This is a genomic window from Mesorhizobium sp. Cs1321R2N1 (genome assembly GCF_037179725.1).
GTDB lineage: Bacteria > Pseudomonadota > Alphaproteobacteria > Rhizobiales > Rhizobiaceae > Mesorhizobium > Mesorhizobium salmacidum.
On the sequence record NZ_JAPYKP010000024.1, the window covers coordinates 1 to 54,779 of the forward strand.

A 54,779-nucleotide genomic window follows, 5' to 3' on the forward strand; every position below is an offset into this window, starting at 1 on the left:
ATGCGGGCATGCTCGGCGGCAAGCCGGGGGTCGGCGGCGATGCGACGCTCCACAGCAAGGGCCGCCGCCGCATCAAGCTCGCCATCGACAAGGGCGTGGATCATCAGTCTGATACCTTCGGGATCATTGGGCAGTCCGTCGTCATGGCCGGTCATGGCGCTCTCCCCAGTTCAGACGCCAGCAGGCCGCGGGCGCGGGCCAGCCTGGACATCACCGTGCCGATCGGCACGTCGAGCATGGCCGCAATCTCACGATAGCTAAGGCCGTTAATGTCGCGCAGCACCAGCGTTTCGCGAAACGGCTGCGGCAGGGCAGCGATTGCCGCTTCGAGTGCCGCCGTATCGGCCCTGGCGATGAGGCTCGCTTCCGGACCGTCCTCGTCGGGCAGGCGGGTGCCATGGGCCGCCGCCATGTCGTCGAGATCGCCGAGATCACCGACGGCCATCATGGCGCGCGGCCGGTTGCGCGCCATCCAGGTGTAGGAGGTGTTGCGCACGATGGTCAGCAGCCAGGCACGGGCATTGCCGCCGGCATAGCCCGACATGCCGGCATGCGCCTTGATGCAGGCGTCCTGCACGACATCCTCGGCGTCGGCGGCATTGCCGGTCAGCCAGCGGGCAAGCGCCAGCGCGTCGCCGAGATGCGGCAGCACCACCTGGTTGAAGCGCTCTGCCATGGCCCTCTCGCTCAAAGCAGCACCATGTTCCCCTCCGGAGCGGACAGGCCGTGCCGCCTCAAGATGCGACAGCGATTTTGCCTGGCTTGCAGGGGCAAAGCCCCCGGAAACGGGCAAAGTCGCTTGCCTTGCTGAAAGTGAATTCATCTGCCTCACCAGTGTCAAGCGCCATGAAAGGAAAGCGCGCCACGGAGGAGGGACTGACGACGGTCATGCTCGCCAGCGCATGACGGCGGCTGCCGCCGCAGCCAGGTTCGCTGTGCTCGCGATGATGGGGCATGCCGATCTCCTCAACGCCAGCCGTGGCGTATGTCGAGGAGACTTGTTGAGGAGGCGATTTATTCCCGCGCGGGCAAATCCGGCTGTTCACGGTCGCGTGATCAGCCGGTGCTTTCGGCGTGGTCGGTTGGCGATCAATCCGGCCAGCGCAAAACACCCGACGAATCCTTGCGCGCAATTTTCATCGCGTCGCCCGGGCGCTCCTTCGCGGTCAGCACGGCGCGCAGGCGCTCAGCGACGATCTCCGCCTCGCCGGGATGAAGATTACAGGGGTCGAGGAAGAAATGGCCGCGCTCGACCTCATGGTTGCGCACGATGATCGGCGGCGAGCCGGCGGCAAGCGCCGAGGCAAGACCGGCGGCGGTGAAGCGGCTCTCGGGCGAGACGAATATCTGCAGCCGGTCGAGCGGATTGGCGGTGGGGTCGGGAATGATGATGGCGGCGATGCCGGGCAGTCCCTGCAAAGTGTCCTTCCACAGATTGAGTGCCGCCTCCTCACGCCGGCGGATGCCGGCATGGTCGCGCTTCTCCCAGGCTTCGAGCGCCGCCATGATGCCGGCGATGCTTTCCTTGCCGACCTTCATGGCGCGGGCGACGCCGCGGTTCTGCAGATAGGCTGATCGCACCAGGTCCTTGCGGCCGGTGACGATGCCACTGGTCGGCCCGCTCAGGAATTTGTGGCCACTGTAGATGACGACATCGGCGCCGCGCGCGAGGAAGCCGCGCAGATCGTATTCGGACGCGGCATCAACGATGACAGGCACCCCTTTGGCGTGGCAGATCTCGCAGAATTCCTCCAGCGACAGCATGCCGTATTGCACGGTGTGGTGGGCGACGACGTAGAGGCCCGCCGCCGTGCGCTCGTTGATCGCTTCGCGCACATGATAGTCCTGGGTGACGCTGACCGTGCCGGCGGGCACCACCCTGGCGCCGGCGACGCGGACCGACTGGTCGATCGGCGCGCCGTAATTGACGATGTGGCCAAGCTGGATGACGACCTCCGATTTGAGGTCGCCGGTGTCGTCGGGCAGACGCTCGATAGCGAGCAGGTTGGTTCCGGTCATCGCGCCGGCAATCGCCATGGTGATGCCGCTTGCGCAACAGGCGGTAATGAAGCCGGCCTCGCCGCCGGTGAGGCGCGCGACAACCGTGCTCGCGGCGCGCTGCAGATCGTCCATCTCCACCCATTGCGAGGCCATTTCGGCCATGGCGCTGATGGCTTCCGGGACGATGATCGAGGCGCCGAGCGCGGTCATGGTGCCGGAGACGTTGATGATCGGCCGCAAGCCCAGCCGTTCGCGGATGGTGGTGTTGGAGCCGGTGTCGGAATAGGTTTTCATGTGAGCAAATCCCGTGGGTGGCAGGTCAGGCGGCGATCTCGACGACCGCTTCGATTTCGACGGTGATGTTTCCAGGCAGCGAGCCGACGCCGATCGCCGAGCGCGCGTGGCCGCCGATATTGTCGAAGACATTAGCGAACAGATCCGAACAGCCATTGACCACCTTTGGATGGTCGCTGAAGGTCGGCGTCGCGTTGACGAAGCCGAGCAGCTTGACGACGCGCACAATGCGGCCGAGATCGCCGGCGGCGGCATGCATGACGGCAAGCAGGTTGAGCCCGGTCAGCCTGGCATGCTGATAGGCCTGCTCGACCGTCACATCCTCCCCGACCTTGCCAGTGCAAAGTGTGCCGTCGGTGCGCAGCGGCCCCTGGCCGGAGAGGAAGATCAACCGGCCGCTCTCGGCATGGGTGACGAAGTTGGCGATCGGCGTCGGCGGCTCGGGCAGCGTCAGGCCGAGTTCGGCGAGCCTGATATAAGGCGTCATGGATGAAGGCTCCTTGGGCGGCCTGGCCGCCTGGGTTTAGAAGTGCGAGGCGCGGAAGCGCGCCAGGAAAGTGCGGAGGCGCTCGTTGGTGGTCTCCGTCGCGAGGATCTCCCTCGGCGGCCCGACGGCGCTGACGCCGCCGTCGGCCATGAAGACGATGCGGCTCGAAGCGTCGCGGGCGAAGGCCATTTCGTGGGTCACCATCAGCATGGTCATGCCGTCCTCGGCCAGGCTGCGCACCACGGCCAGCACTTCGCCGACCAGTTCGGGATCGAGGGCGGAGGTAATTTCGTCGAGCAGCAGGATCTTCGGTTCCATGGCCACGGCGCGGGCGATGCCGACGCGCTGCTGCTGGCCGCCGGAGAGTTCAGCCGGCAGGCTGTCGGCCTTGTGGGCGAGGCCGACGCGGCCGAGCCAATGTTCTGCGATCGATCGCGCCTCGGCCTCCTTTTTTCCGCGCACCTTGGTCAGGCCCAGCATGATGTTGCCGGCCGCCGTCAGGTGAGGGAACAGGTTGAAGCTCTGGAACACCATGCCGGTCTCGGCACGCATGGCGGCAAGATCGCGCTCGCTGCGGCGCTGGCGCGTTCCGGCCTCGCGGTAGCCGACCTCGTTGCCATCGATGCGGATCGAGCCGCTGTCGTAGCTTTCGAGGAAGTTGACGCAGCGCAGCAGGGTGGTCTTGCCGCTACCGGAAGGGCCGATGACGGTCACCACCTCGCCGCGCTTCACCTGAAGGCTGACGGAGCGCAACACCTCGACGGTGCCGAAGGCTTTTGAGACGTCGCGCACGTCGAGCAGTACCGGACCGGCGTTTGGGGCTTCGGACATCGTGCTATTCCCGGATGAAGGAGAAACGCCGCTCGAGCCGCCGGCTGGCGAGCGAGAGTGCGTAGTTGACCGCGAAATAGATGAGCGCGCCCAGTATATAGAGCGGCATCGCTTCATAGGTACGGCCGATGACCTGGTTGATGGCCTGCATCAAGTCGGTGATGCCGAGCAGCGACACCAGTGCGCTGCCCTTGACCGCGTCGGTGACCCCATTGATCCAGGGCGGCAGGAAGCGCCTGAAGGCCTGCGGAAAGATGACGTAGGTGAGCCGTTGGCGAAAGGTCAGCCCGATCGCCATCGCGGCCTCGGACTGTCCCTTCGGGATCGAGCCGACCGCGCCCCTGAGATACTCGATGACCTGCGCCGTCTTGAACAGAGTGAGCGCGGAAACCGCGGCCCAGAACGACGGCAGATGCAGCCCGATCGCGGGCAGCCCGTAATAGACGAAGAACATCAGCACCAGGATCGGAATGCCGCGAATGGTGTCCGAGAAGATGCGCACCGCCCAGCGCAGCGGCATTGGTCCATAGACCAGGCCAACGCCCAGCAGGACGCCGGCGATGAGCGACAGAACCACGACCAGCAGCGAGACCCACAAGGTCACGGCGAAGCCTGCGGCAAGGAAGGGCAGTGCGTAGAGGATCTGGCTCAGCATGTCAGCGCGCCGCCCTGAACCGGCGCTCCACGAGCCGCAGTCCAAAAAGCATGATGTAGCCCGTCACCAGATACATGGCGGTGGTGACCAGGTAGACCTCGACGATGCGGAAGGTGTTGAAGTTGATCCACTGGGCGCCGAAGGTGAGTTCCGGCACCGAGATGACCGAGGCGATCGAGGTGTCCTTGAACAGCGAGATGAAGGTGTTGGAGAGCGCCGGCAGCGTGATGCGCAGCATGGTCGGCAGGCGCACATGAAGCAGCCTTTGCCAAGGCGTCAGGCCGATCGCCTTGCCGGCGTCGAGCTGGCCGCGCGGGACGGCCTCGAGGCCCGAGCGAAACACCTCGACCAGATAGGCGCCGCTATAGACCGACAGGGTCAGTACAAATGAGGTTGGTGCGCTGTAGGCCAGGTCGACCACGGTCGGCAGGCCGTAGAAGACGAGATAGACCAGCAGGATCAGCGGCACGTTGCGGATGAATTCGACATAAGCCGCGATCACCGCCCGCACCACGCGTCCGGCCGAGACATACCAGACCGCGAGCACCAGACCGATGACGACGCCGATGGCGATCGAGATCACGGCAAGTTCGAGGCTGAGCAGCAGGCCGCCCCAGAGCTTGTCGAAATGCCGCCAGATCAGGTTGAAATTGAGGGCATAGCCCATGCATCCGCCTCGGTGTGAAGGGCGTCGAGTCGATTGCGAAAGGGCTGGAATACCGCCCTTCCGCAATCCGGGATCAGATGACCGGGAAGCCGGGGTGACGCGCCGGCGGTTCCTGGCCGAAATAGTCCTTGAAGGCTGCGTCGTAGAGCGCTGATTCATGGCCGAACATGGCGATGGTGAAGGTCTGGTTGACGAAGGTCAGCCAGTCGAGATCGCCTTGCCGAAGTGCTGCGCCGTAAAGCATCGAATACCAGCTCTTGCCGGCATCGAAATACTTGTCGGGATTGCGCGAGGCGAGCCAGCGAACGGTGGACAGGTCGACAGCGGCAGCGTCGGCGCGCTTGGATTCAAGCGCCTGCAGCACGTTGGCCTGGGTGTCGATCTGCAGCACCTGCGCCTGTGGCAGAGCATAGTGAACCGAGCTTTCGGCGTCGACATTCTGCAGGATGGAAATGCGGGTCGCCGAACCGCCGGCGAGCAGCTTGTCGAAGGTCTTGTTCTCGGCGGTCGGCAGCGTCAGCAAGGCAACGCCCTCGACATAGTAGGGTCGGGAGAAGTTGATCAGCTGCGAGCGCTGGGCCGTCATGGTCATGAACTGGATGGTGATGTCGACCTTGTTGGTGGTGACGTTGGGAATGCGCTGCGCCGGATCCTGCATGACGAACTCGACCTTGGTCGGATCGTCGAAAAGGCCCTTGGCGAGAATGCGGCCCATGGTGATGTCCATGCCGACCAGTTCGCCGGCATCGTTCTCGAAATGCCAGGGTGCGTTGGTGCTGCCGGTGCCGACAATCAGCTTGCCGCGGTCGAGCACGGTGCGCAGCAGGCTGTCGGATGCGGCTTGCGCTGCGGCCTTCTGGGCATCGACGGTTGCCAGAACGCCTGCCGTCGCAAGTCCCGCCATTCCCAATTTCAGAAAATCACGTCTTCCGGATGTGTCGTTCACGGCGACCTCCTTTCGTGTTGTGTTCCCCTATGCACAGGCCATGCACGCGACAGCGATTATCAAAGATTGTCTCTTACAAGAGACGCATGTATCCTGTACAAGACAGATACTAACACCGGGAATCGACAATGCAAGATGGTAGTGTTTTGGCAATTTCGGCCGACGAGAAGACGACCGCCTCCCGCGAGAAAGGCCTCAACCGGGTCTTGGAGATACTGGAGTTTCTTCACACGACGCAGCGTGCTATCGGCATCGGCGATCTCGCCAAGGGGGTCAGTGCGCCGCGTTCGACGACCTACACGTTGGTGCGGTCGCTGGTCGATGCCGGTCTGCTGGAAATGGCCGGCGACGGCAACCGCGTCTATTTCGGCAAGAAGCTCTACCTCTACGGAATGGACTATGTGCGCGGCAACGACCTGTTGCGGCGCGGGCGCCAGGAGGTCGATCATCTGTCGCGCGAGACCGGCGAGACCTCGGAACTGTGCATGCTGCAGAGCGGCCGTTACACGATCGTCCATTCCAGCCCCGGCACCAGGCCGTTCCGCATCAGTTCGGCCACCGGCCTGCAGATACCGCTGCCCTGGACTGCTTCGGGCCGGCTGCTGCTTGCGGGGCTGGATAGAGCGGCGATCGAAGCCATGGTGTCGGACGACGATCTCGTGCTGCCCGACGGCCGCAAGCTGCGGCTCGAGGATTTCATCGCCGATATCGCAAAGGCAGGGGTGACCGGCTACTGCGTCACCTCGGGTCTGATCGACGCCTATACGAAATGCCTCGCCGTGCCGGTCTTTTCAGCGCCAGGCAAGGTCGAAGCAACGATGTGCCTGGTGGTTCCGATCGACACGTCGGAGGAGCGGACCGCCGATCTCATCGGCCTGCTGCGCCGCCGCGCCGCCGGGCTTTCGATTGGCGGATAGGTGGAAAGTGCCGGCGGGCGCGACGCGTCCGCGTCTCAGGCGATGATGTCTGGAATGATCTTGTCTTCCAGCTTCATCAGCCGGTCCTTGAGGGCCAGCTTCTTCTTTTTCATGCGCTGGATCTGCAGCGGGTCGCAATTCATGGCGATCATCGCGTTGATCGCGGCATCGAAATCGGCGTGTTCCTGCTTCAGCCGGGAAAATTCGAGGCGAGTATCGGCCTGTTCCTGATCGGACATTCTCTACCGTCTGCACGTCTGCGGCGCCCAAAACTGGGCCTGGTTGGGCGGGGGCGGCAATTTCTGCCACCGGCGCGCAGCCCATATCACATTTCACGTTGTCGTGGAATGCTACCACGCAGCATTCGACATCGCCGCCTGATGGTGGCACACTGTCATTGTGCCGTCACAGATGCGACCTGCGGTGGACGTGCCTTTGACGGCTGCAATCGAGGAAACCATGAAAGGGAGAACCAATCATGTCTCTTGCATCCCATCTTGATGAGTTGCAGCGGAAACACGGCGACATCGAACGCGAAATCGATGACGCGATGAACCACCCGTCGGTGGACGATCTCGACATCGTAAATCTCAAGCGACGCAAGCTGGCACTCAAGGATGCGATTGAGAAACTGAGGGCGCAACCAACCTCGCATTGACGCTCACCTGACATAGCCGCTCACCACTGGCGGTCTTCCTTGCCGGCGGCACCTGCCGCCGGTACAGTGGTTTTAATTTCAGCGATTCCATAAGTCGAAGCTAATATCCTTACGCCCGGCCGCCGTCAGGTCGGCGTGCTGTTTCAGGTCCCCAGCGGGGATCAATTGCTGCCAGTGGCGACCTGTCGCCATTGACAAGCCATCTTTGGTCCTCCACCTCATGCCCGGACTTCAGCGCATCGGACCCGGCTTGTGCGTCCAAGCGGACGCACGGGCTTCAGAGAGACGCATAGCGCTCCAGAGAGACGCATGGCGCTCCAGAGACAAAAGGCTGCCGGCATGACCGGATATTTTTCCTTTCCCTTCCCCCGCCGCACCTCGGTCGGCGTCGATGTCGGCGGTGTGGTCGTCGGCGGCGGCGCGCCCGTCGTCGTGCAATCGATGACCAACACCGACACGGCCGATATCGACCACACGGTCGCGCAAGTCGCGGCGCTGCACCGCGCCGGTTCCGAAATCGTGCGCATCACCGTCGACCGCGACGAGAGTGCGGCCGCCGTGCCGCGTATCCACGAGCGCCTGTTGCGGCTCGGCATCAATGTGCCGCTGGTCGGCGACTTCCATTATATCGGCCACAAGCTTTTGGCCGACCATCCGGCGTGCGCCGAGACGCTGGCCAAGTACCGCATCAATCCCGGCAATGTCGGCTTCAAGGACAAGAAGGACCGGCAGTTCACCGATATCGTCGAAATGGCGATCAAGCACGACAAGCCGGTACGCATCGGCGTCAACTGGGGCTCGCTCGACCAGGAACTGTTGACCCGGCTGATGGACGACAACCAGGACAAGGGTTTCCCCCTGACCGCGCAGGAAGTCACGCGAGAAGCGATCGTGCAGTCGGCGATCCTGTCGGCCGAGATGGCCGAAGAGATTGGCCTTGGCCGCGAAAAAATCATCCTGTCGGCCAAGGTCAGTGGCGTGCAGGACCTGATCGCCGTCTACACCGAACTCGCCACCCGTTCCAATCACGCGCTGCATCTCGGCCTCACCGAAGCCGGCATGGGCTCCAAAGGCATCGTTGCTTCTTCCGCCGCGATGGGCATCCTCCTGCAGCAAGGCATCGGCGACACCATCCGCATCTCGCTGACGCCGGAGCCCAATGGCGACCGCACCCGCGAGGTGCAGGTGTCGCAGGAACTGCTGCAGACCATGGGCTTCCGGCAGTTCGTGCCGATCGTCGCGGCCTGCCCCGGCTGCGGCCGCACCACCTCCACCGTGTTCCAGGAACTGGCGCAGAACATCCAGGCGGACCTGCGCAAGAACATGCCGGTGTGGCGTGAGAAATACCCCGGCGTCGAGAACCTCAAGGTCGCGGTGATGGGATGCATCGTCAACGGCCCGGGTGAGTCCAAGCATGCCGATATCGGCATTTCGCTGCCCGGCACCGGCGAGACGCCGACCGCGCCCGTCTTCGTCGACGGCAAGAAGGCGGCGACGCTGCGGGGGCCGTCGATCGCGGCGGATTTCGAGAAAATGGTCGCCGACTATATCGAACAGAGGTTCGGTCAGGGCGGCAAGGCCGCGGCAGAGTAGGCCAGATGCGGCGTTTCCCCTGGGCGACGCTGATTTTCCTGTGCGGCATGGCCTGGTCGACGCTTGCCCAGGCCGACCCGCCGCAATCGGCCAAGCAGCGGCTGATCGATAAGGTCTGCAACCTGATCCAGGCGCATGCCGACCAGAACGATCTGCCCCGGGACTTCTTCGCCCGCCTGATCTGGAAGGAAAGCCGGTTCGATCCCAATGCCGTCAGTCCCGTCGGCGCCGAGGGCATCGCCCAGTTCATGCCGGGCACCGCCAAGATGCGGGGGCTGGAAAATTCCTTCGATATCAACCAGGCGATCCCGGCGTCGGCTAGATATCTCGCCGAAATGAAGACCAGCTATGGTAATCTTGGCCTGGCTGCCGCCGCCTACAATGCCGGCGAGAGCCGAGTGTCGCGCTGGCTGAATTCCGGCGGCTTCCTGCCGATGGAGACGGAAAGCTATGTCTTCGACGTGATGGGCGAGCCGGTCGATAAGTTCACGGACCGGGCCTATGCCGGAAAGGTCGAGCCACTCGACGGCAAGCTGGATTTCGCGGTCGCCTGCCGCAAGCTGCCGGTGATCATGTCGAGAACGGTGGCGATGGCCTCGATCAACATCAAGCCATGGGGCGTCCAGGTGGCGGGTAATTTCCGCCGCAGTGCCGCGATCAGCCAATGGCTCAGGGTGCGGGGCCGTTTTCCGGCCCTGCTTGCCGGGCATGATCCGGTGGTGAGCCGGGTGCGCACGCCGATCGGCCGGCGCGGCATCTACGCCGTCAGGATCGGGATCGACGACCGAACTGCGGCCAATGTCATCTGCCAGAAACTGCAAAGCGTCGGTGGCGCCTGCGTGGTGGTGCGCAACCGGTAAAGGCCTGAAGACGGCGCCCGTCGCATCCAGCAACAATTTAGGGCGGCCACCATCTCTCCTTGGGCAGCAGCCCTGTCATCGCGAGCGCCCATGTTCGACGGATACATCATCTGCGGCACGCCCAGAACCGGCAGCACCCTGCTGTGCAAGCTGCTGGCGGCCACCGGAACGACCGGCGATCCCCACTCCTTCTACCGGCGGCAGGATGTGCCGGAGTGGGCCGAGGATTGGGGACTGCCCGCTCGCGACACGATGGGCGAGCTTGAATTCCAGCTTGCCTATCTCAATGCGGCGATCGGTGCCGGCAAGGGCGATACTGAAATCTTCGGCTTGCGCCTGATGCGGGAGAACCTGGGCGAGCTTTCAGCGATACTCGACGGGATTTTTCCGGAGTTCGCGTCGGACAAAGCGCGTTTCGAGAGGGCTTTTGGCCGTGTCCTCTACATACACCTGTCGCGCGAAAACAAGCTCGCGCAGGCCGTCTCCCTGGTCAAAGCCCGGCAAACCGGTCTTTGGCATATCGCCCCCGACGGAACCGAAATCGAAAGGGTAGGGCCTGCCAGGGGACCTCACTATGATTTCGTGCGCATCAAGGGTGAGGTCGAAGAGTTGGAAGCCTATGATGGCGCCTGGAACATCTGGTTCGCGCAACAGGGCATAGCGCCATTGCGGATCAGCTATGAGCACCTTGCCGCCGAGCCGGCCGTGGCACTGCTGCGCATCTGCGAAGCCCTGGGCGTCCGGGCACCGGATGCCCGGCATGTCAGGCCCGGCGCCGCCAAGCTCGCCGACGAGACAAGCCTGGACTGGATGCGCCGCTTTCATCTGGACGCAGCCGTCTGAGGCGTTGATGGATAGTCAGGCCGTCTTGGCCACCACCGTCTCGCTGAGCCAGGTGCCGATCTTGGCGCCGAGGCGATCGGGCGAAACGGGCTTGGGCAGATAGTCGTCCATGCCGGCCTCGATGCACTTGTCGCGGTCGCCCTTCAGCGCATGCGCGGTGACGCCGATGATCGGGATGTGGCCGCCGGACGAAGCTTCGATGGCCCGGATGGCGCGTGTCGCCTCATAACCGTTCATTTCCGGCATTGAGACGTCCATCAGAACCAGCCTCGGGTGCAGCGACCGGTACATCTCGACCGCGGTGCGGCCATTGCCGGCGATGCGGTAGCTCAAGCCGAGCCCATTGAGGATTTGGCCGAACACCATCTGGTTCACGTCATTGTCCTCGGCGATGAGGATGTCGATCGGGCTGTTCGGCGCCGCATTCGATTCTGGCACTGCCGCGACCGGTACGGCCGGGCCACGGATAACCGTGAAGGCCGGCGGAGCCGCCTGGGGCATCGGTTGGGCCGGCTCGCGAATGAACTGCGCCTTGCCGGCCTGCGAACGCGCCTTCTGGATGACCGAGATGACCGTGCCGAGCAGGACCGCCGACCGCGCCGGCTTGGTCAGATGCGCCGATATGCCGAAGTCGATGATCATCTTGCCGAAATCGACCTGGTCGACCGAGGTCAGGATAACGACCGGGATGGCGGACAGCCGGCTGTCCGCGGCGATGGCCCGGGCGACGTCGGCGCCGTTCATGCCGGGCATCTGATAGTCGAGGATGATACAGTCGACGCTGGCGCCGAGTTGGCAGGCGCGGTCGAGGAAGGCGAGGCCAACCGCGCCGCTTTCGGCGGCGGCGCAGTCGAAGCTCCAGCTTCTGAGCTGTTCGAGCAGGATCTCGCGGTTGACCGGATTGTCGTCGATGACCAGCACGCGCGCGCCGGTGACGTCCACCGGCACGATAGCATCGCGCGCCTCGGCACGGTGGACCGGCAGCGGCACGGCGAACCAGAAGACGGAGCCGCGGCCGATCTCGCTCTCGACGCCGATCTTGCCGGCCATCAGGTCGACGAGACGGGCGGCGATGGCGAGTCCAAGGCCGGTGCCTTCGTGACGGCGGGTCGAGGAGCCATCGACCTGGGCGAACTTCTCGAACACGTTCTGCAATTTCTCGGCCGGGATGCCGATGCCGGTGTCCTCGACGCGCAGCTTGAGCTGGATGACGTCGTTGACGGTTTCGCCGCCGACATCGATCAGCACATGGCCCTTCTCGGTGAATTTAACCGCATTGCCGACCAGGTTGGTGACGATCTGCCGAAAGCGGCCGGCGTCGCCGACGACATGGGCCGGCAGCCTGGGGTCGACGCGCACGATAAGTTCCAGGTTCTTCTCGGCGACGCGCGCCGAGACCAGCGTCGCCACATCCTCCACCGCTTCCGAGAGGCGGAAAGGAGCAGGGTCGAGCGTCAGCTGCCCGGCATTGATCTTCGAGAAATCGAGAATGTCGTTGATGATGGTGAGAAGCGCGTTGCCTGATTTGACGATAACGTCGGTGAAGGTCTTCTGGCGCGGGTTCAACTCGGTCTTGGCCAGCAATTCGGCCATGCCGAGCACGCCGTTCATCGGCGTGCGGATCTCGTGGCTCATATTGGCCAGGAATTCCGACTTGGCGCGGTCGGCCGCCTCGGCCTTGAACAAGGATTCGGCCGACTGGGCAAAAGCGCGGCGGATCGCCTGTTCCATCGGCCGGAAGATCCAGAAGGCGACAATGGCCAGGACGGCGAACAACAGGCCGCTCGCCCACAAAAGCAGCCGGTCGCTGGAGGCGTCCGCCAGATGGCGTTCCTCGTCCATCGCGGTGCGGACCCGCACCAGCATGGGCTGAACGAACAGGTCGTTCTGGTTGCGGATTTCGCGAGGGCTCCATTCATCGGTCTTTTGCGCCACCGACATCAGATTGAAGTTGCGAACCATGTCACGCGGCGACCAGAACAGATCGCCGTTGACGGAAGCGGCTGCCAGTTCGTTGACGGTCTTGGCCGACAGGCGCTGGCGTATCGCCGCGAACTGGGCGGTCAGTGCCTCGATCTCGCCGGTCAGACGCTCGGAATGGTCGCGTGCCGAAGCCGTCAGCGCATCGCGCGTCTCGATCCGCCAGGCGGAACTGGTTGTCTCGGCGAAGCTGGTGGCGTTGCGCAGATCGCGGGTGAAAACGACGAGATTGCTGCTCAGCGCATCGATTTCATGGCGCAAGGAATTGACGCGATTGAGCGCACCCATGATGGCGGCCGAAGCCAGCGCGAAAACCAACAATCCTGAAAGATAACGTATCCGGACGGACCGGATGAAAGAAGAATAGTCCGGCATGCGCAACCCCAACACATACGCATTCTAAGAATTGGAATTACGCTTCATTTACATTAAGATTTCGTTGGCACAACCACAGGTGCAATGCAACCCGATATGGGCCTTCCGTCAGCTGTTGCGGGTTGCCACGAAGGTCGCGGCGGCCTTCAGCAGGGCCGCCTTTTCGCCATAGGGTTCGAGCAGCGCGTGCGCCTGGCCGACAAGACCGTCGAGCTGCTTGCGTGCCCGATCCGCGCCGTGCAAGGCAACCAGCGTCCCCTTGCCCGCGGCGGCATCCTTGCCGGTCGCCTTGCCCATCTGCCTGGCGTCGGCCGTCAGATCCAGCAGGTCGTCGGCGAGCTGGAAGGCAAGGCCGATCGCTGACCCGAACTCGGCCAGCCTTTCCCAGTCATCCGACTGTGCGCCGGCCAGGATTGCACCCGCCTCGCAGGCGAAGCGGATCAAGGCGCCGGTCTTCATCGCCTGCAGCCGGATGATGCCGGCCTCGTCCGGTCGCACCAGCTCGGCTTCGAGATCAAGCTTCTGGCCGCCGACCATGCCACCGGCCCCGGCGGCGCGGGCCAGCGCCAGCACCAGCGCGCACCGCCGCTCGGCCGGCAGCGCGGTCGCTTCGTCGGCGAGAATATCGAAGGCGAGCGTCAGCAGTGCGTCGCCGGCCAGGATGGCGGTGGCCTCGTCAAAGGCTTTGTGCACGGTCGGCTGGCCGCGACGCAGGTCATCATCGTCCATTGCCGGCAGGTCATCATGGATCAGCGAATAGCAATGCACGCATTCGAGTGCCGCCGCGACGCGCAGTGCCGCTTCACCATCGGCGGAAAACAGTGCCGCGCTTTCCATGACCAGGAAGGGGCGAAGGCGCTTGCCGCCGTTCAGCACGCCATGCCGCATCGCCGCCATCAGGCGATCGGGCCGCGCGATCTCGCCCGATAGCGGGCGGTCGTCGAGCAACCGGCGCAGCATCATCTCGGCGGCCGCCGCGCGGCTGATGAGCGCCATTTCGAACGCCATTTCGTCCTCATTCGTCATGGCCGGGACCGGTAGCCGACACTCAGACGTTGCGCAAGAAGGCAAGCGCCATTATGCCGGAGCAAGGAGAAGTACGGGTTGGGCGGCTTGGCGGAACCGATCGTCGATCATGAGACCGAAAAGCTGGACATGGCGACGAGATCGCGAGGCGTGAACCGTCGCAGTCTCAGGCGCTGGGTCCGGCGTGGCATCGTCGTGGCCGCCGTGCTGGCGCTTATCCCGGTGGTGCTGACCTTTCTCTACCTGCCGTTCTTCGTGCACCCGGTATCGACGCTGATGCTGAAGGACCTTGCAACCTTCTCCGGCTACGACCGGCGCTGGGTTTCCATTGATGACGTGGCACCCGTGCTCGCCCATTCGGTCATCATGTCGGAGGATGGGCAGTTCTGTTTCCACCGCGGCGTCGATCTCGGCGAGCTCAGGGGCGTCGTCGACGATGCGCTGGCCGGCGAGGCGACACGCGGCGCCTCGACCATCACCATGCAGACGGTGAAGAACCTCTTCCTCTGGTCAAGGCCGCTGGGCTCGGTGCGCAAGGTCGTCGAACTGCCGCTGGCCGTCTATTTCGACGCGGTGATGTCGAAACGGCGCATCATGGAGATCTATCTCAACATCGCCGAATGGGGGCCGGGCATCTACGGCATCGAGGCGGCGGCGCAGCACCATTTCGGCATTTCCGCAAAGCAGTTGTCGCGCCGGCAGGCGGCCCTTCTCGCTGTCGCTCTGCCAAACCCGATCGCCCGCAATCCGGCAAAACCCGGACCGGGCCTCAGACGGCTTGCCAACCTGATAGAGCGGCGCGCCGGGCGCTCAGGCGCTTATGTCGGCTGTCTGGACTAGCCGTACAAAAAAGATTCACCGCAGTGCTGGCCAAAACGGTGTCAGGCGTGTATAGGCACCCGACTTTCTCAGATTTAGGCCCCGACATGGCCCTTTCACGAGGGCGGGCGGGGCTTTTGACCATGTAGTGGAGCATATCCATGGCCGTTCCGAAACGCAAAACCTCTCCGTCCAAGCGCGGCATGCGCCGCTCGGCCGACGCCCTCAAGGCCCCGACCTATGTCGAGGACAAGAATTCCGGCGAAATGCGCCGCCCGCACCACATCGACCTGAAGACCGGCATGTACCGTGGTCGCCAGGTGCTGACGCCCAAGGAAAGCTGAGCCCAGCTTTTTTTCGAAGGTTAGAGTTGCAAAAGACCGGCCTCTGGCTGGTCTTTTTGCGTTTGGTGCGGCGTGCGCGCCGGCTACTTCAAGCGCCGAGTTTTCGTCTCTCGTTTTTTCATGTCGACCGGGCAAACGGCTGACATGGTTGTTGCATCCGGTCTTCGACCGTGTTTGCGGCCGTGCGCGAAAAATCTTGACGCCGTGCCTGTGGAGCATTCTACAGAAGGTGCCCCCATATGGAGACGCCAGATGTTCGGTGCCGTCCCGCTTTTGATCGTGCCTTTCGTGCTCTACAATCTCGGCCTGCTCGGTATATTCGGCGGCGGCGACGATCCGTGGGCGAGCGAGATATTCTCGTTCCGCATGATGTCGGGCGGGGTGTTCTCGATGACGCTCGGCGACCTGATCGTGCTGATCGGGTTGATCTTCCTGTTCCTCGAAATGGTGAAGTCGGCGCGCACGACCACGGCCTCGATCATGGACCATCTCTTGTCGACGCTTGTCTTCGTCGCTTTCCTGGTCGAGTTCCTGCTGGTGAAGGGTGCCGCCCACTCCATCTTCTTCACTCTGATGATCATCGCGCTGTTCGACGTGCTGGCCGGGTTCGCGGTGTCGATGCGGTCGGCCAGCCGCGACATCAATTTGAATTGAGGCTCAGCCCGGGTCAGCGGTGAAGCCGGCGGCTTCAATGCCGGCAATCGCGGCTGCCTCGTCATTGTCTGACGTGTCGCCGGAAATACCGACGGCGCCGATGATGATGCCGACTTTGTCGCGGATCAGCACGCCGCCGACGACCGGCAGCACGCGTCCCCCCGACACGTCGGAAATGCCGGCAACCAGATGCGGACGTTCCTTCGCGAAGGCCTCGACCTTGCGCGAGCCCATGCCGATGGCCAGCGCGCCATAGGCCTTGCCTGCCGACATTTGCGGGCGCAGGAACGAAGCGCCGTCCTGGCGCTGGAAGGCGACCAGGTGCCCGCCGGCGTCGAGCACCGAGACGCCGAGCGGCTTGAGCTTGAGATCGGCGCCCCTGGCGAAGGCGGCGTTGATGATCTCGACGGCCTTTTCGAGCGATAGCGCGGTCATGGCGATCTCCTGTTGAACAGTCCAATCATCGACGGCCAGCCGGACGAGGCAATCCCGGTTTCGGTTGAAATTGCATCCTGTGAAGCCGCGGGATCAAGGCGCCTCTGTCCGACGGCGTCACGACCGCTCGATTCAAGGCGAGGAATTGGCGGAAAGGCGGGGCGTTACTTTTTCTTGGCGCGGGCCGGCTTTTTGGCGGGGGCGGCAGGCGTGTTGGCTAGATCTTCGGCTTCCTTGGCGAGCCGCAGCGCTCGCAGCTTGTCGGTCTTGGCCTTGCGGGCGTCGCTCTCGGCGACGTATTCGGCCATGGCCTTCTGACGGACCGTCGCCGCCTCTTCCTGCTTCTTGAAGCGCAGATCGGCACGCGCGCGGGCAGTATCCCTAGAGTTCTCAACCAAGAGTCTATCCAATCCCGTCACGTGTGATTTCCGTCCCTTGTAGCAGAGCCGGCCTTTCAACGGGGAAAATAGTTGATCAGCCGGCCGGGCTGGCGTTGAGCGCCTTTTCGGCAACGACCGCTTCATAGGCGGCCCGCAACGTCGCGCGGACAGAGGGGCCGGGCGCTGTATCGAGGGGTGTGCCGAGGTGCTCATGGCGCAACTCGGCCATGAATTTCTCCCACATTGGCGGTCCGCCCTTGTCCAGGAGTTCGGCGCGGATCGAAAGTTCCTCGCTGGTCGGCAGCCAGACGCGGCCCCAGGCGCCGAGATGGGCCAGGATCGGCACCAGCGTGATGGCCATCTCGGTCAGGCTGTAGATCGCCTTCTGCTTGTGCGAAGGATCGTCCGCCTTGGTCAGCATGCCGAGCTCCATCAGCCGCTTCAACCGGTCGGCGAGGATGTTGGAGGCAATGCCTTCCATCGACCCGTTAAGCAGTTCACGAAAATGGCGCCTGCCGCCAAAAATCATATCGCGCAGGATGATCAGGCTCCAGCGGTCGCCGAACACCTCCAGCGAGAGGTTGATCGGGCAGCCGGACCGGCGATCGAGCGTCATTCCATTTTCTCCACAAAACCGGTTGCATTATCGTATCAGTTTTATTATCGTGCAACCGATTGCAAAATGCAAGCAGAAGAGAAGGCCATGAGATGACAACCCAAGACCGTCCCGAGATCATATCCGAGACCTTCGGCGATCCAGCGGATCCGGCACTGCTGCTTATCATGGGCGCTGTGGCCTCGATGCTTTGGTGGCCAGAGGCGTTTTGCCGGAAGCTGGCGGATGCCGGCCTATACGTGATCCGCTACGACAATCGCGACACTGGCCGGTCGACCAAATATCCGGTGGGACAGCCGCCCTATACTTTCGACGACATGGCCGAGGACGCAATTGCCGTTCTCGACAGCCACGGCATCGGCAAGGCGCATGTCGCGGGCATGTCGATGGGTGGCATGATCGCACAACTCGTCGCGCTCAAGCACCCCTCCCGTGTCGCATCGCTGACGGTGATCAGCAGTTCGCCCGTGGGGACCGACACTTCGCATTTGCCGCAGACGACCGACGCCTATTTGGAGCATTCGGCCGAGGGGACCAAAGTCGATTGGGCGGACCGCCGCCAGGTCATCGATTTCATGGTCAGGGATGCGCGGGCAATCGCCGGCACTGCCCATCCGTTCGATGAGGAGGGGATGAGAGCGTTCATCGAACGGGATTATATCAGGTCCGGCGGCTTCCTGAGCGCCACCAATCATTTCATGCTCAAGGGCACGGATCAGTGGAAGGGTCGCCTGCACGAGATGAAAGCGCCATTGCTGGTCATCCACGGCACGTTGGATCCGATCTTTGCGGTCGAGCATGGCGAGGCCCTGGCCCAAGCTGTTGCCGGCGCGAAACTCCTTCGCGTCGAAGGCGGCGGTTACGAACTGCATCCGGACGACTGGCCTGACATGGAAGCCGCCATCGTCGCGCACGTCCGATCCAGCTGAGACTTCGCGGGTCAGCCTTGATGAGCAGGCTCACCGAAATAGTTAAGCAGATGATTCAGTATTGCCGCAGAAACAGACGAGCACAAGAATGTCCCTGACGCTGCATTTCCATCCGCTGGCCTCCTTCTGCTGGAAGCCGCTGATCGCCCTCTACGAGAATGCCACGCCTTTTTCGCCGGTCATTGTCGATCTCGGCGACGAGCAATCGCGCGCGGCCTTCCTGAAGGTTTCGCCGACCGGCAAGATGCCGGCGCTGCGCGACGACGCGCTTGACCGTACGGTGCTGGAGTCAACCATTGTCGTGGAATATCTGGCCGCGCACTATCCGGGACCGGTCGACCTCGTTCCCGCCGACATCGACTTGGCACTGGCGGTCCGCCAGGCCGACCGCTTCTATGATTTCTATGTGCAGGAGCCGATGCAGAAGATCGTCGGCGACAGGTTGCGGCCGCAGGACAAGACCGATCCCTTCGGTGTCGAGCAGGCGCGCGGCCAGTTGCGCAATTCCTACGCCATCATCGAACAGGAGATGCAATCGAGAGAATGGGCTGTGGGCGATGCCTTCACCATGGCCGATTGCGCGGCGTCTCCGGCGCTCTTCTACGCCAACAAGGTCGAGCCGTTCGGCGACAAATATCCCGCCGTGAAGCGTTATCTCGACCGCCTGCTGCAGCGCGCCGCCTTCATCAGGGTGATCGAGGAGGCGCAGCCCTATTTCAAGCTCTTCCCCTACAACAACGGCTGATCGCGATGCTGCATGATCCCGCCCGGCTCGACCTGATGTTTCAGGCCCTCGCCGATCCGGCGCGACGGCGGATGGTCGACCGGCTGTCACGCGGCCCCGTCTAGGTGAGCCAGTTGGCCGAGCCGCTGTCCATGTCGCTGTCGGCGGTCGTCCAGCACCTCAATCGCCTGGAGGGCGAGCCGCCTCGTGCGCACGCTGAAGGTCGGGCGGGTGCGCACCTGCCAGATCGAGCCGAAGGCACTGCGAGCGGCCGAGCACTGGATCAACGAGCGGCGCCTCTCATGGGAACGCCTGCTGGATCGGCTCGGCGACTTCCTGGCCGAGAACTAGACAGGGCGGGTACCGCGGCTAAAGCGCGTCGCGTCGAAAAGGATACTTGCGACGCGCCTCAGGTCTTTGCCCGATGCATGTCGCGCAAAACCGAGATCACTTTGCGCGACATGCATTAGAAATAATCAGGCTTCCCAGAATTGATCGAGCCAGATGTTGAGTCTCAGGAAGCCGGCATTGCTCACCGTATAGACACGCCTCGTGCCTTCAGCCTTGGCGTTGACCAGTCCGGCATCGAGCAACACTTTCAGATGCTGTGACACGGCCGGACGGGAGACCGGCAGCCCGGCCGCCAATTCGTTGACGGTCTTCGGACCGCGTCGAAGTTCTTCCAGAAGATGGCGCCGATTGGGGTCGGCGATCGCCATGAAGGCGTCGGAAAACATCATGCCTCATTTGTGAGGCAAAGTTTTTCAAATCTCAACTGTTTGCTTCTGCTTTTCTTCTCGGATCGAGCCGCAATGCTTCGGGGGTCACCGAACGGTCGGCCGGCTGCGTCTTGAAGGCATCGCGATCCTCGATCGGCACCGGAGCGCGGCGGCTGATGCGCAGCAGCGTATAGCCTGCCAGGGACAGATGCGCCAAGGCGGTCGCCAGGAACAGGCCCTCCGGGCGCATCCAGCTCATCAGGGCCGCCGCCAGCAAAGGCCCGATCATGGTGCCAAAGCCGTAAAGCAGCAGCAGGCCGCCCGATACCTTGACGAAATCCTCGGAGCGCGCGTGGTCGTTGGCATGCGCCACGGCAATCGAATAGAGCGTGTAGGCGAAAGCGCCGTAGGCGGCGGTTAAGACGAGGACGAAGACTGCGGAGCGCGGCTCGAACAGGAAGATGAGAAGCGCAAACAGCGCCGCGCCGCAAGCCGCACCGGCCAGCACGAAACGGCGGTCGGTCTTGTCGGAGAGACGCCCGGCCGGAAGCTGCATGGCGGCACCGGCGACGACCACAAGGCTCATCATCAAGGCGATCTCGGCAGTAGGGATGCCGATGCGGGCTCCGTAAACCGCGCCAAGCGTGCCCCAGGCGCCATTGGCGATGCCGATCAAGAGGCAGGCAATCGCCGACACCGGAGAGTTGGCGTAGAGTCCCCTGACGTCGAGTTTGACGTCCTGCAGCGGCTTCGGATGCGAGGCCGTCGAGACCGCGGTCGGAATGAGCGACAGGCAGAACAGGATGCCCGTGATCATAAACAGCGACGCCGATTTCACGTCACCGCCGGCGACGATCATCTGTCCGCCCATGATCGAGGCATAGGTGACCATCATGTAGAGGCCGAAGACGGTGCCGCGGTTCTCGTTGGTGGCCTTCTCGTTCAGCCAGCTCTCGATGACCATGAAGGCGCCGGCCATGGTAAAACCTGTGAAGGCGCGCAGCAGGATCCAGACATACTCGTCGATGACAAGGCCCGTCAGCAGCGCCACGATGGCGCCGGACGCGGCAAAGGCGCCGAAGGCGCGCACATGTCCGGCGCGGCGCACGATGCGGGGCGCAAAGAAACAGCCGGTGACGAAGCCGCCGGCCCAGGCCGTGCCCATCAGGCCAAGCGACGCGGTCGAGAATCCTTCCACCTGGCCGCGCAGAGGCAACAGCAGCCCGTGCAGTCCCGATGCCGCCAGAAGGAAGGCGGTGCCGCGAAGCAGGGAAAGGATCGGTCTGTAGGCTGCGAGCATTTTTTGATCCGGCTGCACTGGGAGGGACGCAGGTTTGAAGACAGTCGCATTCGGGCTTTTCGGCGGCGGGCGGTTACCTCAGCGAATTATCCGCGACGGAACAGCGCCTCGGCGGCCGACTTGGTGTTGTCCTTGGTCTTGAGTTCGGCCTCCAGCCGGGCGATCTCGTCGCGCAGGATGCCGATGCGCTCGGACAGTTCACCGACGGAAAGCAGCGACAGGTCCTGCCCGATCTCGTGCGGGCGCGCCTTCTTCTTGGGTTCGTCGTCGAAGATCGCCATCGTTGCTCCTCCTCCGCCAGACCAGATTGGCCATTTGCCTGATTTGGCAATGAGCATACATAGGGCAGGGGTGTCGATGCAAACAGCCGGTAAGAGTGCGGCGAGGAAAGACGGGAAACTTCATGGCGAGCGGACAGAAAATTCCGGCACGGATGACGGCGATCGCGATCTCGGAGCCGGGCGGCCCCCGGGTGCTGAAGCCGGAAACGCGCGACGTGCCGCTGCCCGGCCCCGGAGAAATCCTGATCAAGGTCCATGCCGCCGGCGTCAACCGGCCCGATGTCCAGCAGCGCAAGGGCGCCTATCCGCCGCCGCCCGGCGCATCGGACCTGCCGGGCCTCGAGGTGTCGGGAGAAGTGGCCGCTCTTGGCGACGAGATATCGCGCTGGCGCATCGGCGACCGGGTCTGCGCGCTCACGCCCGGCGGCGGCTATGCCGAATATGCTAGGGTTCATGCAGGCAGCGTTCTGCCGCTGCCGGCGGGTTTCACCCACACGGAAGCGGCGGCGGTGCCGGAGAACTACTTCACCGTCTGGCACAATGTGTTCGAGCGCGGCGGGCTCAAGAAGGGCGAGACACTGCTCGTCCATGGCGGCTCGTCCGGCATCGGCACCACGGCGATCCAGCTCGCCTCGGCCTTCGGCGCCTATGTCATCACCACCGCCGGATCCCAGGAGAAATGCGACGCCTGCCTGAAGCTCGGTGCCGACCGCGCGATCAATTACCGCGAGCAGGATTTCGTCGCCGCGGTCAAAGAGGCGACCGAAGGCCGGGGCGCCAACGTCATCCTCGACATGGTCGGTGGCGATTATATCCAGCGAAACTACGAGGCCGCCGCTGTCGAGGGTCGCATCGTGCAGATCGCCGTCCAGGCCGGCGCGGTGGCGAGCGCCGACTTTTCCAAGGTCATGGTCAAGCGGCTGACCCATACGGGTTCGACGCTGAGGCCGCGCAGCGTCGAATTCAAGGCCGCGATCGCGGCGGCGCTGGAGGCGCAGGTGTGGCCTCTCCTGGGCACGCGCAAGGTGGCGCCCGTCATGGACATGATTTACCCGCTCACCGACGCCTGGCGGGCTCACGAGCGGATGGAGGAGGGCGAGCATATAGGCAAGATCGTGCTCGACGTTGGCTAAACTCGCGACACGTCCCCGGCGCGCATTGCTTACAAGATGAACAGAAGCTTAATGGTGCAATGCAGCATTTGCATCATTGCTATGCAAAATCGGCCGTTCAAGTCCTGCTCGATGATCACTATTTGAGCATCATCGAAACGAACCCAATTCAGGAGGACTACCATGAACCCGATCCGCGCTTTCCGTAACTGGCGCATGTACAACGAGACCGTTCGCGAACTGAACCGCCTCAACGCACGTCAGCTGAGCGACCTCGGCATCAACCGCGCCGACATTGAGAGGATCGCCCGCCAGGCGATCTGATTGCAAGCGCGGCCCCGCCGCAAGGCAGGGGTCGCAATGCAGAGCCGATGTAGACGCTTGTCGTCGCCGGTTCCGAACCCGCTGGACCCTGTCCGGCGGGTTTTGTCTTTTGGGAGCAGAATAGCGGCGGAGGCAAATCGCGCCTGCCAGTTCGCGGTTTCCGGCGAGCTTCTCCAAAAACGTTGCGAAACGGGCAGGGAACGGTTATACACACCGCGAATTTCCCATTTTGGTGGCTCTAAACCACCGCCCGCGCGGGAACGCGGGCGAACGAGAAGGATTTTGCACATGGCCAATACGCTGCTGATGCCCAAGGCGACCGCCGTCTGGCTGGTCGACAATACCGCGCTTTCCTTCGAGCAGATCGCGCAGTTCTGCGGGCTGCATCCGCTCGAGGTCAAGGCGATCGCCGACGGCGAATCGGCGCAAGGCATCAAGGGCATGGACCCGATCATGACCGGGCAGCTGACCCGCGACGAGATCGCGCGCGCCGAGAAAGACCCGAACCAGCGCCTGAAGCTTTCCGACCCCAAGGTGCGGGTGCCGGAATCCAAGCGCAAGGGGCCGCGCTACACGCCGCTGTCGAAGCGCCAGGACCGGCCGAACGCCATCCTGTGGCTGGTGCGCAACCATCCCGAACTCAAGGACGCACAGATTTCGCGCCTCGTCGGCACCACCAAGTCGACGATCGAGCAAATCCGCGAACGCAAGCACTGGAATTCGGCCAACCTTCAGCCGATGGACCCGGTGACGCTGGGTCTCGCCTCGCAGATCGACCTCGACATGGAAGTCAACCGCGCCTCGCGTGGCCGCGAGCAGGCGCAACCGGTCGGTGACACGCTGCTGCCGGCGGCCTTGACCGAGCGGCTGGTGCCGGCGCCGGAGAAGCCGAAGGACGAGGATGCGGAGCTCGATGCCAACGCCGTGTTCGCCAAGCTGTCGGCGCTGAAGTCGAAGGATACCGACACGGACGACGAGGAATAGGCGTCGGCTCTTCCTTCTCCCCTTGTGGGGAAGGTGGCCGAGCGAAGCTCGGTCGGATGAGGGGTGTTCCAGGGAACGCCGACGCCTCACTCCGCTGGAACACCCCTCAACCGTCTCGGCGCTGCGCGCCGATCCACCTTCTCCCACAAGGGGAGAAGGAAGAAACCGTCAGCTTCGCGCCGCGCGGTCCGGCGCCATGCCGTAATCCTCGCTGCGCTCCACCGCCCGGTAGAAATCGGCAAGCTGCTTGCCGCGTTCCGGCTTGAAGATGCGCCCTGCGATGACCACCGAGGCGATGCGATCGATGCGGAAGGCGCGGAAATCATCGCGCATCTCGCACCAGGCGACCAGCGTCCACACCTTGCCCCAGAACCACAGGCCGAGCGGCCTGATATCGCGCGCGGTGCCGCGGCCGGCTTCGTCGGAGTAGTCGATGGTCAGCACCTGGCGCTTTTCGACCGCGCGTTCGATCAGGTCGATCGCCTCGCGGGCGGCGTCGCTGACGACCCACATCGGCGTGTGGATCTCGGTGCGGGCGATGCGGTCCTTTTCGGCATCGGGCAGCACGGCACCGATCTTGACCAGCGCTTCGTCGGCGGCCCGCGCCATGGCAGCCCCGCCAAAGGCGCGAACCATGCGGGCGCCGGCAACCAGCGCCACGATCTCGTCACGCGTGAACATCAGCGGCGGAAGGTCGAAACCCTCCCTCATCATGTAGCCCACGCCGGCCTCGCCATCGATCGGCACGCCCGTCGACTGCAGGTCGGCTATGTCGCGATAGATGGTTCGCTCGGAAACCTCGAGCCATGTGCCTAGCTTCTGGGCGGTGACCAGACGGCCACCACGCAGATGCTGCACGATCTGAAAGAGCCTGTCGGCGCGGCGCATCGTTTGCTTCCCCAGTGTTCTTCCCATGCATGCCGTGGCTCCCGGACCGGATCCACTTCCACGTGACATGCATTACGGTTTCAGCCCTTCGCGCTTGCGCTGCGCGGCAACAAATTCCGCGCCGAAGGACAGTTTCCTCGTTGTCGGCGTCTTCGCATCGAGCACGCGCCAGAAGGGAGCGATGTCGCGGAGCGTCATGCCGCGCTCGAAATCCTCCTTGGCCGCCTCGGCGATCGTGCGCAGATGATAGCCTATGGTGACCGGGCATGTCACTTCGGCGCCGTGCTCGATGGCAAGCGCCGTGCGTAGCGCACGAACGTCCATCCCGACGCCTTCAGGGATAGAGCGGATGAAATCATCGACCTGGCGCGCGGTCGGCACCAGCATCGGCTGGCCTTCGACGACGTCTCCCACCGTGCGCGGCGTGGGCTTCACGCCGCTGATGCCAGGCGTATTCAGCCTGTCGTTCCAGTTCTTCATTGATCGTCCTCTCGGCCGGCCATTCGCATCATCCCACCATCGCACGCGCCTCCTGACAGCATACTGTCAGGAGGCTTCAGCATACTCCTTGGCGAAGAGCGTCCGCATCTGTGCGAGATCGCCGCCTTTTTCCGGGTAAAGCGTCTGCAGAAAGGCAAGGGCGAAAGTGCCGGGCGCCGAACCCGGCGCGGACACGATCCTGCCGTCGGCCACGGCATGCGGCACGTCCTGATAATTGCCCTCGCCGGCATAGCCGGGCTCGTGGTGGTTGATCCAGTCATGGCCATTGCTGGTATGCCTGGCATTCTCGAACATACCGGCCCGGGCCAGCGCAAGCGTCCCGGCGCAAATCCCGCCAACGACACCGCCGCGCCTCGCGACGGTCGTCAGCAGTTCGGATAAATCCGGCGGCGCCTTGCCCGCCCACTGGTCCGAACCGATGACGGCCAGGGCATCGAGATCGGTATTCTCATCGACGCCGGCCGACCGGTCTGGTGTGAGCCGAAAACCGCTGATTCCGGTCACCGGCTTGCCTTCGGGCGTAACCGAGATGGCGCGAGCGCCGAACCATTCGACCGCCGAGGCCGCCAGCAGCCCATATTCCCAGTCGGCAAAACCCTCGATGAACAGAAAGCCGATTGTCTTCCGATCGGGCATAAGCTCGCTCCATCCCTCGCGCGCCGGACCTAATATCTGGGTGCTGACGCGCCAGCCTCCAACTGCTGCGTTGAAAATTTCGTCTCAATTGCCGTGATGGCGACGCTCGGCATACATGTCGGGCCAGCCGATATCCTTGCGAATGTCGGCGGGCAGCGCATTCATGAACCGCTGGGTCCGGATCTCGTTGCGCATCGTGCGGATCTTGCCGACATAATGCTGCATGCCGCGCAGAATGGTAAAACCGTTCATGACCAATCTCCTCTCTCTAACTGGAGACAGTATCGCACACCCCTGCTGACAGCAGTCTGTCAGGAGGATGGCAGGTCGTGCGACGACAGTTCCGTTCTTGCCGTGGCAGGTCATGCGGCTGCGGATCGTTCACCAGGATCAGGCTAATCGGGGCCGTATTGTTCATCGCCTGGTGGCGAACCGTCGGGATAGGCGGCCTTCAGCGAGGTGACCGGAGTTCTGATATGAAAGGAGAAAATTCTTCCCCCAAAAACAGGGAGACGACCATGAGCTTGCAACTGACAGGAATTCACCATCTGACCGCCATCACCGCCAATGCGCCCGGCAATCTTCATTTCTACACGAAGGTGCTGGGGCTGCGGCTGGTCAAGAAAACGGTGAACCAGGACGATACCTCGGCCTACCATCTCTTTTATGCCGACGGCGAGGCAACGCCGGGTACCGACCTTACCTTCTTCGACTGGCCGGTCGGCCGCGAACGGCGTGGCACGCACAGCATCGCGCGGACCAGCCTCAGGGTCGGCAGCCGGGAGAGCCTTGCCTGGTGGAAGCAGCACCTTGCCAGCGAAGGCATCGCGACAGGAGAGATTGCCGATATCGGCGGTTACCCCAGCCTGGATTTCGAGGACCCCGAAGGCCAGCGCCTGCGGCTCGTCAGCGATGACGGCGAGGGCGGCAGCCATCCCTGGCTGCAAAGCCCGGTGCCGGCCGAGCATCAGATCCGCGGGCTCGGGCCGATCGTGATCAGTGTCCCCGACATCACCAACACCGAGGCGGTGCTGACCGAGGTGATGAACATGCGCAAGGCGCGTGATTATGCCTCGCCGGACGGCGAGGGCCAGGTCCACGTCTTCGAGATGGGCGCGAGCGGGCCGGCGGCGGAGCTTCATGTGGCCGTGCAGCCTGGGCTGGCGCCCGCAAGGCAAGGCGCCGGTGCGGTTCACCACGTCGCCTTCAGGGCGCCGGACCAGGAGACGTTGCATCAATGGACGGCGCGCCTGGCCGAATTCCGGCTGCCGTCGAGCGGCGAGGTCGAGCGCTACTACTTCCGCTCGCTCTATTTCCGCGAGCCGAACGGCATCTTGTTCGAGATCGCCACCGACGGGCCGGGGTTCACCGCCGATGAGCCGCTGGAGACGCTCGGCGAAAGCCTTGCCCTGCCGCCGTTCCTGGAGGCAAAACGCGCCTCGATCGAGGCCGGCCTCAAGCCGCTGAGATAGATCGCTGCGCGGTCAAGGCGGGCGCCGCGTTCCGGTTCGGGATCGTGGCCCCTTTTCTTTCCCGGAGGCGGAACGAACCGCTTTGACAGGTGCCAGCGTTGCTGGTCAAAGGCTACATGACGAAACTCCTCGCCCTTGTCATTGTCGGGTTCATGGTGATTCAGATCATCAAGCCGCTCGGTTGGCCCGGGCTCAGACGTCGCGGCGATTTCTGGAAATTGGCATTGCTCGCCATGGCGGCAATTTCGCTGGCGGCCGTGCTCGGGCATTTGACATAGGCCCTCGCGACACCTGCCGTCGGCTTCAGTCCGCAAGCACTGGGCCGACGAGATGTTCCGCCCAGGCCCGGTAACCGGCCTCCGAGGCATGAAACCCGTCGGAGGCAAAGCCGGCCTCGGGATTGGTGATCGGCAGGCGCGGCGCCGGCACCGCGCCGCGTTCCAGGCAGAGCCGTTCGCCCATCCGGTTCATCGCGGTGGCGCGGATCTCGAGGATCTTGCCGAGCAGCGACGGCATGGCCGGCGCACGCGTGAACTCCAGCACAGGCGACCATACCACGCGCGCCTCCGGCCATTTGGCGCGCAATGCATAGAGCAGGCCGCCGAACTCTCTCTTGAAACGCGGTACGGAATGAAAATTCTTGGTGTCGTTGGTGCCGATGGCAAGCACGATATGCGTCCACGCATCGGCCGACAGATTGGGCAGGACGTGGTCGCGGATCTGGCCCGACGTCGCCGAATTGAAGCCGGCGGCACGCCAGCGCACAGCGCTGCCGGTGCGCTGCGCAATCATGACGGCAAGCTGCGCGGCAAGGCCGTTTTCGGAATTGCCGATGCCAACCGACGCGGCGGAGGAATCACCCAGCACCAGCAGCGAGATCGCCGGCTCGTTGCCGGCGAGATCGTGCCTGACCGGTCCTTGCGCCGGCAGCATGCGCGAGGTGCGGCGGCGCACGCCCAACCCCTGCCAGACATAAACAGGGAAGGCGAGCCAGGTGAGGATGGTCGGAAAACCCATGGCAATACCGTGCAACAATCCGTGGCAGCCTTAGCGCATGTTTTGGCCGGCGTGAACGGATCCCTGCTTCATCGGCCGATGCCCTGGAGCGGCTCAGCGATTGGTAGAATCGCTGAGCCGCTCTAACTCTTTGTTTTCACGCAATTCCGCAAGGGAAAGGCTACGCGCTTTCGCGCTTGCGCTAGGGGCAGGCGTCGTCCTGCCGCGACCGGTTCCCATAGTCGTCGTGCAACCGCACCCAATCCATCGAAGTCCCATAAGGACCGGTCTCGCCACGGCCTTTCGGCGCCATGTCGAGATATTGATAAGCGCCGATGAACTGCTCGCTGCCACGGGCGCGCGACATGAAGGTCAGAAAGATGTCGCCGGCTTCCTCCCTGTAGAAGACAGTGGTGCCGGGCAGGTCCTTCGACGTCGACACGGGTGTTTCGAAATTGTAGACGGCTTCGCCGGAGGCGATCTGCCTGTCGGTGAAGGAGACCTGCATGTCGAAGTTGAAGTCCGAGGCGTAAGAGGACACCCAGTCGAACTTCCAGCCCATGCGCTGCTTGTAAGGCAGCAGCTCGGCGAGCGGCGCGCGCGCGATCACGACAAGCGACACGTCGTGATGCCTGAGATGTTGGTTGGCGCCGTCGATGTGATCGGCGACGAAGGCACAGCTCTCGCAGTGATGCGTTGAGCCTGGCGCGAACACGAAGTGGTAGACGATCAACTGGCTGCGGCCGGCGAAGAGATCGGCCAGTTTCTTCGGTCCCTGTTCCGTCTCGAAGACATAATCCTTCCGCACCTTCAGCCAAGGTAGCTTCCGCCGCTCGGCCGCGATGCGTTCGCGAAGCCGCGTCAGTTCCTTCTCGCGGGCCAGATGTGCCTTATGGGCCTCGAACCATTCTTCGCGCGAAACGACCTTGTTGCGATGCATGAACTTCTCCCTGTCTGCACCCCAAGGACGTACGGGATGGGCGCAAGCCGACATCGCCGCTGCCAGGAATGCCCAGAGGAAATAAGAATGCGAATGCCTTGCCCCAAGGCCGGTGCGACAAAACGAAAAACCCGGGCATGTCGGCCCGGGTTTGAAGGGAAGGGACAGCAGTGGGTCTTCAGGCAGCCTGTTCCAGGCTCGCCTTCCATTTACCGAGTGCCGCCAGGTGGTTCATGTGGGCGCGGTGGGTGAAGGCGGCCTGGCCGGCGGCGACGTTCGAGGCCTTGCCGCTCCAGGCCTTCTGCGGGGCGGCCTGCAGCGCGCGGCCGTAGGAGAAGGTCAGCTTCCACGGATGCGGGCCGATGGCGTTGATGGCATTGAGGTTGGCGGTCGCCTCCTCGTCCTCCTGGCCGCCGGAAAGGAAGGCGATGCCCGGCACCGCCGCCGGCACCGTCTCGCGAAACAGTTTTATGGTCTTTGCCGCGACTTCCTCGGGGCTGTCCACCGTGCCCGACTTTTTGCCAGAGAGCACCATGTTGGGCTTCAGGATCGTACCTTCGAGCACGACACGGGCGGCATAGAGCTCGTCATAGAGCTTCGTCAGCGTGGCCTTCGAGACCTCGTAGCATGTGCCGATGTCGTGGGCGCCGTCCATCAGCACTTCAGGCTCGACGATCGGCACGATGCCGGCTTCCTGGCAAAGGGCTGCGTAGCGGGCGAGCGCATGGGTGTTCGCGCCGATCGAGGTGGCCGAGGGCACGCCCCTGGTCGTGTCGATGTCGATCACCGCGCGCCATTTGGCGAAGCGGGCGCCGAGCTTGTAATAGTCGGCCAGGCGCTCTCGCAACCCGTCGAGGCCCTCGGTGATGGTGTCGCCGGGAAAGCCTGCCAGCGGCTTGGCGCCGGCATCGACCTTGATGCCGGGAATGGCACCTGATGCCTTGATGATGTCGACCAGCGGCGTCCCGTCGGCGGCTTTCTGGCGGATGGTCTCGTCATAGAGGATGACGCCGGAAATGTACCTGGTCATCGCGTCCTTGGTGCGGAACATCATCTCGCGATAATCGCGACGGCTGTCGGCGGTCGATTCGACGCCGATAACGTCGAAGCGCTTCTTGATGGTGCCGGAGCTTTCATCGGCGGCCAAAAGGCCCTTGCCGTTGGCCACGATCGCGGCGGCAATGTCTTCGAGACGTTCGCTCATCATGCTTCTCCTGAACCGGTTGATCTGCGCCTAGCAGAACACTACCGCCAAAGGAATGACGCCGGAAAGCTCGAATCGATTGAAAGTCGCCGGCGCCGCCGCCGGCTCTCCTCGAGTTGATCGGATTGTTGGCGAGCCGCCGAACGCCTCAGCGCTTGAGCACGTCGACGCCGGGCAACGGCTTGCCTTCCATCCACTCCAGGAAGGCGCCGCCGGCGGTCGAGACATAGGTGAAGTCGTCGGCGACACCGGCATGGTTGAGCGCCGCCACCGTATCGCCGCCGCCGGCGACCGAAACCAGCTTGCCGGCCTTTGTACGCGCGGCCGCATGCTTGGCCGCCGCCACCGTGGCGTGATCGAACGGCTCGATCTCGAAGGCGCCGAGCGGACCGTTCCAGACCAGCGTCGCGGCGCGGTCGATCCATTCGCCGATCGTCGTGACGGTCTTGGCGCCGACATCGAGGATCATGCCGTCGGCTTGCACGTCGGCGATGGCGACGGTTTCGCAGGCGGCACCCGCCTTGAATTCCTTGGCGACGACGCCGTCGACCGGCAGGATGATGGCGCAGCCGGCTTCGGCGGCCTCGATCATGATCTGCTTGGCGGTCGGGGCCAGGTCATGCTCGCACAGCGACTTGCCGACATCGGTGCCGCGCGCGGCGAGGAAGGTGTTTGCCATGCCGCCGCCGATGACCAGCGCATCGACTTTCTTCACCAGGTTCATCAACAGGTCGATCTTGGTCGAGACCTTGGCGCCGCCGACGATGGCGACAACCGGACGCACCGGGTTGCCCAGTCCTTTCTCCAGCGCCTCAAGCTCGGCCTGCATGGTGCGGCCGGCGAAGGAAGGCAACAGGTGTGCCAGCCCTTCAGTCGAGGCATGAGCGCGGTGGGCGGCGGAAAAAGCATCGTTGACGAAGAGGTCGCCATTGGCGGCGAGCCGTTCGGTAAAGGCGGGATCGTTCTTCTCCTCGGCCTTGTAGAAGCGGGTGTTTTCGAGCAGCAGCACGTCGCCCTTGTCCATGGCGGCGACAGCGCTTCCCGCCGTGTCGCCGACGCAATCGCTGGCGAAGCCGACGGGGCGGCCGAGCACCCCAGCGGTCGCCCTGGCGATAGGCTCCAGCGAGAATTCGGGCGAAGGACCATCCTTGGGTCGGCCGAAATGGGCGAGCAGGATGACCTTGGCGCCCTTGCCGGACAATTCGGCGATGGTCGGCGCGATGCGCTCGATGCGGGTGGCGTCGGTGACCTTGCCGTCGGCGACGGGAACGTTGAGGTCGACGCGCACCAGCACGCGCTTGCCGCTGATGTTGCCGATATCGTCCAGTGTCTTGAAGGCAGCCATGCCGGTCCCTTTCGTCTGAAAATCGCCGGGACCATACCCCGCATCGGCGGCGATGCAAGGCTTTGGCCGGGGTCGGATGCGAAATTTTGAGACGGGCGGGGACATAGTCGGTGAAGACCGCCCGCCGTATGTCGGGGCGGTGCGAACGGTCTGCCGTATCAGCTTTCGGCCGATGCCTTCTCGACCGGCGGCTCGGGGGCGTCATCCGCCCGCGCCGCCACCCGCGCCTCAGCCGGCTTGCGCCAGTCGCGGATAAAGGCGATGAGACGGTCGCCGATCTCACCGGCGCTAAGGAAGACAGGCACGCGCGCCACCGGCGCGGTCGGCTCGAAAGACAGGCCGAGACCGGTGATTTTGCCCTTGTCGTCGACGTCGCGCACGATCAGTTCGATCGGGCCGAGCAGCACGCGGTCGGCATATTCGGCATGGCCGCCGAGCCGCGCCGTGACCAATGCGCCGACGGTCTGTTTCTGCTCCGCCTCGGTGAGACCGGGCGCATAGGCGGCTTCCAGTTCGGCCGCGGAACGCGCCGGATCGACGGCGAAGGCACCGAAGAAATCGGCATCCTCCGGATCGACCACGGCGCGGCTGGCGAACAGCTTGTCGAGCAGGCGCGGATAGCGGTCGGGCACGAAGCTGTAGACCTGGTCGCCGGCGGCGAGCCGGCCCATGTCCTGGAAACGCATTGAGCGACCGTCACGCCGCACCAGCGAGGGCCGCGCCCAGCGCGGGATGCGCTCGCCCCGCGCCACCGGACTGCCCGGCGCCACACGATAGGCAAGGAGCTCGTGATGCGCCGAGCCGGGCAGTTCCAGCTCGACCTTGTCCAGCGGTCCGAGCCGCGCCGGCACGATCAGGCCCAGGCGACGCGCCAGTGGGCCGACGGTCCAGCCCTGGATGACCAGCGACACCAGAACGATGATGAAGGCGGCGTTGAAGATGGTGCGGCCGTTCTCCAGCCCACCGAGCAGCGGTGTAATGGCGAGCAGGATGGATACGGCGCCGCGCAGGCCGACCCAGGAGACGAAGGCGACTTCGGGACGCGGCAGGCGGAACGGGATCAGGCAGAGCCAGACCGCGACAGGGCGGGCGACGAACATCAGGAACAGGCCAAGCAGCACCGCAGGCACCATGATGGCCGGAAATTGCGAGGGCGTGGCGAACAGGCCGAGGATCAGGAACATGATGATCTGCGCCAGCCACGACATGCCGTCCTGGAAGCGCTTCAGGATGGTGACGGCGCGGATGTCGGAGTTGCCGGCAATCAGGCCTGCGATATACACCGCCAGGAAGCCCGATCCGCCGATCGCGCCGGCGGCTGCGAAGACCATCAGCGACAGGGTCAGCACGAAGATCGGCAACAGGCCATGGTCGAGGTTGAGCCGGTCGACCAGGCGTACGATGGCGAGGCCGCCAAGCACGCCGACGATGGCGCCGAGGCCCATGTTGACGAGGAAGCCGAGCATCAGATTGATGACCAGGACATTGGCTTCGGGATTGGCGTGGGCGGCTATGATCTCGACCAGTGTGATGGTCAGGAAGATGGCGATCGGATCATTGGTGCCGGATTCCACCTCGAGCGTGGAGCGCACGCGCTCGCGCAGGTTGATCTCGCCGGCGCGCAGCAGGAAGAACACCGCCGCCGCATCGGTCGAGGCGACGGCGGCGCCGAGCAGGAAGGATTCCAGCCAGCTGAGGTCGAGCAGGTAATAGGCGGCGGCGCCGAACAGGCCGGTGGTGAGAAGCACGCCGAAGGTCGCCAGCGACAGGGCTGGTCCCGCCGCCTGCCGCAAGGCGTTGAGCGGCGTGCCGAAACCGGAATCGAACAGGATGACGGCGAGCGCCAGGGAGCCGGCAAAATAGGCGACGCGGGCGTTGTCGAATTGGATACCGAGGCCGTCGGTTCCGGTGGCGAGCCCGATGCACAGAAACAGGAGCAGGAGCGGGGCGCCGAAGCGGAAGGCGATCAGGCTCGAAAACGCGGCGGCGACAACAAGCGCCGTGCCGACCAGCGTGACGAGATAGATCGCATGCTCCATCCGTGATTTGCCCCTCGAATTCCTCTGCTTGCTGGCTTTACGGCAGAGTGGGGCGAAGGCGTGACCAGTGCAAGGCGGGAGGGTGGTTTTTTGCCCAGCGCCGCTGATTTTCGCGTTGCTGCTCGGGCAAACGAAAACGCCCGGACGAAGCCGGGCGTTTCGAGTGTCGAGAAGACGGATCTTCGATCAGGCGATGGTCTTGCCGAAAGCGACGGCGGTATCGCCCATGCGGTTGGAAAAGCCCCATTCATTGTCGTACCACGACAGCACCGAAACGAAGTTGCCGTCCATCACCTTGGTCTGGTCGAGCGCCATGATCGAGGAGCGCGGATCGTGGTTGAAGTCGATCGACACGTTCGGGTGATGGGTGACGCCGAGGATGCCCTTCAGCTTGCCGTTGGAGGCGGCGATCACCGCCTCGTTGATTTCCTGCACCGTGGTCGACCGCTTGGCGATGAACTTGAAGTCGACGACCGACACATTCGGCGTCGGCACGCGGATCGAGATGCCGTCGAGCTTGCCCTTGAGGTCGGGCAGGACGAGGCCGATGGCCTTGGCGGCACCGGTCGAGGTCGGGATCTGCGACAGGGCGGCGGCGCGGGCGCGGTAGAGATCCTTGTGCATGGTGTCCAGCGTCGGCTGGTCGCCAGTGTAGGAATGGATCGTCGTCATCATGCCCTTTTCGATGCCGACCGTCTCGTGCAGGACGGCCGCGAGCGGCGCCAGGCAGTTGGTGGTGCAGGACGCATTCGAGATGACGATGTGGTCCTTGGTCAGCTTGTCGTGGTTGATGCCGTAGACGACGGTCAAGTCAGCGCCGTCGGCAGGTGCCGAGACCAGCACGCGCTTGGCGCCGGCGGTCAGGTGCGCGGCGGCCTTGTCGCGGGCGGTGAAGATGCCGGTGCATTCGAGCGCGATGTCGACGCCCAGTTCCTTCCATGGCAATTGCGTCGGGTCCTTGATCGCCGTGACCTTGAACTTCTCCTTGCCGACGGTGATCTGGTCGCCGTCGACCGACACTTCATGCGGGAAACGGCCGTGCACGCTGTCAAAGCGCAGCAGGTGGGCGTTGGTCTCGACCGGGCCGAGATCGTTGACGGCGACGACATCGATGTCCCTGCGGCCGGACTCATGGATGGCGCGCAGGATGTTGCGGCCGATGCGGCCAAACCCGTTGATGGCAACTCTGACGGTCATTGTTCTCTCCCTGGGAGTTGGAAGGCAGACGATTGGTCCGCAGCTTCATAGCGGCGGACGGGCGAAGAATCCAGCCGCAGCGGGCCGGATTTAAATCGATTAGGTTAGGCCAGTTCGGCAAAACCGCTTTTCACGCGATCTCGCCGGACCCCCAAAGTCATTTACCGTGCAAGCGAGCTTCCGCTGCCTTGGCGGCCGCCTCGGCGGTGATACCGAAATGCGGATAGAGCTGCTCGATGGTGCCCGAGGCGCCGAAGCCGGTCATGCCGATGAAGATGCCATCGGAGCCGATAAGATGATCCCAGCCCTGGCGGATGCCGGCCTCGATCGCCATCTTGATCGGCGCGTCGCCGATCGTCTTCTTGCGGTAGGCGTCGCTCTGCTTATCGAATAGTTCGAAGCAAGGCACCGAGACGACACGGGTCGGGTGGCCATGCTTTTCCAGAAGTTCGCGGGCGCCGAGCGCTATCTCGACCTCGGAACCGGTGGCGAAGATCGTCACCGCGGCGTCACCGCTGGCGCCGGCGAGTTCATAAGCGCCCAGGCTGCTCAGGTTGTTTTCGGTGAACTCGGTGCGCACGGTCGGCAGGTTCTGACGGGTCAGCGCCAGCGTCGACGGCGTCTTTTCGGATTCGAGCGCGATCTGCCAGCATTCGGCAGTCTCCACGGCGTCGGCCGGACGGAACACATTGTGATTGGGAATGGCGCGCAGGGCCGCCATGTGCTCGACCGGCTGGTGGGTCGGGCCGTCTTCGCCCAGACCAATGGAATCATGGGTCATGACGAAGATCGAGCGGATGCCCATCAGCGAGGCAAGCCGCATCGACGGACGGGCATAGTCGGAGAAACACAGAAAGGTGCCGCCATAGGCGATGAGGCCGCCATGCAGCGTCAACCCATTGATAGCAGCGGCCATGCCATGCTCGCGAACGCCGTAGTGAACGTAGCGCTGGCCGTAATCGTCCGGCGTGATGTTCTTGGTCTGGCTGGTCTTGGTGTTGTTGGAGCCGGTCAGGTCGGCCGAGCCGCCGATGGTCTCGGGCACCGCGCCGTTGATGACTTCCAGCGCCATCTCGGATGATTTGCGGGTGGCGACCTTCGGCTTGTCGGCCGTAAGCTTCTTCTTGTAGTCGGCGATGACGGCGTCGAAATTCGCCGGCAGCTTGCCCGCGGTGCGGCGCTCGAACTCGGCCTTCAGCTTCGGATCGGCCTTGGCGAGGCGGCCTTCCCAGTCGGTGCGCGCCTTGACGCCAGCCTTACCGGCGGTGCGCCAGGCGTCGAGGATGTCGGCTGGAATCTCGAAGGGCGGCGAGTCCCAGTTGAAGAACTTGCGCGCGCCGGCGATCTCGTCGGCGCCCAGCGGCGAGCCATGCGCCTTGTTGGTGCCGGCCTTGGTCGGGGCGCCGAAACCGATCGTCGTCTTGCAGGCGATCATCGTCGGCTTGTCGGAGTGACGGGCGGCCTCGATGGCGTAGGCGATCGCTTCCGGATCGGTGCCGTCGATATGGCTGGCATTCCAGCCGGATGCCTGGAAGCGGGCAACCTGGTCGGTGTTGTCGGCGAGCGAGACCGGGCCGTCGATCGAGATGTTGTTGTTGTCCCAGAAGACGATCAGCTTGTTGAGCTTGAGGTGGCCAGCAAGCGCGATGGCTTCCTGGGAAACACCTTCCATCAGGCAGCCGTCGCCGGCCAGCACATAGGTGTAGTGGTTGACGAGGTCGTTGCCGAAGGCGGCGTTCATGATGCGCTCACCAAGCGCGAAGCCGACCGAATTGGCGAGGCCCTGGCCGAGCGGACCGGTCGTGGTCTCGATGCCGGTGGCATGGCCGTATTCGGGATGGCCCGCTGTCTTCGAGCCCAGCTGGCGGAAGTGCTTGATCTGGTCGATGGTCATGTCTTCGTAACCGGTCAGATGCAGCAACGAGTAGAGCAGCATCGAGCCATGGCCCGCCGACAGGATGAAGCGGTCGCGGTCGGCCCAGTGCGGGGCCTTGGGATCGTATTTCAGGAAGCGGGTGAACAGCACCGTGGCGATGTCGGCGCAGCCCATGGGCAGGCCAGGATGGCCGGAATTCGCCTTCTCGACGGCGTCCATGGAGAGAAAACGGATCGCATTGGCCATCCGGTCATGTTGTTCACGCGACGTCATGGTACCTCCAGGGTGGGGGTTTGGGGGCTTGGGAGAGCCCTTGAAAAGGGTGCGCGACACATAACAGGCGCGGGCTTTTAGTCAACAAATCGGGTGCACATTTGCCGGTCTTGTGATGCCGCAGGCGGGACTACTTTAGCGTTAGCGGGGGACAGTCGCGAGAGCTTTGTTGACGTGGCCTTCACCCGGTGCCTAATGTTTCAGACATAACGCGTTCTGAACGCGAACGATTCGGTGATGGGCAGGGCACAGGACGAAGGCCATGACCGGGGAAACCACGCTCAAGGAAGTAATCGCCAGGCTGAGCAAGGCCATCGAGGGGCTGGAAAACGCCGTCGCGGCCAAGCTCGAGCACGAACGCGACTATTCGGAAGCCGAGGCAGAAGTGCAGCGGATGAATGCCGATCGCTCGCGGCTGGCGCAGGAGCTCGACAATTCGGAAGCGCGCGCCGAACGGCTGGAAGACGCCAACAAGGAAGTCTCGCGACGGCTGGTGACCGCGATGGAAACCATCCGCGCCGTGTTGGACAGATAGGAGCTGGCCCGATGGCACAGGTCACGGTTTCAATCGACGGCAAGCAGTACCGCATGGCCTGCGACGAGGGCCAGGAAGAGCATCTGATCGATCTCGCCGAACGCTTCGATCGTTATGTCTCGCATCTGAAGGATTCTTTTGGCGAGATCGGCGACCAGCGGCTGACCGTCATGGCCGGCATCATGGTGATGGACGAGCTTTCCGAACTGCAGAAGCGGGTCAAGGGCATGGAGAGCGAAGTGCTGACCTTGCGCAAGACGCGTGACGAGGCGCTGACCAAGGCCGACAAGAGCGACAGCGTGCTGACCAACGCGCTCGGCGCCCTGGCGCAGCGTATGGAAGACCTAGCGACGTCGCTGGCGATCACCAAGGCCTGAGGCGCCTCGCCGATCCCTGGCGTTTGTCTCATGCCCAATGTCACGCTTTATTTTCGCCCCGATCCGAAGGCGCGGAAAAATTTTTGCCCGTCGGGTGAATAGCCGTCATCTCCACCGTTTAATCAGTCACGTAGCGGTGCTAGGAATAGGTGCCGGCGCCGGCCGGCGATAGAATGCAGGCTAGATTTCACCAGGGGTAGGGATAGGTCATGAGTCTTCGTATCAACGACATCGCGCCGGACTTCACCGCCGAGACCACGCAAGGGACCATCAAGTTCCATGACTGGATCGGCGACGGTTGGGCGATCCTGTTCAGCCATCCGAAGAATTTCACGCCGGTCTGCACGACCGAGCTTGGCACGATGGCGGGGCTCGAGGGCGAGTTCAAGAAGCGCAACGTCAAGATCATCGGCATTTCGGTCGACCCGGTCGAAAGCCACGGCAAATGGCAGGACGACATCAAGACGGCGACGGGCCATTCGGTGCATTATCCGCTGATCGGCGACAAGGACCTCAAGGTCGCCAAGCTCTACGACATGCTGCCAGGCGGCGCCGGCGAAACCTCGGAAGGCCGCACGCCCGCCGACAACGCCACCGTGCGCTCGGTCTAAGTCATCGGACCGGACAAGAAGATCAAGCTGGTGCTGACCTATCCGATGACGACGGGGCGCAACTTCGACGAGATCCTGCGCGCGGTCGATTCCATGCAGCTCACCGCCAAGCACCAGGTGGCGACGCCGGCGAACTGGAAGCAGGGCGAGGACGTCATCATCACGGCCGCCGTTTCCAACGAGGATGCGATCAAGCGCTTCGGCGCTTACGAGACCATCCTGCCCTATCTCAGGAAGACCAAACAACCTTCCGCCTGAAGCCGGCTCGTCGGAACAGTTTTTGGTTTTTCCGCTCCTGCGAGCCAAGTCATGCTTGACTGGCTCGACGGGGCGGACAACCATGCTCGCCGCGGGTTCCGGCGGAGAAAATCGTTCCTGCCGGCTGTGAGCGATGGAGCCGGAAGTGGATGTAGCTTTGGCCAGGCCTTTGGTCAGTGGCTTCTATGACAAGCCGACCGGAGCCATCCAGTATGTCGTCGCGGACCCGACGACGAAGCGCTGCGCCATCATCGATCCAATCCTGGATTTCGACGAGAAATCTGGCGCAACGGGTACGAGGAGCGCGGATGCGCTGCTCGCTTTCATCGGGGAAAATGGGCTGGAGCTCGAGTGGATCCTCGACACCCATCCCCACGCCGACCATTTCTCGGCGGCGCACTATCTGAAACAGAAGACCGAAGCGCCGATGGCGATCGGCGACAGGATCGTCGACGTCCAGGCACTATGGAAGGTCATCTACAACTGGCCCGATTTTCCCGCCGACGGTTCGCAGTGGGACAGGCTGTTTGCCGAAGGCGAGACGTTTCGGATCGGAACCCTTCCAGTCAAGGTGCTGTTCTCACCCGGACATACGCTGGCCTCGATCACCTATGTGGTCGGTGACGCCGCCTTCGTGCATGACACGCTGTTCATGCCCGACAGCGGCACGGCAAGGACGGATTTTCCCGGCGGCAGCGCCGCGCGGCTCTGGCGTTCGATCCGGGGCATCCTGGCCTTGCCGGAGGAAACCCGGCTGTTCGTCGGCCATGATTACCAGGCCGGCGGGCGCGAGCCGATGTGGGAAAGCACGGTCGGGGCGCAAAAGGCGACCAACATCCATCTTGTCGCTGCCCGCAGCGAGGCCGAGTTCGTCGCCCTGCGCGAGGCGCGTGACCGGACATTGCCGATGCCGCGGCTGATCCTGCATGCGCTGCAGGTCAACATGAATGGCGGACGGCTGCCGGAGCCGGAAGCCAATGGCCGGCGGTACCTCAAGTTTCCGCTTGATGGGCTTTGAGGGTACGCTCCGGCTTCTTGTATACAAAAAGGGCGGCGCCAGCTTCCTGAGGCCGCCCTCCATTTCGTAATCGGTCCCGGCTTTAAGCCGCCGGCTGTGCCTCGATGGTGCGCAGCGCCTGCATCTGGCGCTTGGCGGCGGCCTTGACGGCATCCTGCACCTTCTCGAAAGCGCGCACCTCGATCTGGCGCACGCGCTCGCGGCTGATGTCGAACTCGGCCGAAAGCTCTTCCAGGGTGAGCGGCTCCTCGGCGAGGCGACGCGCCTCGAAGATGCGCCGCTCGCGATCGTTGAGCACAGCCAGAGCGCCCGACAGCATGCCGCGCCGGTTTTCCAGTTCGTCCTGCTCGATCAGCATCTCTTCCTGGCTTTCGTGGTCGTCGACCAGCCAGTCCTGCCATTCGCCGGACTCGCCTTCCGTCGCCCGGATCGGCGCGTTGAGTGACGCGTCGCCGGACAGGCGGCGGTTCATCGACACCACTTCGGCCTCGGAAACGTTCAGCCGCGTGGCGATTTCGGCGATCTGGTCGGGCTTGAGATCGCCGTCGTCCAGCGCCTGAATCTTGCCCTTCACCTTGCGGAGATTGAAGAACAGGCGCTTCTGGTTGGCGGTCGTGCCCATCTTGACCAGGCTCCACGAGCGCAGGATGTATTCCTGGATCGAGGCCTTGATCCACCACATGGCGTAGGTGGCGAGGCGGAAACCGCGCTCGGGTTCGAATTTCTTGACGGCCTGCATCAGGCCGACATTGCCTTCCGAGATCACCTCGCCGATCGGCAAGCCGTAGCCGCGATAGCCCATGGCGATCTTGGCGACGAGCCTCAAATGGCTGGTGACGAGCTTATGCGCGGCCGTGGTGTCTTCATGCTCGGCATAACGCTTGGCGAGCATGTACTCTTCCTGCGGCTGAAGCATGGGAAAGCGGCGGATTTCTTCCAGATAGCGGCTGAGGCCGCCTTCGCCGGAAACGATACTGGGTAATGACTGGGCCATGATAGCGCCCCCTCTCTATTGGAGTAATGCCCCCGAAACGCGGCGGGCATGTGACGCGAGCACCAAAAGGCTCGCCCGCGACATCAGATCTTATACAGGAACAAAACCAGAAAAGACAGGCATTTGTTCAACACGAAACAGTGTGTCACGCTGAAGTGAACAATGACAGTCAAGTTTTTTGATGGTTGGTTCAGAGTTTGCGGAAGCCGTCGACGAGCTCCTCCATGTCCTCCGGTATCGGCGCCTCGAACCTCATCGTTAGATGGGTAGTGGGGTGCCGAAATGCAAGGAGCCAGGCATGCAAAGCTTGCCGGGAAAATGCCTTGACCTGAGTTTTCAGGGGCTCCGGCAGCCGATTGGCCTTGGTGCGGAACGCCAAGCCGTAATCGGGATCGCCGATAACGGGATGGCCGATATGGGCCATGTGGACGCGGATCTGGTGGGTGCGGCCGGTTTCCAGCCGGCATTCCACGAGGCTCGCGGTGGCGAATTCCCGCTGGCCTTCGCCGAAGCGCTCTTGCACGGCAAAGCGGGTGACGGCGTGGCGCGCGTCGTCGCGGCCTTCCGGCACGACGGCGCGGCGCACCCGGTCGGCGGCGCGGCCAAGCGGCGCATCGATCGTGCCGGCCGGCCTTTGCGGTGTGCCCCAAACCAAAGCCAGGTAGGCGCGTTCGAGGTCGCCGGTCAGGCCGTGGTCGGCGAAGGCTTCCGACAGCGACTTGTGGGCGCGGTCGGTCTTGGCGACCACCATGACGCCGCTGGTCTCCTTGTCGAGGCGGTGGACGATGCCCGGGCGGCGCACCCCGCCAATGCCCGACAGGCTGTCGCCGCAATGGTGGATGAGCGCATTGACCAGCGTGCCGGTCCAGTTGCCGGCGCCGGGGTGAACGACAAGCCCCGCCGGCTTGTTGATGACGATCAACTCGTCGTCTTCGTAGAGCACGTCGAGCGCGATGTTCTCGCCCTGCGGCAGCGCCGGTTCCGGTTCCGGCATGACGACCGACACATGTTCGCCAGCGCTCATCTTGCGCTTGGTTTCGTTGACCGGCTTGCCGTCGATGACGACACCGCCTTGCCTGATCAGCATCTGCACGCGACTGCGTGACATGTCGGGGCCAAGCGCTGCCGCCAGCCACTGGTCGAGGCGTTGGCCGGCCGCATCCGCGCCGGCGACCAGCAAGGTGGGCGCGGCCTCTATCAATTCACGGGCCTCTTCGCTATGAGCGCTCATCGAAAAACCATTCCGGAATATTTGCCATGGCCCGGCCCGATGCCGATGAAGAGCAGGAAAAGCCGCTTGACCCCGCGGTCGACAAGCTGCGCGGCAGGCTCATCCGCTTCATGGCCATCAATCTCGGCCTGCTCCTTCTGGCTCTTATGGTGGTGATCGCGGCGATTGTCTACAAATCACGCAAGGCAACGCCGGTGAGCCCGCCGCTGGCCGGCGACGTCCAGGTGCCCGCCGGCGAACCGCTCAGCGGGGACATCGTGCTGCCGGTAGGCTCCCGGGTGGTCGGTCAGTCACTGTCGGGCAGCCGCCTTTCTATCGACGCCGAGCTTGCCGACGGCAGCCGTGCGATCTTCGTCTATGATATCTCCGAGCGCCGCCTGATCGGCCGTTTTGCAATCCGCAACAAATAGGCAGGCGGCAATGCAGCAAACAAGTTTGCGGCGGACATGACCGGGTTTGCCGAACATCGCCGTGTCGCGACCGTGACGCTGGTCGTCGCCGATTATGACGAGGCGATCGCCTGGTATGTCGAGCGGCTGGGTTTTACCCTGACCGAGGATGTCGGTCTCGGCGGCGGCAAGCGCTGGGTGACCGTCGCGCCGGCCAACGGACAGGGTGCCAGGCTGCTGCTTGCCGAGGCGTCCGACGAGGCGCAGAGGAAAAGCATCGGCAACCAGACCGGCGGCCGGGTCTTCCTGTTCCTCGAAACCGACGATTTTGCCCGCGATCACGCCGCTATGCTGGACAAAGGCGTCGAATTCCGCGAGGCGCCGCGCTTCGAGCCCTACGGCACCGTGGCCGTTTTCGCCGATCTCCACGGCAATCTCTGGGACCTGATCGAGCCGAAACGCTAGCTTGTGGGCGGTTTTTCGTTCGATGCTGCAAAGCCGCCAAACCCCAGTTGCTTTTTCCCAGCCGCCAGCCTATATCGCCCCTTCTTGAACGCGCCCATCGTCTAGCGGTCAGGACACCGCCCTCTCACGGCGGGAACAGGGGTTCGATTCCCCTTGGGCGTACCAAGCAACGGCCCGGTCGTTGCCCTCCTGACAAGCTACAAGTTCGGACCAGTACCTGCATGGCTCGGCATGCCTCGAAAAGAGCGCGCGATGCCCCGTGAAAAACCGGCACGTCCGTATGCCCGAATCCACCTGCCGGAAGCCGAGTTCAGGGCGGGCGCCTGGACCATCCTACCGCAAGATGATGGCCTTCAGGGCTATCGAATCCTGACTTAGTGCGTGGGACGGCAGGCACGTTAAGGTTTGGTTTACCAATAGCCTGTCTACTGGAGACAATTCGCTTTCGGCCCGCGACCACGGATGTACTGGCGCAACTGCCGAGGCGGAAAGGAAAGGTCGGCTCAGTGCCGGCCTTTTTGTTTTTCGGCATTGGCTCGCATCGGTCTCGGTCAGTCGCCCGGGCGGCTTCGCAGTCGGCTCTCTCCGAACAACTTTTCGGCGAGGGATATTGCCATTGCCTGTATCGGCCCTACCATCGATTCCGGCAGTCCGCGCGGATTGCCGGCTGGTCGTGACGATGAGGCGTGCGATGAAACGCGTTGCAAAGCTGGTGATTGCGGGCGTGATGTCGACGGGTGTCGTATGCGCATCGGTTGCCGCAACGCTCAACACCATGGACGCTGTCGGGGCCGCGATCCAGTCGTGCTGGACGCCGCCCGCCGACGCCGGGAATTCGACTGTAACCCTGAGCTTCAGTTTCAAGCGCGACGGTACTCTGATTGGCGCGCCGCGACCAACCGCCGTCAAGGTGGCCGGCGACGACAAGGCGCGTCAGTCGTTCATCGATGCGGCAATAGCGGCGGTGAAGAATTGTACGCCGCTGAGTTTATCGCCGGAGTTGTCGCAAGGAATTGCCGGCAACGTGTTCACACAGCAATTCGTTTCGCCCAAGCAGTAGCGGCACGCCCAAAAAGTCTGCCATGGAACGGGCATCAACGTGGCTGGTTCGTCTGAATCGGAGAGCTGCGTCGGGCGTCTTTCCCCGATTGGCGCAAATCAACGGCTGAGGCGCCGTACTTCGGCATGCCGTGCCAGATCCGGTGTCTCAAAGACATAGTCGCTCCAGGCCGATTCAGGAATCTGCCCGGCCAGATAGCACTCGAGCAACAGGTTTTGCTCGGGGTTGAGCGGCCGTGGGCCACGCTCGTGATCCCGCCCGAGAGAGTGAAAAAGGCTTCTTGTCAGTTCCGACACCGTGAAGTGGATCGACATCTGCGTTCTCCTTCGCCCCTCAACGCAGCAGCACGAGCAAAGGTTTCAAGGCAGAGACCGGTAACGCCCGATTGATCGCATGGCTCGACGCAGGCCTGCCGACGGCCGCGGATCTGTCTCCGTTGCTTCCCGGTTCGTCTCAATCTTGAAATAAAAATGTAATATGGAATTTACATGCAGGACTATATTAAACTAGATGAAGGTCTGTTCAGGCCAGAAGTCCTAAAATATTAGGTATAGCTCATTTAGGGGAAGTTTGCCCAAGTCGAAAGAGCCTAGTTCCGGACTATTCGGCAACAAGGATCATGACGTTCGGATGACCCGTTTCTGTCTTTCCATGATGATCGTGCTGGCAACGGTCGCTGCGTTTGCGTCCGGCACGACACCTTCCTACGCGGACAGCTGTGGTGCGATCAAAAGTCAATTGCTGTCCGCTGGCCGCGGCGGAGGCGTGAGCCCGGCGCTGGCTCAGCTTCGTCGCCAGATCGCGGCAATCCAGGGCCTGGAGAGGCAGCGCAAGTGCACCGCGCAAAGTGCCGCAGGCGGCTTCTTCAACGCTTGTGCCGACCTCGCTCGAAACCGGACGGAGGTGCAGCGCCAGATCGCGGTTGCGTCCAATTCCGGCCGTGACAATTCGGGCCTGCAGGCGCGGTTCGCGGCGCTCGGCTGTTCATCGGGGGTAAAGCAGGAGCGCCCGGCGCCGAAGGCGAAATCCGCGACGGCAGCGGCCGGGGCCGCGACCGGCGGCAATGCGATGCTGTTTTGCGTCCGCCTTTCGGATGGGTATTTCTTCCCCGCGCCAAAGTCGCAATTCGCCGGCAACCGCGATCTCAAGGAAATGGCCGATCAATGCCGTTACATCTGCGATGATCCGGCGGTCGATCTCTACACGCTGAGCGATATCAGCCAGGAAACCGACAGCATGGTGGCGCTCGACACGCGCAAACCATACACCGAGTTGCCGGCCGCTTTCCGGTATCGTGACGATGCCAATTTCAAGGCCTGCGACGTCAAGCGTTATTATCAGCGGGTTGCCAAACTGAGGGCTAGGACGGTGACGCCCGCGAACATGACCAATGCAATCATCCCTTTGCCTCAGGCAAAGCCGGACCTCGGCAGCGTCGCGGCAATTCCGGAAACCGACATCGAGGCTCCGGGTGCCGTTCAGCTCCAGTCGATAGAGCCCGGCAAGCGCACCGTGCGTGTGGTCGGTCCGGCCTTCTTCCCGGCTGAATGACAGGCTGGAGCCAAGCAACCGAGGAAGGCGCGGCGTCGCTACAGGACACTGTTCGCGGGAGCGGTCTGGCGATACTGTCAAACGCCGAACCGTTCTATTCGCAGACCATGCGAACCCTTTGGCCGGGCGCGCTCACGTTCCTGCATGCCAATTGCTTTTCGGAGTCCGATGGCGGGGAAGGCGGCGGTGACGCCCTGGTCTGATGCCGTCTGTGCGGCGCAGGTTTCAGGGCCTTGCGCTCGGAAACCCGTCCAGGGGGGTGTGGCGGCCCCGGAAAGGCGCCGTTGTCGACCCGCGGCTGGTAATCGACATTGGGCGGTGGTCGGTCCCAGATACGCCTGGCGTCGAGCGGCCGCGGGATGATGACCGTGCCGTCATAGCTGCGCGAGCAGCCGCCGCCGAAAAGCAGCGCCACGCCCAGCAAGAAAGGCCCTATTCGTCCATACATTAGCAACACCCCTACGCATGCTTATAGCGCGGCCTTGCCGCGCGCCACAACCGGACGGAATAACGCAGCAGGAACAGGCCGGTTGCGCCGTTAAGGTTAGCGGATCGTTAATGCTTCTGCGGCACATTCCGCCGACGAACCGCGGAGGGAGGGTTCGGCCTTGATTTTCGGGGTGGGGACAGCATGGCGGAATCGAACGAAGCAATCGGCGCGCGCGGCAAGCGTGAGCCCGGCAAGGCAGCCGCGCATGGCGGCGATCGATCGTCCGGCGTAGACATGGATCGCGCCGGCGCGCTTCGCCAGCTCGTCGAAGCGGCTTCGGACTGGACCTGGGAAACCGACGCGGAGCTTCGCTTTTCCTGGCTTTCTCAAGACTATCAGGCTGCGACGGGCATCGATCCGGCTGATGTGCTTGGCCGGTTCCGGTTCGATTTTCTCAATCAGGTCCGGAAGGGCAACCGGAGCGCGGCAGCCCATCTGGAGGACTTGCAGGCGCACCGGCCGTTCCGCGACTTCGTCTACGAACTGAAGGGTGGCCGCCCCGACTGCCGCTGGGTGCTGACATCAGGCTTCCCGCGTTTCGACGACGAAGGAAAATTCGCCGGCTATCGCGGCATAGGCCGCAACGTCACCGCGCTGGCCAGCGCCTTCGAGGACATGGAGCCGCCGGCTGGCGGCGAGCCCGTCCAGCATCTTGCCGATCTCGAACGGACGATGGACGCCATGCATATGGGCGTCGTGCTTCTGGATGCCGGGCTCGACACGCTGATCGTCAACAAGGCCTATCGCGACCTCTCCAGGATTCCGGATGGGGCCGTGACGGTTGGAGCGCCGTTCAGCCTTTTGATGGAACTCAACCGCCGCAACGGCATCTATGGCGACATCGACGAAGAGCAATGGCAGCGCTACCTCGCCACTCGCATCGAGGAGATCAGGGGCGGTACCGTCGCACCTCGGGAGTTTGTCCACACCGACGGGCGGACCATGATGTTCTCGGTCACGGCTCTGTCGGGAGGCAAGCGGCTGCTGACCTACTATGAGGTCACCGAGGTCAAGCGTCGTGACGCGGAGATCGAGAATGCCAACGCCAAGATCGCCGAGACATTCGCCAATCTCCGCACCATGGTCGATCAGATGCCGATCGGTGTCCTCGTCCTCGATGCCGACATGCGTGCCGAGGTCATCAACCGCGCCTTTTACGATTTCTGGCAGATCGACGCCCGGCGCGCCGAGATCGGCTGCAGCTTCCGCGATCTGATGGACGCGAGCCGCGACATAGACCCCTATGGTTCGGACGACGCGACATGGCAGCGGCATGTCGCCGAACGCGAGGCTGAAATCAGAGCCGGCACAGCCGGATCGCGGCAGTTCCCGCGCAATGACGGCCGGACGCTGATCTCGTCGATGGCGGCGCTGGCCGGCGGCAAGCGGTTCATTTCCTACGTCGATGTCACCGACATGAAGGACCGCGAGGCTGAACTTGCCGAGGCGCTGGAAAAGGCGCGGCTGGCGGAGGCCGTGATCAACGGCGTCAAGGATCCGATCTTCGTCAAAGACGACAATCTGCGATTCGTCTTCGTCAACGAGGCCTTCGCGGCGCTGTTCAAGCAGGCGCCGCAAGCCATGCTTGGCAGGCCGGGGGGCGATTTCCTCGGGCCGGCCGACGTCGCGCTGTTCGAAAGCAGCGAACGTGAGGTGCTGGCCGGCGGGCGGCAATATGAAGTGGAAGAAAGCTTCGAGGCCGACGGCGCCAGCCGTTCGCGCATTGTCAGGAAGAACCGCGTCCGCATGGCAAGCGGCCGCGACTATGTCGCCGGCTTTCTCTTCGACATCTCCGACATGAAGCGGCGCGAGACCGAAGCCGAAGATGAGCGCAAGCATCTCGCCAGCGTGCTGGAATCGCTGCCGGCAGGCGTTATCATCTACGACCGGGACGACAAGTTCGTCTTCGCCAACCACAGGCTGCAGGATTCGCTGCCGGCGCTGAAGCCCTTCTGGCAGCCCGGCCGCACGTTCCGCGAAGCGCTGGAGTTCGGCCATTCGGTCGGTTATTTCCGGTCGAGCGGCGATCCTGGGATCGACAGCCTCTACGAAGTCGATTCCGAACGCTGGCTTGACAGCATCCTGGCGCGTTGCCGTCTGCCGAATTCCTCCTATGAGCGCCTCAACGCGGATGGACGCTGGTACCAGGTCTACGACATGCGCACCGGGGACGGCACCTTCATCGGCGTGCGCGTCGACATCACCGATCTGAAGAGCCGCGAGGCTGCGCTTCATCACTCGATGCGCCAGATCGATCTCTTCCGCCATGTCATGGACGAGTTGCCGGTAGCCGCCTTCATCAAGGCGCAGGACCTGAGCATCGAATTCGTCAACAAGGCCTGGTGCGCGCTGACCGGTCTCGCCAAGGACGATGTCATCGGCCGGACCGACCGCCAGCTATTCAGCGGCGAGGAAGCAGAGGGCTTCAGCCAGGACGACACCGATGTCGTGACGAACGGCAATGTGCGTGAGGTCGAGGAGCCCGTCACCCATCGTGACGGAACGGTGCGGCAGTTGGTGACGCGCAAGAGCCGCCTGGTGGCCACGGACGGATCGGTGCATCTGGTCGGCTCCAGCACCGACATCACCGACGTCAAGGCACGCGAGCAAGCTCTGGAAGAGAGCATGCGCGAGAACGAGGTGTTCCGCAGCCTGATCGACAATGTACCGGTCTCGATCTACGCCAAGCGCTCCGATCTCAGGCAGTTCTATGTCAACAAGGGCTGGTGCGACCTCACCGGCTTCAGCAAGCAGGAGGCGATCGGCAACACCGACGTCGAGATCTTCGGGCCGGATGGCGAGGCCTTCGTGGCCAGCGATCTCGCCGTGCTGCGTACCGGCGAGACCCAGGAGATTGAGGAGACGGTGCGCCTTCCCGACGGCAGCGTCAGGCATCAGTTCGCCCGCAAGGGCGCAATGATCGCCTCCGACGGTTCGCTCTATTTGATCGGTTCGACGACCGACATCACGGAACTGAAGCAGCGTGAGGCGGAGCTCAGCGAAGCGCGTCAGCGCGCCGTGCTCGCCGATCGCGCCAAGTCGGAATTCCTCGCCAATATGAGCCACGAGATCCGCACGCCGATGAATGGCGTGCTGGGCATGGCTGAACTGCTGGCCAAATCCAATCTCGACCCGAAGCAGAAGACATTCACCGACATCATCGTCAAATCGGGCAATGCGCTGTTGACCATCATCAACGACATCCTGGATTTCTCCAAGATCGATGCCGGCCAGCTGGTGCTCGACCCGGCGCCCTTCAATCTCGCCGAGGCGATCGAGGACGTGGCGACGCTGGTGTCTACGCGGGCCAAGGAAAAGGACCTCGAGCTCATCGTGCGCATCGAGCCGCGGCTCGAAAGCCTGTTTATCGGCGATGTCGGCCGCATCCGGCAAATCGTCACCAACCTGCTCGGCAATGCGGTGAAGTTCACCGAAGAAGGCCACGTGCTGGTCGATGTGAGCGGCGAACGAGTTCCGACGGGAACCAGGCTGACGATCTCGGTCACCGACACCGGCATCGGCATCCCCGAGGAAAAACAGAAACTGGTGTTCGAGAAATTCAGCCAGGTCGACACGTCGTCGACAAGGCGCCACGAGGGCACCGGGCTTGGCCTTGCCATCACCTCGCGGCTGGTCGACCTGATGGGTGGCGACATCGGCGTCGAGAGCGCCGAAGGCAAGGGGTCGACCTTCTGGTTCACGGTGACGCTGCCGGGGGCCGGGCAGCAGAACGGGCAGCGCATCACGCCGGTGGACGTGACGGGCGCACGCGTGCTGATCGTCGACGACAATGCCGTCAACCGCGCCATCCTGACCGAGCAGATGACCTCTTGGACGTTCGATTCCTGCGCGGCCGAAAGCGGCGCCGAAGGTCTCAAGGTGCTGATCGCCGCGGCAGCCTATGGCGTGGCGGTGGATTGTGTCGTGCTCGACTATCAGATGCCTGAGATGAGCGGCGCCGAAATGGCGCGCATCGTGCGCAACACCGAGGGCCTCGCGGACACGCCGATCATCATGCTGACCTCGGTCGACCAGTCGCTTGCCAACACCAGCTACCGCGATCTCGGCATCGACGCGCAGTTGATCAAGCCGGCACGCTCCTCGGTGCTCCTGGAGACCCTGGTCGCGACCATCCAGCGCCATCGCCACGCCACCAACGACCAGGCCGTTCAGCCGCCAGCGAGCGAGGCGCTCGAGATTACCCCGCGGTCGCCTCTGGCGCTTTCCGGGCAGCGCGCGCAGTTGCAGCCGCCGCCGGTTCGTCCCAGGCTGCCTGCCACCGGGGGCGGGCACAGGCTCGATATCCTCGTGGCCGAGGACAATGAGGTGAACCAGATGGTCTTCACCCAGATCCTCGGCGAGACCGGCTACGGTTTCGAGATCGTCGGCAATGGCCGCAAGGCACTCGACGCCTTCGGCACGCTCAATCCGTGCATGATCCTGATGGATGTCTCGATGCCGGAGATGAGCGGTCTCGAAGCGACGGCCGCGATCCGCCTGCTGGAGCAGGAAACCGGTACGCATGTGCCGATCGTCGGCGTCACCGCGCATGCGCTCAAGGGTGACCGCGAACGCTGCCTGGAGGCGGGCATGGACGACTATCTGCCCAAGCCGATCAGCCCCAAGGCCCTGCTCGAGAAGGTCGAGCGCTGGGTCGGCGCCGGCCGTCAGGTCCACCGCAACGCGGGATAGCGCCCGCGTCGCCTGGATTTAGGATCCGGTGAGGCAAATCGAGGGAATCACCAGGGGATTTGCCGCTACTTCCGCGTGCAGTGACTATGGCGCGATCGCGCCATATCAAAGACGGTGTCCAGCCGGAACAATAGTAAAATCGAATTCCGCTCTTCTCAGTTACGGGCGGGAGCAGCGACCGCCTGCAAGAAACAGTGTCACTCTACCCCAACGGACCTGTTTTTGGCGATGGCCCGGCCATGACACGCTCTGGCTGCGAGCAACGCGCTCCCGTCCGGATTTTCTTCACTTGGGAAAGCCCCGTCGAATTCCGGGTGCTTCCACCCGTCGAACGGCTCAAGCCCCTGATTCCGGCGGTAAACTCGGACCGCGCCGCGCAGCGCCCGACACCGGTGCTTTTCCCGGTGCCGGCGACGCGTTACCGGGCTGACATGAAACTGTCATGCGACTGTTATAATCCAAGGCTATTGGCCTCAGCGGGCGCCGGAAAGAAGTGGCGCCGAGAGACCATCTTCCGAACAGGAGCAGGCCACATGAGACATTTCATCCGCTCGGCGGCCGTTGCGATTGCAATGGCTGCGGCGTCCACCCTCACCCTTTCCGCAGCAATGGCAGCTGATCTTTCCGGCGCCGGCTCGACCTTCATCTATCCGGTGTTCGCCAAATGGGCCGACACCTACAAGAAGGACACCGGCATCGGTCTCAACTACCAGTCGATCGGCTCCGGCGGCGGCATCAAGCAGGTCATCGCCAAGACCGTGACCTTCGGCGCCACCGACAAGCCGATGTCCGATGCAGACCTCGAAAAGAACGGCCTCGTGCAGTTCCCGATGGTGATGGGCGGCATCGTGCCGATCGTCAACCTCACGGGCATCAAGCCGGGCGAACTCGTCCTCGACGGCAAGACGCTGGCCCAGATCTATCTCGGCGCCATCACCACCTGGGACGACGCCGCGATCAAGGCGCTGAACCCCTCGCTCACCCTGCCGTCGACCGCGATCGCCGTCGTGCATCGCTCGGACGGTTCGGGCACGACCTTCAACTTCACCGACTACCTGGTGAAACTGTCGCCCGACTGGAAGGACAAGGTTGGTTCGGACACGGCCGTCGAATGGCCGACCGGCGTCGGCGCCAAGGGCAGCGAAGGCGTTGCCAACACCGTCAAGCAGACCGACGGCGGCATCGGCTACGTCGAATATGCCTATGCCAAGCAGAACAAGCTGTCCTACTCCAAGATGGTGAATGCAGCCGGCAAGGTTGTCGAGCCGTCGCTCGAATCCTTCGGCGCCGCCGCTTCGAATGCCGACTTCAAGGGCGCGAAGAACTTCAACGTCATCATCACCAACGAGCCCGGCGACGCCACCTGGCCGATCGCCGCCTCGACCTGGGTGCTGATCCACAAGGCTCCGGACGATGCCGCTGCCACCGGCGAAGCGCTGAAGTTCTTTGCCTGGGCCTACAAGGACGGCAAAGAAACCGCCAAGACGCTCGACTACGTGTCGATCCCCGACAGCGTCGTCGACCTGATCAAGGCTTCGTGGAAGGCCGACATCCAGGCCGGCGGCAAGCCGGTCTACGCTGGCGAGTAACATCACCCGAAGGAGCGCCGCTTCACGCGGCGCTCCTTTTTCTCAACACAAAGAGCCGAGCTTGACATGAGTGCTGTCCAGGAAGCCTTGCCAGCCATTAAGGGCTCGCGCGACGCCATCGTCAGACGCTTCGCGTTAACAGATTCGATCTTCCATGGGCTGACCCGCGCCGCCGCCATTCTCGTGCTGGTGTTGCTTGGCGGCGTCGCCATCTCGTTGTTTGCCGGTTCCTGGCAGGCACTGTCGACCTTCGGCTTCTCGTTTCTGACCAGCGAGAGCTGGAACCCGGTGACGGAGAAATTCGGCGCCCTGGCGCCTATCTATGGCACCATTGTCACATCGGCCATCGCCATCCTGATCGCCGTGCCGCTCGGCATCGGCATTGCCATTTTTCTCACCGAGCTTTGCCCGCGCCCGCTTCGGCGCCCAATCGGCATGGCGGTGGAACTGCTGGCCGGCATTCCTTCGATCATCTACGGCATCTGGGGCCTGTTCGTCCTGGCGCCGTTCCTGCAGACGACGGTGCAGCCCTTCATCATCAGCGTTTTCCATGGCGTTCCCGGTCTTGGCAGCCTGTTTGCCGGTCCGCCCTACGGCATCGGCCTGCTGACCTCGTCGCTGATCCTCGCCATCATGGTGCTGCCCTTCATCACCTCGATCACCAAGGACGTGTTCGACACGGTGCCGCCGGTGCTGAAGGAGTCCGCCTACGGCATTGGCTGCACGACCTGGGAAGTGACACGTCGCGTCGTCATCCCTTACACCCGCATCGGCATCATGGGCGGCGTCATGCTTGGCCTTGGCCGCGCGCTCGGCGAAACCATGGCGGTGACCTTCGTGATCGGTAATGCGCACCGCATCTCGACCTCGCTGTTCGCGCCGGCAACGACAATCTCCGCGACCATCGCCAATGAATTCACCGAAGCCGTCGGCGACCTCTATACGTCCTCGCTGGTAGCGCTTGGCCTGATCCTGTTCGTCATCACTTTCCTCATCCTTGCCATCGCACGCTACATGCTGATGCGCATCGACGCCCGCACCGGAGCCTGACCGATGTCGACAGCCTCGTCGCTTCACAGCCGCCGCAAGACCAGAAACTCGGTGATGATGACGCTGTGCGTCGCCGCCGCGGGCATCGGGCTTGCCTGGCTGGCACTGATCCTCGGCGCATTGGTCTACAAAGGCGCAGCCGGGCTCTCCCTTGATGTGTTTACGCAGATGACGCCGCCCCCCGGCGATGCCGGCGGCCTGCTGAACGCTATCTATGGCAGCGTGGTGATGACGGTCATCGCCGTTATCGTCGGCACGCCAATCGGTGTTCTGGCCGGCACCTACATGGCCGAATACGGCCGCTTCTCGAAACTCACCACCGTGGTGCGCTTCATCAACGACATTCTGCTATCGGCGCCGTCGATCATCATTGGCCTGTTTGTCTACGAATTGATGGTGCGGCCGATGGGGCATTTCTCGGCGATCGCCGGCGCCGTCGCGCTGGCCATCCTGGTCATCCCCGTGGTCGTGCGCACCACCGAGGACATGCTCAACCTGGTGCCGAACGCCTTGCGCGAAGCCGGCACCGCGATCGGCGCGCCGCGCTGGGTGGTCATCAAATCAGTGGCTTATCGTGCAGCACTTTCCGGCATCGTCACCGGCATATTGCTGTCGATCGCCCGCATCTCCGGCGAGACGGCGCCGCTGCTCTTCACCGCGCTCAACAACCAGTTCTGGTCGAGCAATCTCAACGCGCCGATGGCCAGCCTGCCGGTCACCATCTTCCAGTTCGCTCTCAGCCCCTATGAGGAATGGCAGCAACTGGCCTGGACCGGCGCACTCATAATCACATTGACGGTTCTCGCGCTCAGCATCTTTGCGCGCAGCCTGACCGGACGCAGAGAGGACAAATGAGCCAGATGTTGTCTCCAGACATGACGATTGCCACCGAGGCAGCCGCCAAGGCGAAGATCGAGGTCAAGAACCTCAATTTCTACTACGGCCAGTCGAAGGCGCTGAAGGACATCACGTTGTCGCTGCCCGAGCGCAGCGTGACGGCCTTCATCGGACCGTCGGGTTGCGGAAAGTCGACGCTGCTGCGCGTCTTCAACCGCATCTACGAACTCTACCCCAAGCAGACCGCCGAGGGCCAGGTGCTGCTCGACGGCCAGAACGTTCTCGACCGTTCGCAGGATCTCAACCTGCTGCGGACCAAGATCGGCATGGTGTTCCAGAAGCCGACGCCGTTCCCGATGTCGATCTATGAGAACATCGCTTTCGGTGTCAGGCTCTATGAGAAGATCAGCAAGGCCGAGATGGACGGCCGTGTCGAGCAGGCGCTGAAGCGCGCCGCATTGTGGACCGAGGTCAAGGACAAGCTGAACGCCAGCGGCCTCAGCCTGTCGGG

General features: G+C 63.4%; 58 protein-coding genes, 1 tRNA gene and 2 pseudogenes (1 of these 61 running past the window's edge). 30 read left to right on the top strand and 31 right to left on the bottom strand.

The features are described 5' to 3' along the window. Window positions 1-151 precede the first annotated feature (151 nt). From O7A61_RS09250 to O7A61_RS09285, 8 genes are all read right to left on the bottom strand, one after another. Window positions 152-676, bottom strand: a complete 525-nt coding sequence (locus tag O7A61_RS09250) for a sigma-70 family RNA polymerase sigma factor (RefSeq protein WP_337129447.1) — start codon at window positions 674-676, stop codon at window positions 152-154. A 58-nt stretch (window positions 677-734) separates the two neighbouring features. Beyond that, entirely contained in the window at window positions 735-956 is a 222-nt protein-coding gene (locus O7A61_RS09255; protein ID WP_337129448.1) for a hypothetical protein, read from the bottom strand. Window positions 957-1,089: 133 nt separating this feature from the next. Beyond that, entirely contained in the window at window positions 1,090-2,295 is a 1,206-nt protein-coding gene (locus tag O7A61_RS09260; RefSeq protein WP_337129450.1) for an aminotransferase class V-fold PLP-dependent enzyme, read from the bottom strand. Between the two features lie 25 nt (window positions 2,296-2,320). Beyond that, window positions 2,321-2,782, bottom strand: coding sequence for a RidA family protein (locus O7A61_RS09265; RefSeq protein ID WP_337129451.1), 462 nt, complete (start codon window positions 2,780-2,782; stop codon window positions 2,321-2,323). Window positions 2,783-2,818: 36 nt separating this feature from the next. Further along, a complete protein-coding gene (locus tag O7A61_RS09270; RefSeq protein ID WP_337129452.1) occupies window positions 2,819-3,613 on the bottom strand; it encodes an amino acid ABC transporter ATP-binding protein in 795 nt (264 codons plus the stop codon). A gap of 4 nt (window positions 3,614-3,617) precedes the next feature. Next, the gene (locus O7A61_RS09275; RefSeq protein WP_140809717.1) at window positions 3,618-4,268 is read right to left on the bottom strand and encodes an amino acid ABC transporter permease; all 651 of its coding nucleotides are present in this window, start codon (window positions 4,266-4,268) and stop codon (window positions 3,618-3,620) included. 1 nt (window position 4,269) lies between these two features. Further along, window positions 4,270-4,935 carry an amino acid ABC transporter permease gene (locus O7A61_RS09280; protein ID WP_027141859.1) on the bottom strand — a complete coding sequence of 222 codons (666 nt, stop codon included), beginning with the start codon at window positions 4,933-4,935 and terminating at the stop codon, window positions 4,270-4,272. A 73-nt stretch (window positions 4,936-5,008) separates the two neighbouring features. Next, complete coding sequence (locus O7A61_RS09285; RefSeq protein WP_010911956.1) at window positions 5,009-5,839, bottom strand: transporter substrate-binding domain-containing protein; 831 nt, start codon at window positions 5,837-5,839, stop codon at window positions 5,009-5,011. 170 nt (window positions 5,840-6,009) lie between these two features. Here O7A61_RS09285 and O7A61_RS09290 point away from each other — a divergent pair, with 170 nt between their 5' ends. Continuing rightward, window positions 6,010-6,798 carry an IclR family transcriptional regulator gene (locus O7A61_RS09290; protein WP_337129453.1) on the top strand — a complete coding sequence of 263 codons (789 nt, stop codon included), beginning with the start codon at window positions 6,010-6,012 and terminating at the stop codon, window positions 6,796-6,798. A 35-nt stretch (window positions 6,799-6,833) separates the two neighbouring features. On the opposite strand, the gene O7A61_RS09295 is transcribed toward O7A61_RS09290, so the two are convergent. Then, entirely contained in the window at window positions 6,834-7,037 is a 204-nt protein-coding gene (locus tag O7A61_RS09295) for a YdcH family protein (protein ID WP_027141861.1), read from the bottom strand. Between the two features lie 239 nt (window positions 7,038-7,276). On the opposite strand from O7A61_RS09295, the gene O7A61_RS09300 reads away from it, so the two are divergent. From O7A61_RS09300 to O7A61_RS09315, 4 genes are all read left to right on the top strand, one after another. Further along, entirely contained in the window at window positions 7,277-7,456 is a 180-nt protein-coding gene (locus tag O7A61_RS09300; protein WP_027141862.1) for a YdcH family protein, read from the top strand. Between the two features lie 339 nt (window positions 7,457-7,795). Next, the gene (gene ispG, locus O7A61_RS09305) at window positions 7,796-9,049 is read left to right on the top strand and encodes a flavodoxin-dependent (E)-4-hydroxy-3-methylbut-2-enyl-diphosphate synthase (protein ID WP_337129497.1); all 1,254 of its coding nucleotides are present in this window, start codon (window positions 7,796-7,798) and stop codon (window positions 9,047-9,049) included. Window positions 9,050-9,054: 5 nt separating this feature from the next. Continuing rightward, window positions 9,055-9,909, top strand: coding sequence for a lytic transglycosylase domain-containing protein (locus tag O7A61_RS09310; protein ID WP_337129454.1), 855 nt, complete (start codon window positions 9,055-9,057; stop codon window positions 9,907-9,909). 90 nt (window positions 9,910-9,999) lie between these two features. Further along, window positions 10,000-10,752 (top strand): Stf0 family sulfotransferase, encoded by a 753-nt coding sequence (locus O7A61_RS09315; RefSeq protein WP_337129455.1) that lies wholly within the window; start codon window positions 10,000-10,002, stop codon window positions 10,750-10,752. A 15-nt stretch (window positions 10,753-10,767) separates the two neighbouring features. On the opposite strand, the gene O7A61_RS09320 is transcribed toward O7A61_RS09315, so the two are convergent. Together O7A61_RS09320 and O7A61_RS09325 are read right to left on the bottom strand one after the other, a co-directional pair. Next, the gene (locus O7A61_RS09320; RefSeq protein WP_337129457.1) at window positions 10,768-13,107 is read right to left on the bottom strand and encodes a response regulator; all 2,340 of its coding nucleotides are present in this window, start codon (window positions 13,105-13,107) and stop codon (window positions 10,768-10,770) included. Between the two features lie 108 nt (window positions 13,108-13,215). After that, window positions 13,216-14,133, bottom strand: a complete 918-nt coding sequence (locus tag O7A61_RS09325) for a polyprenyl synthetase family protein (protein WP_337129458.1) — start codon at window positions 14,131-14,133, stop codon at window positions 13,216-13,218. A gap of 78 nt (window positions 14,134-14,211) precedes the next feature. Here O7A61_RS09325 and O7A61_RS09330 point away from each other — a divergent pair, with 78 nt between their 5' ends. From O7A61_RS09330 to O7A61_RS09340, 3 genes are all read left to right on the top strand, one after another. Continuing rightward, window positions 14,212-14,973: a biosynthetic peptidoglycan transglycosylase gene (locus O7A61_RS09330; RefSeq protein WP_337129459.1), complete on the top strand. Its 762-nt coding sequence runs from the start codon at window positions 14,212-14,214 to the stop codon at window positions 14,971-14,973. A 140-nt stretch (window positions 14,974-15,113) separates the two neighbouring features. Continuing rightward, on the top strand, window positions 15,114-15,296 hold the full coding sequence (gene rpmF, locus O7A61_RS09335) for a 50S ribosomal protein L32 (RefSeq protein ID WP_008834724.1): 183 nt from the start codon (window positions 15,114-15,116) through the stop codon (window positions 15,294-15,296). 252 nt (window positions 15,297-15,548) lie between these two features. Further along, the gene (locus O7A61_RS09340) at window positions 15,549-15,950 is read left to right on the top strand and encodes a hypothetical protein (RefSeq protein ID WP_027141869.1); all 402 of its coding nucleotides are present in this window, start codon (window positions 15,549-15,551) and stop codon (window positions 15,948-15,950) included. A 3-nt stretch (window positions 15,951-15,953) separates the two neighbouring features. On the opposite strand, the gene O7A61_RS09345 is transcribed toward O7A61_RS09340, so the two are convergent. The 3 genes from O7A61_RS09345 to O7A61_RS09355 form a co-directional block, all read right to left on the bottom strand. Next, entirely contained in the window at window positions 15,954-16,385 is a 432-nt protein-coding gene (locus tag O7A61_RS09345; RefSeq protein ID WP_337129461.1) for a GlcG/HbpS family heme-binding protein, read from the bottom strand. Between the two features lie 164 nt (window positions 16,386-16,549). Continuing rightward, window positions 16,550-16,783 carry a hypothetical protein gene (locus O7A61_RS09350; protein ID WP_135863133.1) on the bottom strand — a complete coding sequence of 78 codons (234 nt, stop codon included), beginning with the start codon at window positions 16,781-16,783 and terminating at the stop codon, window positions 16,550-16,552. Window positions 16,784-16,859: 76 nt separating this feature from the next. Next, window positions 16,860-17,381 (bottom strand): winged helix-turn-helix transcriptional regulator, encoded by a 522-nt coding sequence (locus O7A61_RS09355; RefSeq protein WP_337129462.1) that lies wholly within the window; start codon window positions 17,379-17,381, stop codon window positions 16,860-16,862. Between the two features lie 92 nt (window positions 17,382-17,473). On the opposite strand from O7A61_RS09355, the gene O7A61_RS09360 reads away from it, so the two are divergent. The 3 genes and pseudogenes from O7A61_RS09360 to O7A61_RS09370 all read left to right on the top strand — a co-directional run bounded on the left by O7A61_RS09360 (window position 17,474) and on the right by O7A61_RS09370 (window position 19,385). After that, window positions 17,474-18,310, top strand: a complete 837-nt coding sequence (locus O7A61_RS09360; RefSeq protein WP_337129463.1) for an alpha/beta fold hydrolase — start codon at window positions 17,474-17,476, stop codon at window positions 18,308-18,310. An 88-nt stretch (window positions 18,311-18,398) separates the two neighbouring features. After that, complete coding sequence (locus O7A61_RS09365; protein ID WP_337129464.1) at window positions 18,399-19,055, top strand: glutathione S-transferase family protein; 657 nt, start codon at window positions 18,399-18,401, stop codon at window positions 19,053-19,055. Window positions 19,056-19,060: 5 nt separating this feature from the next. Further along, window positions 19,061-19,385: pseudogene (locus O7A61_RS09370) on the top strand (ArsR/SmtB family transcription factor). A 125-nt stretch (window positions 19,386-19,510) separates the two neighbouring features. Here the strand turns inward: O7A61_RS09370 and O7A61_RS09375 are convergent. From O7A61_RS09375 to O7A61_RS09385, 3 genes are all read right to left on the bottom strand, one after another. Continuing rightward, entirely contained in the window at window positions 19,511-19,774 is a 264-nt protein-coding gene (locus tag O7A61_RS09375; RefSeq protein ID WP_010911936.1) for an ArsR/SmtB family transcription factor, read from the bottom strand. A 31-nt stretch (window positions 19,775-19,805) separates the two neighbouring features. Then, on the bottom strand, window positions 19,806-21,071 hold the full coding sequence (locus O7A61_RS09380) for an MFS transporter (RefSeq protein ID WP_337129465.1): 1,266 nt from the start codon (window positions 21,069-21,071) through the stop codon (window positions 19,806-19,808). Between the two features lie 68 nt (window positions 21,072-21,139). Then, window positions 21,140-21,334 carry a DUF1192 domain-containing protein gene (locus O7A61_RS09385; protein ID WP_027141877.1) on the bottom strand — a complete coding sequence of 65 codons (195 nt, stop codon included), beginning with the start codon at window positions 21,332-21,334 and terminating at the stop codon, window positions 21,140-21,142. Window positions 21,335-21,456: 122 nt separating this feature from the next. Between O7A61_RS09385 and O7A61_RS09390 the strand changes: the two genes are divergently transcribed. The 3 genes from O7A61_RS09390 (at window position 21,457) to O7A61_RS09400 (ending at window position 23,754) form a co-directional block, all read left to right on the top strand. Beyond that, window positions 21,457-22,467, top strand: coding sequence for an NAD(P)H-quinone oxidoreductase (locus O7A61_RS09390; protein WP_337129467.1), 1,011 nt, complete (start codon window positions 21,457-21,459; stop codon window positions 22,465-22,467). Window positions 22,468-22,629: 162 nt separating this feature from the next. Then, window positions 22,630-22,770: a DUF1127 domain-containing protein gene (locus tag O7A61_RS09395; protein WP_064987068.1), complete on the top strand. Its 141-nt coding sequence runs from the start codon at window positions 22,630-22,632 to the stop codon at window positions 22,768-22,770. A 288-nt stretch (window positions 22,771-23,058) separates the two neighbouring features. Beyond that, window positions 23,059-23,754 (top strand): DUF1013 domain-containing protein, encoded by a 696-nt coding sequence (locus O7A61_RS09400; RefSeq protein ID WP_015315358.1) that lies wholly within the window; start codon window positions 23,059-23,061, stop codon window positions 23,752-23,754. A gap of 168 nt (window positions 23,755-23,922) precedes the next feature. Here O7A61_RS09400 and O7A61_RS09405 read toward each other — a convergent pair whose 3' ends face one another. From O7A61_RS09405 to O7A61_RS09420, 4 genes are all read right to left on the bottom strand, one after another. Further along, the gene (locus O7A61_RS09405) at window positions 23,923-24,642 is read right to left on the bottom strand and encodes a helix-turn-helix transcriptional regulator (RefSeq protein WP_013529238.1); all 720 of its coding nucleotides are present in this window, start codon (window positions 24,640-24,642) and stop codon (window positions 23,923-23,925) included. A gap of 72 nt (window positions 24,643-24,714) precedes the next feature. Then, entirely contained in the window at window positions 24,715-25,122 is a 408-nt protein-coding gene (locus tag O7A61_RS09410) for a hypothetical protein (protein ID WP_337129468.1), read from the bottom strand. A 66-nt stretch (window positions 25,123-25,188) separates the two neighbouring features. Beyond that, entirely contained in the window at window positions 25,189-25,779 is a 591-nt protein-coding gene (locus tag O7A61_RS09415) for a DJ-1/PfpI family protein (protein WP_337129471.1), read from the bottom strand. An 84-nt stretch (window positions 25,780-25,863) separates the two neighbouring features. Continuing rightward, complete coding sequence (locus O7A61_RS09420) at window positions 25,864-26,031, bottom strand: hypothetical protein (RefSeq protein ID WP_015315361.1); 168 nt, start codon at window positions 26,029-26,031, stop codon at window positions 25,864-25,866. Window positions 26,032-26,297: 266 nt separating this feature from the next. Here O7A61_RS09420 and O7A61_RS09425 point away from each other — a divergent pair, with 266 nt between their 5' ends. Continuing rightward, window positions 26,298-27,251: a ring-cleaving dioxygenase gene (locus O7A61_RS09425; RefSeq protein WP_337129473.1), complete on the top strand. Its 954-nt coding sequence runs from the start codon at window positions 26,298-26,300 to the stop codon at window positions 27,249-27,251. 98 nt (window positions 27,252-27,349) lie between these two features. Next, window positions 27,350-27,529: a hypothetical protein gene (locus O7A61_RS09430; RefSeq protein ID WP_210242231.1), complete on the top strand. Its 180-nt coding sequence runs from the start codon at window positions 27,350-27,352 to the stop codon at window positions 27,527-27,529. Between the two features lie 25 nt (window positions 27,530-27,554). Here O7A61_RS09430 and O7A61_RS09435 read toward each other — a convergent pair whose 3' ends face one another. The 7 genes from O7A61_RS09435 to tkt all read right to left on the bottom strand — a co-directional run bounded on the left by O7A61_RS09435 (window position 27,555) and on the right by tkt (window position 37,121). After that, window positions 27,555-28,268: an SGNH/GDSL hydrolase family protein gene (locus O7A61_RS09435; RefSeq protein WP_337129475.1), complete on the bottom strand. Its 714-nt coding sequence runs from the start codon at window positions 28,266-28,268 to the stop codon at window positions 27,555-27,557. Window positions 28,269-28,449: 181 nt separating this feature from the next. Next, window positions 28,450-29,187 carry a DUF899 domain-containing protein gene (locus tag O7A61_RS09440; protein WP_027141883.1) on the bottom strand — a complete coding sequence of 246 codons (738 nt, stop codon included), beginning with the start codon at window positions 29,185-29,187 and terminating at the stop codon, window positions 28,450-28,452. A gap of 178 nt (window positions 29,188-29,365) precedes the next feature. After that, the gene (locus O7A61_RS09445; RefSeq protein WP_337129476.1) at window positions 29,366-30,391 is read right to left on the bottom strand and encodes a class I fructose-bisphosphate aldolase; all 1,026 of its coding nucleotides are present in this window, start codon (window positions 30,389-30,391) and stop codon (window positions 29,366-29,368) included. A 148-nt stretch (window positions 30,392-30,539) separates the two neighbouring features. Continuing rightward, the gene (locus tag O7A61_RS09450; RefSeq protein WP_337129477.1) at window positions 30,540-31,736 is read right to left on the bottom strand and encodes a phosphoglycerate kinase; all 1,197 of its coding nucleotides are present in this window, start codon (window positions 31,734-31,736) and stop codon (window positions 30,540-30,542) included. A 158-nt stretch (window positions 31,737-31,894) separates the two neighbouring features. Next, window positions 31,895-33,775 (bottom strand): potassium/proton antiporter, encoded by a 1,881-nt coding sequence (locus tag O7A61_RS09455; protein WP_337129478.1) that lies wholly within the window; start codon window positions 33,773-33,775, stop codon window positions 31,895-31,897. A gap of 186 nt (window positions 33,776-33,961) precedes the next feature. After that, window positions 33,962-34,972, bottom strand: coding sequence for a type I glyceraldehyde-3-phosphate dehydrogenase (gene gap / locus O7A61_RS09460; RefSeq protein WP_027141887.1), 1,011 nt, complete (start codon window positions 34,970-34,972; stop codon window positions 33,962-33,964). A 157-nt stretch (window positions 34,973-35,129) separates the two neighbouring features. Next, window positions 35,130-37,121 (bottom strand): transketolase, encoded by a 1,992-nt coding sequence (tkt, locus tag O7A61_RS09465; protein WP_337129480.1) that lies wholly within the window; start codon window positions 37,119-37,121, stop codon window positions 35,130-35,132. 262 nt (window positions 37,122-37,383) lie between these two features. Here tkt and O7A61_RS09470 point away from each other — a divergent pair, with 262 nt between their 5' ends. From O7A61_RS09470 to O7A61_RS09485, 4 genes and pseudogenes are all read left to right on the top strand, one after another. After that, window positions 37,384-37,656, top strand: a complete 273-nt coding sequence (locus O7A61_RS09470) for a DUF4164 domain-containing protein (protein WP_015315371.1) — start codon at window positions 37,384-37,386, stop codon at window positions 37,654-37,656. Window positions 37,657-37,667: 11 nt separating this feature from the next. After that, window positions 37,668-38,033, top strand: a complete 366-nt coding sequence (locus O7A61_RS09475) for a cell division protein ZapA (protein WP_027141889.1) — start codon at window positions 37,668-37,670, stop codon at window positions 38,031-38,033. A 209-nt stretch (window positions 38,034-38,242) separates the two neighbouring features. Then, window positions 38,243-38,902, top strand: a pseudogene (locus O7A61_RS09480) (peroxiredoxin). Between the two features lie 133 nt (window positions 38,903-39,035). Continuing rightward, window positions 39,036-39,920, top strand: a complete 885-nt coding sequence (locus tag O7A61_RS09485; protein WP_337129481.1) for an MBL fold metallo-hydrolase — start codon at window positions 39,036-39,038, stop codon at window positions 39,918-39,920. Between the two features lie 82 nt (window positions 39,921-40,002). Here the strand turns inward: O7A61_RS09485 and rpoH are convergent, their stop codons facing one another. Continuing rightward, window positions 40,003-40,914, bottom strand: coding sequence for an RNA polymerase sigma factor RpoH (gene rpoH, locus O7A61_RS09490; RefSeq protein ID WP_015315375.1), 912 nt, complete (start codon window positions 40,912-40,914; stop codon window positions 40,003-40,005). A gap of 190 nt (window positions 40,915-41,104) precedes the next feature. Then, entirely contained in the window at window positions 41,105-42,145 is a 1,041-nt protein-coding gene (locus O7A61_RS09495; RefSeq protein WP_337129483.1) for an RluA family pseudouridine synthase, read from the bottom strand. Between the two features lie 26 nt (window positions 42,146-42,171). Here O7A61_RS09495 and O7A61_RS09500 point away from each other — a divergent pair, with 26 nt between their 5' ends. The 4 genes from O7A61_RS09500 to O7A61_RS09515 all read left to right on the top strand — a co-directional run bounded on the left by O7A61_RS09500 (window position 42,172) and on the right by O7A61_RS09515 (window position 44,059). Then, on the top strand, window positions 42,172-42,555 hold the full coding sequence (locus O7A61_RS09500; RefSeq protein WP_337129484.1) for a fimbrial protein: 384 nt from the start codon (window positions 42,172-42,174) through the stop codon (window positions 42,553-42,555). 36 nt (window positions 42,556-42,591) lie between these two features. Beyond that, on the top strand, window positions 42,592-42,999 hold the full coding sequence (locus tag O7A61_RS09505; protein WP_027141894.1) for a VOC family protein: 408 nt from the start codon (window positions 42,592-42,594) through the stop codon (window positions 42,997-42,999). Window positions 43,000-43,089: 90 nt separating this feature from the next. Further along, window positions 43,090-43,164, top strand: a tRNA-Glu gene (locus O7A61_RS09510). 526 nt (window positions 43,165-43,690) lie between these two features. Continuing rightward, entirely contained in the window at window positions 43,691-44,059 is a 369-nt protein-coding gene (locus O7A61_RS09515; protein WP_337129499.1) for a hypothetical protein, read from the top strand. Between the two features lie 98 nt (window positions 44,060-44,157). Here O7A61_RS09515 and O7A61_RS09520 read toward each other — a convergent pair whose 3' ends face one another. Beyond that, a complete protein-coding gene (locus O7A61_RS09520; RefSeq protein ID WP_337129485.1) occupies window positions 44,158-44,373 on the bottom strand; it encodes a hypothetical protein in 216 nt (71 codons plus the stop codon). Between the two features lie 316 nt (window positions 44,374-44,689). Here O7A61_RS09520 and O7A61_RS09525 point away from each other — a divergent pair, with 316 nt between their 5' ends. From O7A61_RS09525 to pstB, 6 genes are all read left to right on the top strand, one after another. After that, window positions 44,690-45,610, top strand: coding sequence for a DUF2865 domain-containing protein (locus O7A61_RS09525; protein WP_337129486.1), 921 nt, complete (start codon window positions 44,690-44,692; stop codon window positions 45,608-45,610). A gap of 631 nt (window positions 45,611-46,241) precedes the next feature. Then, complete coding sequence (locus O7A61_RS09530) at window positions 46,242-50,792, top strand: PAS domain-containing protein (RefSeq protein WP_337129487.1); 4,551 nt, start codon at window positions 46,242-46,244, stop codon at window positions 50,790-50,792. A 533-nt stretch (window positions 50,793-51,325) separates the two neighbouring features. Next, the gene (gene pstS, locus O7A61_RS09535) at window positions 51,326-52,381 is read left to right on the top strand and encodes a phosphate ABC transporter substrate-binding protein PstS (protein ID WP_337129489.1); all 1,056 of its coding nucleotides are present in this window, start codon (window positions 51,326-51,328) and stop codon (window positions 52,379-52,381) included. 66 nt (window positions 52,382-52,447) lie between these two features. After that, window positions 52,448-53,431 carry a phosphate ABC transporter permease subunit PstC gene (gene pstC / locus O7A61_RS09540; protein WP_337105759.1) on the top strand — a complete coding sequence of 328 codons (984 nt, stop codon included), beginning with the start codon at window positions 52,448-52,450 and terminating at the stop codon, window positions 53,429-53,431. A 3-nt stretch (window positions 53,432-53,434) separates the two neighbouring features. Then, entirely contained in the window at window positions 53,435-54,286 is an 852-nt protein-coding gene (gene pstA, locus O7A61_RS09545) for a phosphate ABC transporter permease PstA (protein WP_337129490.1), read from the top strand. After that, window positions 54,283-54,779: the 5' portion of a phosphate ABC transporter ATP-binding protein PstB gene (gene pstB, locus O7A61_RS09550; RefSeq protein ID WP_027141902.1), read on the top strand. The gene runs 307 nt beyond the window's last position; 497 of the gene's 804 nt are visible here — the first part of the coding sequence; its start codon is at window positions 54,283-54,285; its stop codon lies beyond the right edge, outside the window. The genes pstA and pstB overlap by 4 nt, the downstream gene beginning before the upstream one ends.

Bases quoted from the DNA above. Each gene is read 5' to 3' on its own strand.
- O7A61_RS09445 (WP_337129476.1), bottom strand. From the start codon at position 30,391: ATGAGCGAACGTCTCGAAGACATTGCCGCCGCGATCGTGGCCAACGGC.
- gap (WP_027141887.1), bottom strand. From the start codon at position 34,972: ATGACCGTCAGAGTTGCCATCAACGGGTTTGGCCGCATCGGCCGCAAC.
- rpoH (WP_015315375.1), bottom strand. From the start codon at position 40,914: ATGGCCCAGTCATTACCCAGTATCGTTTCCGGCGAAGGCGGCCTCAGC.
- O7A61_RS09385 (WP_027141877.1), bottom strand. From the start codon at position 21,334: ATGGCGATCTTCGACGACGAACCCAAGAAGAAGGCGCGCCCGCACGAG.
- O7A61_RS09495 (WP_337129483.1), bottom strand. From the start codon at position 42,145: ATGAGCGCTCATAGCGAAGAGGCCCGTGAATTGATAGAGGCCGCGCCC.
- O7A61_RS09320 (WP_337129457.1), bottom strand. From the start codon at position 13,107: ATGCCGGACTATTCTTCTTTCATCCGGTCCGTCCGGATACGTTATCTT.
- O7A61_RS09515 (WP_337129499.1), top strand. From the start codon at position 43,691: ATGAAACGCGTTGCAAAGCTGGTGATTGCGGGCGTGATGTCGACGGGT.
- tkt (WP_337129480.1), bottom strand. From the start codon at position 37,121: ATGACGTCGCGTGAACAACATGACCGGATGGCCAATGCGATCCGTTTT.
- O7A61_RS09440 (WP_027141883.1), bottom strand. From the start codon at position 29,187: ATGCATCGCAACAAGGTCGTTTCGCGCGAAGAATGGTTCGAGGCCCAT.
- O7A61_RS09410 (WP_337129468.1), bottom strand. From the start codon at position 25,122: ATGAAGAACTGGAACGACAGGCTGAATACGCCTGGCATCAGCGGCGTG.
- O7A61_RS09425 (WP_337129473.1), top strand. From the start codon at position 26,298: ATGAGCTTGCAACTGACAGGAATTCACCATCTGACCGCCATCACCGCC.
- O7A61_RS09340 (WP_027141869.1), top strand. From the start codon at position 15,549: ATGTTCGGTGCCGTCCCGCTTTTGATCGTGCCTTTCGTGCTCTACAAT.
- O7A61_RS09400 (WP_015315358.1), top strand. From the start codon at position 23,059: ATGGCCAATACGCTGCTGATGCCCAAGGCGACCGCCGTCTGGCTGGTC.
- O7A61_RS09310 (WP_337129454.1), top strand. From the start codon at position 9,055: ATGCGGCGTTTCCCCTGGGCGACGCTGATTTTCCTGTGCGGCATGGCC.
- O7A61_RS09360 (WP_337129463.1), top strand. From the start codon at position 17,474: ATGACAACCCAAGACCGTCCCGAGATCATATCCGAGACCTTCGGCGAT.
- pstS (WP_337129489.1), top strand. From the start codon at position 51,326: ATGAGACATTTCATCCGCTCGGCGGCCGTTGCGATTGCAATGGCTGCG.
- O7A61_RS09275 (WP_140809717.1), bottom strand. From the start codon at position 4,268: ATGCTGAGCCAGATCCTCTACGCACTGCCCTTCCTTGCCGCAGGCTTC.
- O7A61_RS09470 (WP_015315371.1), top strand. From the start codon at position 37,384: ATGACCGGGGAAACCACGCTCAAGGAAGTAATCGCCAGGCTGAGCAAG.
- O7A61_RS09295 (WP_027141861.1), bottom strand. From the start codon at position 7,037: ATGTCCGATCAGGAACAGGCCGATACTCGCCTCGAATTTTCCCGGCTG.
- O7A61_RS09455 (WP_337129478.1), bottom strand. From the start codon at position 33,775: ATGGAGCATGCGATCTATCTCGTCACGCTGGTCGGCACGGCGCTTGTT.
- O7A61_RS09260 (WP_337129450.1), bottom strand. From the start codon at position 2,295: ATGAAAACCTATTCCGACACCGGCTCCAACACCACCATCCGCGAACGG.
- O7A61_RS09520 (WP_337129485.1), bottom strand. From the start codon at position 44,373: ATGTCGATCCACTTCACGGTGTCGGAACTGACAAGAAGCCTTTTTCAC.
- O7A61_RS09405 (WP_013529238.1), bottom strand. From the start codon at position 24,642: ATGCGCCGCGCCGACAGGCTCTTTCAGATCGTGCAGCATCTGCGTGGT.
- O7A61_RS09395 (WP_064987068.1), top strand. From the start codon at position 22,630: ATGAACCCGATCCGCGCTTTCCGTAACTGGCGCATGTACAACGAGACC.
- O7A61_RS09270 (WP_337129452.1), bottom strand. From the start codon at position 3,613: ATGTCCGAAGCCCCAAACGCCGGTCCGGTACTGCTCGACGTGCGCGAC.
- pstA (WP_337129490.1), top strand. From the start codon at position 53,435: ATGTCGACAGCCTCGTCGCTTCACAGCCGCCGCAAGACCAGAAACTCG.
- O7A61_RS09290 (WP_337129453.1), top strand. From the start codon at position 6,010: ATGCAAGATGGTAGTGTTTTGGCAATTTCGGCCGACGAGAAGACGACC.
- rpmF (WP_008834724.1), top strand. From the start codon at position 15,114: ATGGCCGTTCCGAAACGCAAAACCTCTCCGTCCAAGCGCGGCATGCGC.
- O7A61_RS09300 (WP_027141862.1), top strand. From the start codon at position 7,277: ATGTCTCTTGCATCCCATCTTGATGAGTTGCAGCGGAAACACGGCGAC.
- ispG (WP_337129497.1), top strand. From the start codon at position 7,796: ATGACCGGATATTTTTCCTTTCCCTTCCCCCGCCGCACCTCGGTCGGC.
- O7A61_RS09365 (WP_337129464.1), top strand. From the start codon at position 18,399: ATGTCCCTGACGCTGCATTTCCATCCGCTGGCCTCCTTCTGCTGGAAG.
- O7A61_RS09475 (WP_027141889.1), top strand. From the start codon at position 37,668: ATGGCACAGGTCACGGTTTCAATCGACGGCAAGCAGTACCGCATGGCC.
- O7A61_RS09255 (WP_337129448.1), bottom strand. From the start codon at position 956: ATGCCCCATCATCGCGAGCACAGCGAACCTGGCTGCGGCGGCAGCCGC.
- O7A61_RS09390 (WP_337129467.1), top strand. From the start codon at position 21,457: ATGGCGAGCGGACAGAAAATTCCGGCACGGATGACGGCGATCGCGATC.
- O7A61_RS09450 (WP_337129477.1), bottom strand. From the start codon at position 31,736: ATGGCTGCCTTCAAGACACTGGACGATATCGGCAACATCAGCGGCAAG.
- pstC (WP_337105759.1), top strand. From the start codon at position 52,448: ATGAGTGCTGTCCAGGAAGCCTTGCCAGCCATTAAGGGCTCGCGCGAC.
- O7A61_RS09280 (WP_027141859.1), bottom strand. From the start codon at position 4,935: ATGGGCTATGCCCTCAATTTCAACCTGATCTGGCGGCATTTCGACAAG.
- O7A61_RS09525 (WP_337129486.1), top strand. From the start codon at position 44,690: ATGACCCGTTTCTGTCTTTCCATGATGATCGTGCTGGCAACGGTCGCT.
- O7A61_RS09285 (WP_010911956.1), bottom strand. From the start codon at position 5,839: ATGGCGGGACTTGCGACGGCAGGCGTTCTGGCAACCGTCGATGCCCAG.
- O7A61_RS09345 (WP_337129461.1), bottom strand. From the start codon at position 16,385: ATGACCGCGCTATCGCTCGAAAAGGCCGTCGAGATCATCAACGCCGCC.
- O7A61_RS09315 (WP_337129455.1), top strand. From the start codon at position 10,000: ATGTTCGACGGATACATCATCTGCGGCACGCCCAGAACCGGCAGCACC.
- O7A61_RS09325 (WP_337129458.1), bottom strand. From the start codon at position 14,133: ATGACGAATGAGGACGAAATGGCGTTCGAAATGGCGCTCATCAGCCGC.
- O7A61_RS09355 (WP_337129462.1), bottom strand. From the start codon at position 17,381: ATGACGCTCGATCGCCGGTCCGGCTGCCCGATCAACCTCTCGCTGGAG.
- O7A61_RS09265 (WP_337129451.1), bottom strand. From the start codon at position 2,782: ATGACGCCTTATATCAGGCTCGCCGAACTCGGCCTGACGCTGCCCGAG.
- O7A61_RS09505 (WP_027141894.1), top strand. From the start codon at position 42,592: ATGACCGGGTTTGCCGAACATCGCCGTGTCGCGACCGTGACGCTGGTC.
- O7A61_RS09415 (WP_337129471.1), bottom strand. From the start codon at position 25,779: ATGCCCGATCGGAAGACAATCGGCTTTCTGTTCATCGAGGGTTTTGCC.
- O7A61_RS09435 (WP_337129475.1), bottom strand. From the start codon at position 28,268: ATGGGTTTTCCGACCATCCTCACCTGGCTCGCCTTCCCTGTTTATGTC.
- O7A61_RS09485 (WP_337129481.1), top strand. From the start codon at position 39,036: ATGGAGCCGGAAGTGGATGTAGCTTTGGCCAGGCCTTTGGTCAGTGGC.
- O7A61_RS09250 (WP_337129447.1), bottom strand. From the start codon at position 676: ATGGCAGAGCGCTTCAACCAGGTGGTGCTGCCGCATCTCGGCGACGCG.
- O7A61_RS09500 (WP_337129484.1), top strand. From the start codon at position 42,172: ATGGCCCGGCCCGATGCCGATGAAGAGCAGGAAAAGCCGCTTGACCCC.
- O7A61_RS09375 (WP_010911936.1), bottom strand. From the start codon at position 19,774: ATGATGTTTTCCGACGCCTTCATGGCGATCGCCGACCCCAATCGGCGC.
- O7A61_RS09530 (WP_337129487.1), top strand. From the start codon at position 46,242: ATGGCGGAATCGAACGAAGCAATCGGCGCGCGCGGCAAGCGTGAGCCC.
- O7A61_RS09420 (WP_015315361.1), bottom strand. From the start codon at position 26,031: ATGAACGGTTTTACCATTCTGCGCGGCATGCAGCATTATGTCGGCAAG.